This window comes from Streptomyces murinus, assembly GCF_002154555.1.
Lineage (GTDB): Bacteria > Actinomycetota > Actinomycetes > Streptomycetales > Streptomycetaceae > Streptomyces > Streptomyces murinus.
Genome location: NZ_MUNF01000004.1, coordinates 1 through 42,142, shown reverse-complemented (window position 1 = coordinate 42,142; position 42,142 = coordinate 1). Strand labels below are relative to the sequence as shown.

The following is a 42,142-nucleotide window of genomic DNA, read 5'->3' as shown; positions in this document are numbered from 1 at the left end:
TCCGCAGCTCCGGCAGCGCGGGCGAGATCAGCGTGAGGGTGCGCACCAGATCGGGGCGTACGGCGGCCACCCGTGTGGTGACCGCGCCGCCGAGCGAGTTGCCGAAGAGGTGGACGGTGCCGTGCCCGGAGGCGTCCAGGTAGCGGATGACGGCCCGCGCGTGCCCGGTGACGGAGTAGTCGCCGTCGTCCGGGGGCGGGGAGTCGCCGAATCCCGGCAGATCGATCGCCTCGCCGGCGACGACGCCGTCCAGCTCGGCCATCAGGTCCGACCAGTTCTGCGAGGAGCCGCCGAGCCCGTGCACATACAGGGCGCGCGGCAGGTCCTCGCGCACGGGCGGCCGGTAGCGCACCGACAGGGTGACCCCCGGCAGGCCCACCGTCCGCAGCCGCTCCCCGTCGCCGACCCGGACGGGCGCCACCCTGGGGAGGACGCTGGCGGCCGGCGCGGAGGGCGACTCGGTGGAAGACATGCGGGCAATGTTACGAGGTGATCACACCGGGGTTCGTGTGTTCGCCGTCACAGAATGAGCCGTTCCGCGCATGAGCCGTTCCGCGGGGGACAACCGGGGCGCGGACGGGCGCGCACGGCATGGCGTCCGGATCGGCCGTCTCCTAGGCTCGTAGCAGAGGGCACCCGCGTGTGGCCCCTGCCGTGCCCAGGGACGTCGTAGGAAGGGAGCCCATCATGGCCCAGGATCCGACCGAGCCCGACACCATCGAGGAACTGGACGAGGAGACGGCCCCCGAGCTGGGCGTCGAGGAGCCGGAAGTGGACGCCGTCGAGCAGCAGGCCGATGTCCGGCCCGAGCGCGACGACACTTTGACGGCGGAGAAGAAGGACCGGGCGAACGAGGCCGATCTGCTCGAACAGGCGCGCGTGGTCTCGCTCGACGAGGACGACTACCGCTGATCGACCGCGTGACTCGGCTTTCGCCGTCGTCCGGTACATGAAATTCTGCGCTCGCACCGCGCACACCACGGTTACCGAAAAGTACGATGGCCGCGCGGTCGACACCGCATGTGGACGACATTGGGAGGCGGCGTGACAGCCATCGAGCAAACAGAGGCAGCACGCCCGCGCGGCACCCGGCTGCCGCGCCGAGCCCGACGGAACCAGTTGCTGGGCGCGGCCCAGGAGGTCTTCGTCGCACAGGGCTACCACGCCGCGGCGATGGACGACATCGCCGAGCGGGCCGGCGTCAGCAAGCCGGTGCTCTACCAGCACTTCCCGGGCAAGCTCGACCTCTACCTCGCGCTGCTGGACCAGCACTGCGAGGCGCTGATCCAGTCGGTGCGCGGCGCGCTGGCGTCGACGACCGACAACAAGCAGCGGGTGCGGGCGACCATGGATGCCTACTTCGCCTATGTGGAGGACGACGGCGGCGCCTTCCGGCTGGTCTTCGAGTCGGACCTGACGAACGAGCCCGCCGTGCGCGAACGCGTCGACAAGGTGACCACCGAGTGCGCCGAGGCGATCTGCGAGGTGATCGCGGAGGACACCGGCCTCTCGCGCGCGGAGTCCATGCTGCTCGCCTCCGGTCTCGGCGGGCTCGCCCAGGTGGTGGCCCGTTCCTGGCTGCACAGCGATCGCAGTGTGCCGCGCGACAACGCGGTACAGCTCCTCGCCTCGCTCGCCTGGCGCGGCATCGCGGGCTTCCCGCTGCACGGCAACGAGCACCACTGAGTCGCGAACGAGCACCACTGAGTCGCGTCACGGTGTTCATTCCCGGACGGTGTTCGCTGTTGGCGTTCCCGGCCGACCGCGTGCACGTCCCCTCACCGGGCTAATGTGTGCTGGTACGGCGCGGAAGATCGCGCACATAACTGACCGTCGGAGGGACAAAGCCGTGGAGGTCAAGATCGGCGTGCAGCACGCGCCCCGCGAGATCGTTCTGGAGAGCGGTCAGAGCGTCGAGGAGGTCGAGCGCCTGGTGTCCGACGCACTCGCCGGGAAGACGCAGCTGCTGACCCTTGAGGACGAGAAGGGCCGCAAGGTCATGGTGCCGACGGACAAGTTGGCATACGTGGAGCTCGGCGCGCCGACCGTGCGCAAGGTGGGCTTCGGCGCGCTGTAGTCAAGGCCATGGCAAGGGCCCGGCGGCATTCGGCCGCCGGGCCCTTGTGCTGAGCGGATGACGCCGAGCGGATTCGCACACAGTAACGACACAACTCCTCCATAGCGGAGGATTGCAGTCCGCAGGTCACGGGTAAGACGGGCTACGACCGTTCAAGGCAGACCGGCCGTGGGAGGGACCCCCGTCATGATCCTGGAAGCACTCGGCACCGCCGTGCTCGGTCTCCTGCTCGCCTGGGCGGCGACCGTCCGCCTCGCCCACCGCCTCCCGAACCGCCCCCTGGTCTACTCGACCGGCACCGCGGGCGCCCTCCTGGGCGACTTCGTCACCCACAGCGCCCTGGGCTCGGGCTTCACCCTCGTGCCCTTCCTGGGCGCGGCGATCATCTCGGCCGCCTCCCTGTCCCTGCTCCTGCGCCCGTCACGCGCCCGCCGCTCCCTGACGGCGTAAGCAGCGCCCCTCAGGGGCGCGGGGAACTGCGCGACCAGCCACAACTCACCCGCAGCCGCGCAACTCTCCGCAACCACCCCCTATGAGGGCGCTACGCCGCCAAACCCAGCGCGGCCATCCGCTTGGTGTGCGCCTCCGTGATCCGCGTGAACATCCGCCCCACCTCGGCCAGATCGAACCCGTCGGCCACCCCGCCCACCAGCATGGTGGACAGCGCGTCCCGGTCCGCCACCACCCGCTGCGACTGCGACAGCGCCTCACCCATCAGCCGCCGCGCCCACAGCGCGAGCCGCCCGCCGACCCGCGGATCGGCGTCGATCGCGGCCCGCACCTTCTCCACCGCGAACTCCGCGTGCCCGGTGTCGTCGAGCACCGCGAGCACCAGTTCCCGGGTGTCGATGTCGAGCCGCGCCGCCACCTCCCGGTAGAAGTCGCTCGCGATCGAGTCGCCGACGTACGCCTTGACCAGGCCCTCCAGCCAGTCCGAGGGCGCCGTCTGCCGGTGGAAGCCGTCCAGCGCGGCGACGAACGGGTCCATCGCCCCCGTCGGGTCCTCGCCGATCTCCGTCAGCCGGTTCCGCAGCCGCTCGAAGTGGTGGAACTCGGCCGACGCCATCTTCGCCAGCTCGGCCTTGTCCCCGAGGGTCGGCGCCAGCTTCGCGTCCTCCGCGAGCCGCTCGAACGCCGCGAGCTCTCCATAGGCGAGCGCCCCGAGCAGATCCACGACGGCGGCGCGGTAGTGCGGCTCGGCGGCGGCCTGCGCCCAGTCCTGCGCGGCGACACCGGTCGGAACGGGGGCGGCGGACGCGTTCTCAGGCTTGTCAGAGCTAGTCATGAGGCGCACAATAGCCCGCTTGGCGCCCCCCTCAAGCCCCCGGTCGATCACTGTGACCACCACTACGTGACCAATTCGGCCATCGCATGTGCGTGGATCCGGGGTATGGTGGTAATGCGCCTGGGAGTGCGTCGACGGTGTTCGACGTGTTCCGACAGGGCGCACGCATGAGGATGCCCGGTCGGTGGCCCGATCGGCTCCGACCCGACAGACCTCCGTGGCCGTACGGCTCCATACGTACGACGACCGGAGGGACACCCTCAGCGGTACGAGCGCTAGAGCGTCGGCCGAGGTCCCCTGTCTACGGCTTGCCTTGACAGGTACGCCTGTACGGCAGCCGACGTCCCCGGCAGGTCAGTCCTGACCCCCCGCGCTCGCCTCGCACCGCGCCACACAGAAGAGGCAGCACCCTGACTACGACGTTTCGAGACCTTGGGATTCTCCCCGAGACCGCCGAGGCCCTGGAGGCCGTCGGCATCGTCAATCCCTTCCCCATCCAGGAGATGACGCTTCCCGTCGCCCTTTCCGGCACGGACGTCATCGGCCAGGCCAAGACCGGCACCGGCAAGACGCTGGGCTTCGGCCTCCCCCTCCTGGAGCGCGTGACCGTCCCCGCCGATGTCGAGGCCGGACGCGCCACCACCGACGCACTCACGGACGCCCCGCAGGCGCTGGTCGTCGTCCCCACCCGCGAGCTGTGCACCCAGGTCACCAACGACCTCCAGACGGCCGGCAAGGTCCGTAATGTGCGCGTGCTGGCCATCTACGGCGGCCGGGCCTACGAGCCCCAGGTCGAGGCCCTGAAGAAGGGCGTCGACGTCGTCGTCGGCACCCCGGGCCGACTGCTCGACCTCGCGGGCCAGAAGAAGCTCGACCTGAAGCACATCAAGTCCCTCGTCCTCGACGAGGCCGACGAGATGCTCGACCTGGGCTTCCTGCCCGACGTCGAGAAGATCATCGGCATGCTTCCGGCCAGGCGCCAGACCATGCTGTTCTCGGCGACCATGCCGGGCGCGGTCATCGGCCTCGCCCGCCGCTACATGTCCCGGCCCACGCACATCCGCGCCACCGCGCCGGACGACGAGGGCGCGACGGTCGCGAACATCAAGCAGTTCATCTACCGCGGCCACTCCATGGACAAGCCGGAGATGATCGCGCGCATCCTCCAGGCCGACGGCCGCGGCCTCGCGATGATCTTCTGCCGCACCAAGCGCACGGCCGCCGACATCGCCGAGCAGCTCCAGCGCCGCGGTTTCGCCTCCGGCGCGGTCCACGGCGACCTCGGCCAGGGCGCCCGCGAGCAGGCGCTGCGCGCGTTCCGCAACGGCAAGGTCGACGTCCTCGTCTGCACCGACGTCGCCGCGCGCGGTATCGACGTCGAGGGCGTCACCCACGTCATCAACTACCAGTCCCCCGAGGACGAGAAGACGTACCTGCACCGCGTCGGCCGCACCGGCCGCGCGGGCGCCAAGGGTACGGCGATCACGTTCGTGGACTGGGACGACATCCCGCGCTGGCAGCTGATCAACAAGGCGCTGGAGCTGGACTTCAACGACCCGGTGGAGACGTACTCCACGTCCCCGCACCTGTTCTCCGACCTCGGCATCCCCGCGGGCACCAAGGGCGTACTGCCCCGCTCGGAGCGGACCCGTGCCGGTCTGGACGCAGAGGTGCTGGAGGACCTGGGCGAGACCGGCGGACGCGGCTCCCGTGGCCGCGACCGTGATCGTGACCGCGACCGTGGTCGTGGTGGCCGCCAGGACCGCCAGGACCGTGCCGAGTCCCCCGCCGCCGAGCAGGAGCGTCCGGCGCGCACCCCGCGCCGTCGCCGTCGCACCCGGGGCGGCGCCCCGATGGACGCGGCCGTGCAGGCACCGGCCGCCGAGTCCACGTCCGTGGAGGAGTCGGCGACCCGCACCCCGCGCCGTCGTCGTCGCACCCGCAACGGCGCCCAGGCGCCGGCCGCGGTGACGCCGGTCGTCGAGGTGAGCACCGAGGCGCCGCAGGAGGCGCCCGTGGCCGCCCCGTCCCCCGCCGCGGCGGAGGTCGCGGAGGTCGTCGAGAAGCCGCGTCGCCGTCGTACCCGCAAGGCCGCGGAGCCCGTGGCGGCGGAGCCGGTGGAGAGCGCCGTCGTGGAGACCCCGGCGCCGGCCCCGGCCGTCGTCGTGGAGCCCGAGGCGGAGGCCAAGCCGCGCCGTCGTACCCGCAAGGCGGCCGAGCCGGTCGCCGAGGCCGAGGTGGAGACGGTGGAGGAGGCCAAGCCGCGTCGCCGTACGCGCAAGGCCACCGAGGCTCCCGCGGTCACCGCCGAGGCCGAGGCCGAGGCCGTCGAGGCGGAGCCCAAGGTGCGCCGCACCCGCAAGGCGGCCGTCGCCAAGACGGACGCGGTGGAGACGGACGCGGCCGAGGCCAAGCCGCGGCGCACCCGCAAGACCGCCGCCGCCGAGCCGGAGGCCGACGCCCCCGAGGCCGAGGCCAAGCCCCGCCGCACCCGCAAGACGGCTGCCGCCGCCGAGACCGCGACGGACACCGCCGAGGCCACCGAGGCCAAGCCCCGCCGCACGCGCAAGACCGCCGCCGCCGTCGAGGCAGCCGAGGGCACCGAGGCCGCGCCGCGTCGCCGTACGCGCAAGGCCGCGGAGCCGGTCGCCGAGGCCGAGGCCGTCGAGGCGGAGCCCAAGGCACGTCGTACCCGCAAGGCGGCCGTCGCCAAGACGGACGCGGTGGAGACGGACGCGGCCGAGGCCGAGCCCAAGCCGCGCCGCACCCGCAAGACCGCCGCCGCCAAGCCGGAGGCCGACGCCCCCGAGGCCGAGGCCAAGCCCCGCCGCACCCGCAAGACCGCGGCGACGGCCGAGACCGCGACGGACACCGCCGAGGCCACCGAGGCCAAGCCCCGCCGCACGCGCAAGACCGCCGCCGCCGTGGAAACGGCCGACGGGGTCGAGCCGGCCGCTCCGAAGGCGCGGCGGACCCGTAAGGCCGTCGCCGAGACGGCCACCGCGGAGATCCCGGCGCAGGCCACCGGCGAGCCGGAGGTCAAGCCGCGCCGCCGCACCCGCAAGGCGACGGCCGCCGTGGAGGCACCGGAAGCCTGATCCGGCGCCGCCGCAGTCTCTGACGGCCCGGTCCACCGAGGTGGACCGGGCCGTCGGCGTCCCCCCGGCACCCTCCGGCTAATCTCTCCCCCATGAGCAGGCCCGATACCTTCGTACCGCCCCCCGGCGCCCGTGCGTACGCGCTGGACACCGCGCGCGGGGAGTTCGCCGTCGTCGACGCTCCGGTGGCCGAGGGGGTCGAGGCGAAGGGGGTCGTCCTGCTGCTGCCCGGGTTCACCGGCAGCAAGGAGGACTTCAACCCGCTGCATGTGCCGCTGGCCGAGCGCGGGTACCGGACCGTGGCCGTGGACGGGCGCGGGCAGTTCGAGTCGGAAGGCCCCGAGGGCGACGAATCGGCTTACGCGCAGGGCGAGTTGGCGGCGGATGTGCTGGCGCAGGCCGCGGCGCTCGGCGAGCCGGTGCATCTGCTGGGCCACTCCTTCGGCGGCCAGGTCGCCCGCGCCGCCGTCCTGCTGGACCACACGCCCTTCCGGTCACTGACCCTGATGGCATCGGGACCGGCGCGGATCTCGGAGTCCCAGCGGGAGCGGGTACGGCTGCTGCGGGACGCGCTCGCCGTGCTGACCATGGCGCAAGTGTGGGACGCGATGCGGGAGATGGAGGCGCCCGAGCAGACCGGGACGCCCGAGCCGGGTGACGCCCCGGGCATCCAGGAGGACATGCGGCGCCGCTGGATGGGCACGAAGCCCGCCCAACTCCTCGCCGCCGGGCGTCAGTTGTGCGCGGAGCCGGACCGGGTCGCGGAACTGGCCGCCCTGGCACTGCCGTTCCATGTCGTGTCGGGCGCGTACGACGACACCTGGCCGGTGCCGCTGCTGGACGACATGGCGATACGGCTCGGCGCGCACCGCACGATCATCGACGGCACCGAGCACTCCCCCAACACCGAGCGCCCGCTGGAGACCGCCCGCGCTCTCGCCGACTTCTGGGACGGCACCGGGGGCGATCGCTAGTACTGCGCCTGCAAGTGGTCCCAGAACCCGTCCCTGAGGGCCCGGCGCAGATCGGCCTGGCCGCGCAGGGAGTACTGGAGCAGGCCCTCGGCCTCGACCAGCAGGTCCTGGTCGACGGAGCCGGGCAGATAGGGGTGGCCCGGCAGCAGCTCGACCAGGGCGTCGCGGCCCCGGGAGGCCAGCCACTTTGCGGCGATCTGGGCGCCGACGAAGCGGACGTCCTCGCGGGTGGGCCGGGCCCCGGCTCCGGCCTCGTAGGCGGCGGCCGTGCGCCGGGAGACGTACGGCTTGAAGAACTCCAGGTCCAGGGTGCGCTGGCTGTCGACCTCCCACAGCAGCGGCTCGGCCTGGTTGCGGCCCTCGGGTGCCTCGATGCCCCACAGATGGACGCGGGCGCCGTAACCCTGGGCGGCCTCGACCGCGGAGACCAGGTCCTCGTCGCCGCCGAGCAGGGCCGCGTCGCTGATGGCGCGGTGCCGGGCCAGTGACTCCAGATCCGTGCGGATGAGGGAGTCGACGCCCTTCTGCTGGTTGTTGGCGTTGAGGTTGCCGAGGCGGACCTTGACGTCGGGGAGTTCGGCGATGGACTGCTGCTCGGCGGTGTGGATGCGCCGCCGGGCGCCGTCGTACCAGTAGACGCGCAGCAGCCGGCTGTCCGCGAAGACGGTGCGGGCGCGGTCGATCAACGCGTCGATCAGGCCCTCGGCGTCGACGTCGAAGGCCCGGCGGTCCTCCGTCCCGGCGACCAGGCGGCCCGCGGCCGCGTACAGATACCCGGCGTCCACGAAGATCGCGTGGGTCGAGGGTGTCTTCGCCACCTCGGCGAGCATGCGTTCGAGCAGCTCATTCGTACGGTCGATGCGGGTGGCGAGATGCGCCAGGTCGTCGTTCATCGCCCCCCATTCTCCTCGCCGTCACACTGTGAACACAACTGCTCCCGGTCGGTCCCAGGCGATCTCATACGGTCACCGACGACCACCTACCGGTCAGTAGTTAGGCGTTCGAAAAATTTCTTTAGCGTAGGGAATGTTTGTAACACGCGGCACGTTGACTCAGTACGACGCCGGATACACATCCGGCGCGCCAAGTAGTTCTCCGCAGGAGGATGACCAGACGAAGGGAGAAGCCTGTGCGCTTCGAAATCATGCGACTCGACGAGGTCGACGGCACCACCGTGGACAGCACCGTCGTGGACGCCGCCTCCGTCAACCGGATCGTTCAACAGGCCGCCGCAGTGGGGCAGCGCCTGTGGATCCGCCCGGCCGAGACCCCGGCCTCGTAACGGGGTTCCCGCTCAAGCCTTCCGGGGGAACCGAGCCGTATACGACGGCGCGGTCCCCCCGGATCACCTGAGCGTCAGCTTCCGTGGATCACCTGGGTGATCCCGTTGATGATCTGCTGCACCGCGATCGCCGAGAGCATCATGCCCGCGAGCCGCGTCACCAGCACCACGCCGCCGTCCTTGATGACCCGGATGATCAGCAGCGAGTAGCGCATCACCAGCCACAGCACCACATGGATCGCGAGGATCGCGACCCACACGGATATCTGCGTGCTCACGCTGTCGGCCTTCTGCACGGCCAGGATGACGGACACGATCGCGCCGGGCCCCGCGAGCAGTGGCATGCCGAGCGGCACCAGCGCCACATTGACGTCCTTGGTCGCCTTCGGCTCGTCGTTCTTGCCGGTGAGCAGGTCGAGCGCGATCAGCAGGAGCAGCAGACCGCCCGCGATCATCAGGGCGGGCACGGACACATGCAGATAGTCGAGGATCTGGTGCCCGAGGACGCCGAAGACGGCGATGACCCCGAACGCGACGCAGACGGCCTGGAACGCCATCCGCTTCTGCACCTTCGCCGGCCGGCCCGCGGTCAGGGCGAGGAAGATCGGGGTGATCCCAGGGGGATCCATGATGACAAAAAGGGTCAGGAACAGAGAGCCGAAGACGGCGATGTCGAACATGCGGAAGTACTGGCCTTGCTGAAGAAGAAGAACTGAGGGTGTGAGCGCGCGTCGGCCGCGGAGGCGGCCTCAGGCTCCGCCGGCCCCCGGGACCGGGAACGCGCCGGTCGCCCGGCGGGTGATCTCCCCGTACACCTCGGGGTCGGTGGTGTAGTCGCCGAGCGCGACGGTCTTGCGGCTGCCGTGGTAGTCCGAGGAGCCCGTGACCAGCAGGTCCAGCTCCTTCGCCAGGCCGCGCAGCCGGTCCTTGGCGGCGGCGTCGTGGTCCATGTGGTCGACCTCGATGCCGTCCAGGCCGGCCGCGGCCATCTCGGCGATCGCGGACTCGGGGACGGTGCGGCCCCGCTTGGCGGCGGCCGGGTGCGCGAACACACAGACCCCGCCCGCGGCCTTGACCAGCCGGATCGCCTCGAAGGGGTCGGTCTCGTGCTTCGGCGCGTAGGCGCGGCCGCCGTCGGCGAGCCACTCCTCGGTGAACGCGTCGCTCACCGTCTTCACCACGCCCAGCTCGACCAGCGCGGACGCCACATGCGGGCGCCCGACCGAGCCGCCGGCGGCGATCCGCTCGACCTGCTCCCAGGTGACCGGCACGCCCAGCGCGTTCAGCTTGGCGACCATGCCCTTGGCCCGCGGCACCCGGTCGTCCCGGACCAGCTCGCGCTCGGCGAGCAGAGCGGGCTCCTCGGGGTCGAAGAGGTAGGCCAGCATGTGCATCGAGATGCCGTCGATACGGCAGGACAGCTCGGCGCCGGGGACCAGGGTGAGCCCGGCGGGCAGCGCGGCGATGGCCTCGGCATGGCCGCGGGTGGTGTCGTGGTCGGTCAGCGCGATGACGTCCAGACCGGCCGCGGCTGCATGGCGCACCAGCTCGGCGGGGGTGTCCGTGCCGTCGGACGCCGTGGAGTGACAGTGCAGATCGATGCGCACGGTGACTCCAGACGGGCCCGGGACGGAAGAGGACACCTCAGGATAACCGGCCGGGACACCCGCTTTGTCACGACCGATCCCGAGGTACGCCCCCTACAGCCCGACCCCCTACAGCCCCTAGGGGCGCAGCAGCCGGGGTGACAGCGCCCCGCAGGGTGCCAGGTCCAGTTCGGCGCCCGCGTCGCGCAGATCGGTCAGGACCAGCTCGTCGTACAGCAGCAGGCCCGCCTGCTCGGGCCACAGCACCGCCCACAGCCACATGCCGAGCGCTTCCCCGGCGAAGACGGCGCGGTCGTCCGGGGTGCGGTAGACGTGCCACAGGGGTGTGGGGCGGCCGGCGGCGAGCACCTTGGTCTGGGGTGGTTTCTCGACGTTCATGTACGGCCCCGGGTCCGGGCCGTCGATGCCCGCGTAGCGCGCGCCGAGGCCGACGCCCATCTCCTCCGCGACCAGGATCAGCTCCCCGGGGCCGCCGAGCGGGCCGGGCCCCGAGCAGGCGACGGCGGTCGCGCGGCCGCCGCTGCGGTCGTCGCCCGCGTAGGCCACGCCCGTGAAGAGCCAGCCGACCGGCAGCGGCCACGGCATCCACAGCGGGACATGCGTGCGCTTCGCCACCGCGCCGAGGGCCTCGACGCTGGGCGGGATCACGGGCTGTAGCGGAAACACCGCCCCGTGGGCATCGCACTGCCACGTGTCGGCGAAGAGACCGGGAGCCCTGACCCGGCCACCACAGCGCGGGCAACTGGGTTCGCCCCTCATAGGGCTCCACGGTCCTACCCCGGCCCGTCCACGTCAAGGACGATCACCCGTCCGGGCGCCCTGACCAGGTCAAGTAGATGCATCTTGCATTAATTAGCAGAGCTAACTTAGTATGTGCATAAGCCAACTATCTGGCCGGCAACCGGTCAGCCACCTACGCGCTATCCAGCAGAACGGGAGAAGCACATGGATCCCCTAGACGCGGGAGCCGGCAGCATCCTGCGACAGCCCAAGGCGGTCTGGGCCACGGCCGGCGCCTCCGTCGTCGCCTTCATGGGCATCGGCCTGGTCGACCCGATCCTGCCGTCGATCGCGCAGGGCCTGCATGCCACACCCAGTCAGGTGTCCCTGCTCTTCACCTCGTACTTCCTGATCACCGCGGTCGCGATGCTGCTGACCGGCTTCGTCTCCAGCCGGATCGGCGGCAAGAAGACGCTGCTGCTCGGCCTCGCCTTCGTGGTCGTCTTCGCCGGTCTCGCCGGCACCTCGGACACGGTCGGCCAGCTGGTCGGCTTCCGGGCGGGCTGGGGCCTCGGCAACGCGCTGTTCGTCTCCACCGCGCTCGCGGTCATCGTCGGCGCGGCGGCCGGCGGCAGCGCGGCGGCGATCCTGCTCTACGAGTCCGCGCTCGGCCTCGGCATGGCCTGCGGCCCGCTGCTCGGCGCGGTGCTGGGCAACATCAGCTGGCGCTACCCCTTCTTCGGCACGGCCACGCTGATGGCGATCGGCTTCCTGTGCATCACGGTGTTCCTGAAGGAGCAGCCGAAGCCGGCCCGCAAGACCTCGATCCTGGACCCGCTCAAGGCGCTCGGCCACGGCGGCCTTGCCTCGGCGGCGGTCTCGGCGTTCTTCTACAACTACACGTTCTTCACCGTGCTGGCCTTCACCCCGTTCGTGCTGAACATGACCCCGTACCGCTCCGGCGCGGTGTTCTTCGCCTGGGGTGTGCTGCTCGCGGTGTTCTCGGTGGTCGTCGCCCCGCGCATGCAGGAGCGGTTCGGCTCGCTGAAGGTGCTCGGCGGCTCGCTGGTGCTGCTCGCGGCCGACGTCCTGGTGCTCGGCTACGGCAGCCACACCGCCGCGATCGTCTGCACCATCCTGTCCGGCGCCTTCATCGGGGTGAACAACACCGTCTACACCGAGCTGGCGCTCGGCGTCTCGGACGCCCCGCGCCCGGTGGCGAGCGCGGGCTACAACTTCGTCCGCTGGTTCGCGGCGGCGGCCGCGCCCTACTTCGCGCCGAAGATCGAGGAGTGGACCGACATCCACATCCCGTTCGTGGTGGCGGCGGTCACCGCGCTGCTGGGCGCCGTGGTGGTGGCCGTACGGCGCCGCTCCCTCGTCCACGAGGCCGAGGAGCTGGCACCGCGGCACGCCACCGAGGACGGGGTCACGGTCTTCGCCAACTGACCCGTCGCCAGGTGAGCTTGCTCACTCCAGCGGTACGGACCTGCGGACGGGATCCCGCAGGTCCGTACCGTGCGTCAGCCAGCGTTCCTGGAGGGCCTGGGCGCCCTGCACCCGCTTCCAGGCGGCCTCGTTCGGGGTCATCGGCAGCAGCGGCAGGAACCGTACGGGATCCAGCGGATCGTCCAGCTCCAGATCCTCGACCAGTCCGCCGCCCTCGCCCACCAGGACCGAGGTGAAGGGGGCGCCGGGCCACAGCGGATCGCCCACGTCCAGGGAGGCGCCCGGGGTCACGATCAGCCCCTCGACCTGCGGGGAGGCGGCGAGCACGGCGAGCGGGCGGAGCACCTTGTCGGTGTCGGCGACGCCCGCGCGCACGGACAGGACCAGTTCGGCGCGGGGGCCCTCGACGGGGTCGGCGACCAGCGCGGTGGGGTCGCTCATGGGGTGCGCGGACATGCCGAGGGTCGCGTAGCGGACGACGTCCCCCTCGGTGAAACGGAGCACCTCGATGCGGTCCGTGCCGAGGAAGGTGACGGCCGCGCGCGCGTCCGGAGTGCCCAGGGCGGTGGTCAACCGTGCCTCGACCAGAGGAAGAACATCAACCATGCAGTGAGCATAGAACTCGTCAGCAGCGGGCAAAGCGGCACCTTGACAGCAAGGGCGGCTGGTACTCTGAGCCGGCGGTTCGGGGCGGCGTGCCAAGCACGCTGTCAAGCCCGGAACCCTGGGAACTCCCTTACGAGGGACCGGCCGGAGGAGGTGGGGCTGTCATGGATCGAAGTCGACCTGGTAGTACCACTCGCTCTTCCGCCCGCTGAATGTAGTCACTGGCTGTCGTAGCCACTGACCGGTTTTCGTTCTGGCCGGCTGCCGCCTTCCCGTGCGCGTCACTGTTCGGAAGAGCACTTCGTCTCGCTTTGCCTGATCTGCATCAGTTCTGCATCAGCAGCGAAATCGCCACCGCAACGGTGCGGTGCTCCCCGCTTTGTGGACGAGCCAAACACCTTCCCCCGCCCCCGGCCGGGGAAATTCCTGGAGGACGTCCCCATTCCGGGTAGTTCCACCCGTCGTCGGCGGTCTTTCGTTGCCTGTCGCGAAGGAGCCTGCCCATGTCGATGATCCGCGACCTGCGCGCCGTGGTCCGTCCCTCCCGCGTCTCGCCGCGCAAGGCCACGAGCGCGCCGTCCGCGTCGTACGACACCACGCGTGACCCCGCCACCCCGTCGGCCGTGGTCGACTGCGCCGTCTACCGCGACGGCCGGCGCCTCGTCAGCGCGAAGCCGCTCACCCCGCAGGAGGCCATGCGGCAGGTGCGGCGCGACGGCGGCTTCGTGTGGATCGGGCTGCATGAGCCGACGGAGGCCGAATTCGCCGGTATCGCGGGCGAGTTCGGGCTGCACCCACTCGCCGTCGAGGACGCGGTGCAGGCGCATCAGCGGCCGAAGCTGGAGCGCTACGACGACTCGCTGTTCACCGTCTTCAAGACCATCCACTACATCGAGCACGACCAGCTGACCGCGACCAGCGAGGTCGTGGAGACCGGCGAGGTGATGTGCTTCACCGGCCGGGACTTCTTCATCACCGTGCGGCACGGCGGCCAGGGCTCGCTGCGGGCGCTGCGGCACCGGCTCCAGGACGACCCCGAGCTGCTGGCCAAGGGGCCCTCGGCGGTGCTGCACGCGATCGCCGACCATGTGGTGGACGGGTACATCGCGGTGGCCGACGCGGTGCAGGACGACATCGACGAGGTGGAGACCGAGGTCTTCTCGCCCGGCCGGGGCGGTGTCTCGCGCGGTGTGGACTCCGCGCGGATCTACCAACTCAAGCGCGAGGTCATGGAGTTCAAGCGGGCGGTGGCCCCGCTGCTGCGGCCGATGCAGCTGCTCAGCGAGCGGCCGATGCGGCTGATCGACCCGGACATCCAGAAGTACTTCCGGGACGTCGCCGACCATGTCGCCCGCGTCCATGAGCAGGTCGTCGGCTTCGACGAACTGCTCAACTCCATCCTCCAGGCCAACCTCGCGCAGGCGTCGGTCGCGCAGAACGAGGACATGCGGAAGATCACCGCGTGGGCCGCGATCATCGCCGTGCCGACGATGGTGACCGGTGTGTACGGGATGAACTTCGAGCACATGCCGGAACTGCACTGGAAGTACGGCTACCCCATGGTGCTGACCTTCACGGTCGCCGTGTGTGTCGGCATCCACCGGGTACTGAAGCGCAACGGATGGCTGTGAGCGGCGTGGATAGGGTGGACGCATGACAAGCGAGCTGCTCACGCGGGCCCTCATCGAGGAGGCCGCGAAGAAGTCCGGCCTGCTGTGGGTGCGGGGCGCGCAGGCGTCCGCCGCGCATGCCGTGTGGCATGTGTGGCACGAGGGCGCGGTGTGCCTGGTGGGCGACGGGCCCGGGGAGCAGCCGCTGACGGGGCTGGCCGACGGGGGCACCGCCGAGGTGACCGTGCGCAGCAAGGACAAGGGGGGCCGGCTGGTCTCCTTCACGGCCGCGGTGAGCGAGCAGGCGCCCGGCACCCCGCAGTGGGAGGCGGCGGTCGCCGAGCTCAAGGGCAAGCGGCTGAACGCCCCCGACGCCGAGGTGATGACGGACCGCTGGGCGCGTGAGTGCCGGGTGCTGCGCCTGGTGCCGACGGGTGCGGTGGCCGCGCTGCCCGAGGGCGATCTGGCGCAAAGACCGGTGCCGACCCCGGTGACCACGCGCCGGCCGGTGCCGGCGGCCCTGCCGAAGCTGCTCGCGAAGCGCCGTAAGGGGCGGTAAGGACCCTAGGGGGCCGCAACCCTCGTACCCCTGGCGCGTCTGCCCCGCTACGACGTCGGCAGCTGCTGCCCGTAGTCCACCGTCTCCGAGTCCTTGGGTTCGGTGACGGTGAAGTTCGCGCCCCAGTCGGAGAAGCGGAGCGTGCCCGCGTGGCCCGCGCGGGTGAGGGCGAGGGGGTAGGGGGTGCCCTTGAGGGAGACGTCGAGGGTGCCGCCGGAGCCGTGGTCGCCCGTGATGCGGACCGTCGGGGTACTCGCCAGGGTGTGCCGTCCGTCGGTCGCCAGCGAGCCGTGCAGTGTCAGCAGACCCGAGAGGAGGACGTCCTTGTCCGTGAAGCCGCTGAACTTCTTGTACGCGGGGTCCCCCTGCGGCACCTTCACGTACTTCCCGTCGAGCTTGGCCGCCGCCCCGCTCCCGTCGCCGCCCTTGCTGTCCGGCTGCGCCCAGAAGGCCGCGTCGGCCTTCAGATACAGCTGGGTGCCGACCCGCAGCAGCCTGAACGTGTCGGCGCCCGAGGTCACCGAGCCGGTCCCGCCGTCGTCCTTGAGGCGCATGTCGAGCCGGTACGTACGGCCGCTGGTCACCACGGTCCCGGACAGCCGGACCGCCGAGGCACCCTGCGCCGCGGACCGCGTGCGCGCCTGGATCTTGTCGGCGGACAGCTTGCCGACCCCGTTCGTGCCCGCGTCCGGATCGCCGCCGCCGCATCCGGTCAGCACCGCCGCGCCCGTCACGGCCAGCACGCACAGCGCGGTCACCGGACGGGTACGGCCGAGGGGAATCGCAGTCACAGGTGAGGTCGCCTTTCCGACGGTTCCTTCAGCGGCGTACCGCAGCGTACCGGTGCCCGGGGCACCCGGCGGAGCCAGTCCGTCCGGACCCCCCACCAGGGCGTATCCGAGCGGTACGGGCTAGCCTGAAGCGCAACCGTGCGGGCAAATCCGAGCAATTCACCGACAAAAGCAATCCCGGTCGCAAACCACTTCGACCACTTCGCGCAGACCCTCGATGTAAACCTCGTACGCACGTTCCCTGACAAGGAAGCAGAACCATGGCAGCCGGCGCCCCCCGGATCTTCGTCTCGCACCTCGCCGGGGTCCCCGTCTTCGATCCGAACGGCGACCAGGTGGGGCGGGTACGCGATCTCGTCGTGATGCTGCGGGTGGGCAAGCGGCCCCCGCGGGTGCTCGGCCTCGTCGTCGAACTGTCCACCCGGCGCCGCATCTTCCTGCCCATGACCCGGATCAGCGGCATCGAGTCCGGCCAGGTCATCAGCACCGGTGTGATGAACGTGCGCCGCTTCGAGCAGCGGCCCACCGAGCGGCTGGTCTTCGGCGAGCTGCTGGACCGGCGGGTCACCCTGGTGGAGACCGGCGAGGAGGCCACCGTCCTCGACATGTCCGTGCAGCAGCTGCCCGCGCGCCGGGACTGGGAGATCGACCGCGTCTTCGTCCGCAAGGGCCGCAAAGGCAGCGCGTTCCGCCGGGTCAAGGGCGAGACGATGACCGTGGATTGGTCCGGCGTCGCCGGGTTCTCCCTGGAGGAGCACGGACAGGGCGCCGAGAACCTGCTCGCCACCTTCGAGCAGCTGCGCCCCGCCGACCTCGCCAATGTGCTGCACCACCTCTCCCCCAAGCGGCGCGCCGAGGTCGCCGCCGCCCTGGACGACGACCGGCTCGCCGACGTCCTTGAGGAGCTGCCGGAGGACGACCAGATCGAGATCCTCGGCAAGCTCCAGGAGGAGCGCGCGGCCGACGTCCTGGAGGCCATGGACCCGGACGACGCGGCCGACCTGCTCTCCGAACTGCCGGAGGAGGACAAGGAGCGGCTGCTGAGCCTGATGCAGCCCGGCGACGCGGCCGACATGCGGCGCCTGATGTCGTACGAGGAGCACACGGCCGGCGGTCTGATGACCACCGAGCCGATCGTGCTGCGCCCGGACGCCACCGTCGCCGACGCGCTCGCCCGCGTCCGCAACCCCGACCTCTCCCCCGCGCTCGCCGCCCAGGTCTACGTCTGCCGTCCGCCGGACGAGACCCCGACCGGCAAGTACCTGGGCACGGCCCACTTCCAGCGGCTGCTGCGCGACCCCCCGTACACCCTGGTCAGCTCGCTCCTTGACGACGATCTCCAGCCACTGTCCCCGGACGCCTCGCTGCCGGTGATCGCCGGGTTCTTCGCCACCTACGACATGGTGGCCGCGCCCGTGGTGGACGAGGCCGGGTCGCTGCTGGGCGCGGTGACCGTCGACGACGTACTGGACCATATGCTGCCCGACGACTGGCGTGAGACCGAGTTCCATCTGGAGGAGAGCCCCGAGGGCGAGAAGGGGGCCGGCCATGCCTCCTGAGCGCGAACGGGACCGCACGCCCGCCGGAGCCACGGCCGCCGGCCGCCCGCGCACGCCCCGGCTCGACCAGCCGCGCCCGCCCCGGCGCCGGTTCCTGCCCGAGTGGGACCCGGAGGCCTTCGGGCGGCTGTCGGAGCGGATCGCCCGGTTCCTCGGCACGGGACGCTTCATCGTCTGGATGACGATCGTCATCATCCTCTGGGTGCTGTGGAACGTGGTCGTGCCCCGGCATCTGCGGTTCGACGAGTACCCGTTCATCTTCCTGACCCTGGCGCTGTCCCTCCAGGCGTCCTACGCCGCGCCGCTGATCCTGCTCGCGCAGAACCGGCAGGACGACCGGGACCGGGTCAACCTGGAGCAGGACCGCAAGCAGAACGAACGGTCGATCGCCGACACCGAGTACCTGACCCGGGAGATCGCCGCGCTGCGCATCGGTCTGGGCGAGGTCGCCACCCGCGACTGGATCCGGGCCGAGCTCCAGGACATGCTCAAGGAGATGGAGGAGCGGCGCGGTCACGGCGGCCCGGTCGTATTCCCGGCGGAACGGACGGAACGCCCGCCGGGACGTGACGCAGACGACCGCTGAAGGGCTACCCGGAGGGCCCTCGGCGCGCCGTACCATCGTCCTTATGGCTACGGAAGACGCGGTGCGCGAGGCACTGGCGACGGTGAACGACCCCGAGATCAACCGCCCCATCACCGAACTGGGGATGGTCAAATCGGTGGAGATCGGGGAGGACGGCACGGTCGCGGTCACCGTGTACCTGACGGTCTCCGGCTGCCCCATGCGCGACACCATCACCCAGCGGGTCACCGAGGCGGTCTCCCGCGTCGAGGGCGTCACCGGTGTGGACGTCACGCTCGACGTGATGAGCGACGAGCAGCGCAAGGAGCTGGCGGCGGCCCTGCGCGGCGGCCAGGCCGAGCGCGAGGTCCCGTTCGCCAAGCCGGGCAACCTCACCCGGGTCTACGCGGTCGCCTCCGGCAAGGGCGGCGTCGGCAAGTCCTCGGTCACGGTGAACCTCGCGGCGGCGATGGCGGCCGACGGCCTCAAGGTGGGCGTCGTGGACGCCGACATCTACGGCCACTCGGTGCCGCGCATGCTGGGCGCGGAGGGGCGGCCCACCCAGGTCGAGAACATGATCATGCCGCCGTCGGCGAACGGCGTGAAGGTCATCTCGATCGGCATGTTCACGCCGGGCAACGCGCCGGTGGTCTGGCGCGGCCCGATGCTGCACCGCGCCCTTCAGCAGTTCCTGGCCGATGTGTACTGGGGTGACCTGGACGTCCTGCTCCTGGACCTGCCGCCGGGCACCGGCGACATCGCGATCTCCGTGGCCCAGCTGGTCCCGAACGCCGAGATCCTGGTCGTCACGACCCCGCAGCAGGCGGCCGCCGAGGTGGCCGAGCGCGCGGGCTCCATCGCGGTGCAGACCCACCAGAAGATCGTCGGCGTGGTCGAGAACATGTCCGGCCTGCCCTGCCCGCACTGCGGCGAGATGGTCGACGTCTTCGGCACCGGTGGCGGTCAGATGGTCGCCGACGGCCTCACCCGTACGACGGGCACGAGCGTCCCGGTCCTCGGTTCCATCCCCATCGACGTCCGGCTGCGCGAGGGCGGCGACGAGGGCAGGCCGGTCGTCCTGACCGACCCCGACTCCCCGGCCGGCAGCGCCCTGCGCTCCATCGCGGGCAAGCTGGGCGGCCGCCAGCGCGGCCTGTCGGGCATGTCGCTGGGGCTGACCCCGAGGAACAAGTTCTGAGCCGTACGGCACAGGAAGGGGGCGCCGACAGCACCCGGCGCCCCTGGGGTCACACGTACGCGGAGATGTCCTTCACCACGGCGAACCCGAGCCCGTAGGCGCTCATCCCCCGCCCGTACGCGCCGAGATGCACCCCCGCCTCCGTGGACCCGGCCAGCACCCAGCCGAACTCCGACTCCCGGTAGCGGAAGGACGAGGCCACCCCGTCCACCGGGAGCGAGAGCCTGGACCACTCCGGCCCGTCGAGATCGTCGGCCAGTTCCCAGGCCGCCTCGGTCTGCTGCTCCAGCCAGTCGTCGCGCAGCGCGTGATCCATCTGCCCGGGCCAGGTGAAGGACAGCAGCCCCACGCCCGCGAGCCATGCCGCCGACGACACGGACGTCGCCTCCAGCAGCCCCGAACCGTCGGCCACCCGCCGGGACGGATGCGCCGCGACGGTCACCACGGCCGCGAACTTCTCCCGGGGCTCCGCGGAGACACCCTCGTGCAGCACGGACGGCGTGTCACCGTGCCCGATCGCTCCGTGCTCCACGGCGCCGTCGGACGCCATGCCGACCTGCATCAGCCAACGCGGCCCCGTGAACGCCTCGTCGAGCCCGTACCAGGGGAAGGGCGCCCGCAGGTAACCGTCGACCGTGCCGCGGTCGGCGGCGAGGCCCTGTCCGCCCTCCGTGGCCGGCGCCGTCGCGCCCACCCGACTCGTCGTCTCCATCTGCCCGGACGCCTCCTCGCGCTCGTCGGACCGAAGCGACGGCCCGCCCCCCTTCGGGCGTACTCGTCCGGTCCGCACAACAACTCGGCAGCATATCCACACCGCTGAGAGCCGCCGGGCAGGCACCTGTCACCGGGGTCCCCCGAACGACCTGTTCAGGCCGTTCGGGACGGGCGCGCGCCATGACGTGCGTCACGTGCGCGTGTCGGTATGTCAGGCGGGGCGGGGGCGGCTCAGGTGGCGTCGAAGTCGAACGGCGGCCGGTCGTCCTTCTCGGACTCCTCGGGCTTCTTCGTCATGTCGATCTTCCCGCCGGTGGACGGCGTGGCCGCGGCGGAGTCGGAGGAGGACGACGAGGAGGCCGAGGACGAGGACCCGGTGTCACGGCCGTTCACCGCGTCGGTGAGTTCGGCCATCTCCTTCTTCAGGTCGAAGCCGTTGCGGATCTCCTGGAGCCCCAGCTCGTCATTGCCGAGCTGCTTGCGCAGGAGCGTCTTGGGGTTCAGGTCCTCGAAGTCGAAGTCCTTGAACTCGGGGCCCAGCTCGCTGCGGATGTCCTGCTTCGCGCTCTCCGAGAACTCGCGGATCTTCCGGATCGTCCGGGTGACGTCCTGGATGACCTTGGGGAGCTTGTCCGGACCGAACACGAGCACCGCGATGACGATGATCGTCAGTAGCTCCATTGGCCCTATGTCATTGAACACCTGACGCTCCTTGCGATGTCCTCGGTCGCTCAACGGTACCCGGCGTTCTGGTCCGACCGGTACCGTCCCGAGGTGAGACTTGTGTCAGTTCTGGTCCGCGGTGCCCAGGACGACTGAGACCTCCCGCTCGGTCCCGCCGCGTTCGACCGTCAGCCGCAGCCGGTCGCCGGGCTGGTGGGCGCGGATCCTGATGATCAGCTCCGCCCCGGTGTGCACCGGCTCGCCGTCCACCTCGGTGATCAGATCACCCGCTTTGAGCCCGGCCCGCTCGGCCGGTCCGCCCTTGAGGACGGCGGGGCCGCCGTCCGGGGCCCGGCTGTCGACGCGGGCGCCGTCGCCGGAGTACCCCATGTCGAGGTCGACGCCGATGACCGGGTGGGTGGCACGGCCGTCATTGATCAGTTCCTCGGCGACGCGCTTGGCCTGGTTGACCGGTATGGCGAAGCCGAGTCCGATGGAGCCGGCCTGGCCGCTCTCGGTCTCCGAGCCGCTGTCGGCGGAGCGGATGGCGGAGTTGATGCCGATGACATGGGCCCGGGAGTCCAGCAGCGGCCCGCCCGAGTTGCCCGGGTTGATCGGCGCGTCGGTCTGGAGGGCGTCCACGTACGACACATCGCTGCCGTCGCTCTTCTCGCCGCCCGCGGTGATGGGCCGCTCCTTGGCGCTGATGATGCCGGCGGTGACGGTGTTGGCCAGGTCGAAGGGGGCGCCGATGGCGACGACGGGGTCGCCGACCCGGACGTCGTCGGAGTCGCCGAGGGTCAGCGGGGTGAGTCCGTGCACGCCGCTGACCTGGACCACGGCGAGGTCGTAGCCGCTGTCCCGGCCGACGACGGTGGCCTTGACGGAGGTCCCGTCGCTGAACGTCGCGGATATCTTGCCGCCGGACGCGGCGGGCGCGACGACATGGTTGTTGGTGAGGATGTGGCCGCGGTCGTCCAGGACGAAGCCGGTGCCGGTGCCCTCCTCGTCGGTGCCGGCGACATGCAGGGTGACGACGCTGGGCAGGGCGCGGGCGGCGATCCCGGCCACGCTGTCCGGCGCGCGCCCGGCGGGCCCGCCCTTGGCCCCCGGCAGGGTCACCTCGCCCCCGATCCCTTCGCGTTCGACATAGCCGCCGACGAGCCCGCCGAGCCCGGCCGCGACCAGGGCGAGGGCGAGCGTCCAGCCGAGCGCGGCACGCCGCCGCCGGGGGCGTCCCCCGTGCACCGCCACGGCCCCGGGCTGCTGGAGCGGCCCCGCGGCCCAGGGGTCGTAGCGCCCCCAGGGGTCGGCCGGGAGCTGCCGGGCGGGCAGGGACGCGGACGCGGGCGCCGGGGGTGCGGTGGGCATGGTGGGCGGCGCGGGTGTGATGGATGTGGTGGGCGGCGCGGGTGCGATGGGTGCAGCGGGTGCGGTGAGCGGCGCGGGTGCGATGGGTGCCGGTGCGGGCTCCGGGGGTACGGCGGCGCCCACCGCCGGCGGGGTCATGACCGTGCCCTGCGCCGGGGTGGCCACCGGGTGCTGGACCGGTGGGGCGGGGGCCCAGGGGCCCGGTTCGCCGTAGGGCGGGGTGCTGTAGGGATCCGGTTCGTGCAGCGGGCTGGGCCGCTCCGGCTTGGCCAGTTCGAAGTCGCCGTCCGGTATCGGTCCGGCCCCCGCCGCTCCCGCCGGCTCCGCCCCCTGCGGAACGCCGTTCCCCTCGTCCATGCTCTCCCCAAGCTGACCCGTGGCCCCGCGCTTCGGCGGCGGCCCCGGAACCTCGACTACCTGCCCGGATTCAACCAGGTCGCGGGCCCCGGCGCAGGGCCCGTCGCGGCACCGGGGTCAGGGCGTCCTGCGGGGCGTCGCCGGAGCCACCAGGGGCGACGCCTGCGGGGTGGCGGACGCCGCGGGGCGGATGGGGTTGTGCGGGGCCGGATCGGGGCCGCTGTCGGACAGCATGCCCGGCACCATGGGCGCCGTGGACCACTTGCCCAGCTGAAGATCCAGGGCCTTGTCCAGCGGGCGTATCAGCGGGGTCACGGCGTTCACGCCCGTCATCAGCGGTCCGGTGGGCCGGCCGCCGGTGTCCTGGGGCTGCCCGGCCGCGATGTCCGACGCGCCCGGCACCAGGGGCGCGGTCACGGCGGCCGTCGGCGGTGCCGTACGCCCCAGCGGTGCCCCGCCGCCCAGGGCCGTGAGCGGGCCCTGCCGACGGCGCTGGGCGTCGGCGGAGGTGGTGGCGCCGGTGCCGCCGGTGCCCGTGGTGCGGGCCGGGATCACATTGCTGCCGGAGCCCCGGGCGTCCGCGGCCGGGTAGCCGGGGATGGCGGTGGTCACGCCGCCGAGGGCGACCGCGGCCAACGACACCGCGCCGGCGGCGGCGAAGGCGAAGCGCAGCCCGCGGGAGGCGGAGCGGCCGTCCTCCGGGCGGCCGACGGGATGGACGCGGAAGCCGCGCTCGCCGAACGGGCCGCCCGGGCCGCCGAAGCCGGTCTCCTCGTGGAAACCGGTCCGCTCGGGGCCGGAACCCCCCGGGCGGGCCGGGACATAGCCGAAGGAGAAGCCGCGGCGCAGGCCGAAGGTGCCCGGGTCGCCGGGGGCCCGGGTCTCGGGGTCATGGCCGAACAGTCCGCCGGGCGGGGTGTCGGCGTCGCCGTCACCGCCCCCGGGGAGGCCCTGGAGGCGGGCCAGCAGGCTCGCGGAGGGCGGGGGTGGGGCCGCAGTCGCGAACACGCTCTTCAGCGCGCGCTGGGCGTCCGCCTCCGCCTTGCAGCGGGCGCAGGTGGCCAGGTGGGCGAGGACGCGTTCCCGCGTGTCATGACCGAGCTCTCCGTCCACCAGGGCGGAGAGCCGGTCTCCCAGATGCTGCTCGGCGAGGTACGCCTCGACCGGTTTCTGCCGTGATCCGCTCACGCCGTCGCGCCCCCTCCTCCCAGTGCGGGGACCCGGGTCATGAAGGAGCGTCGCTCGGCCGCGCGGGCCTCCGGGGAGCGGTGCGCGAGCGCCTTGCGCAGCTGGGAGCGACCGCGGTGGATACGGGAGCGGACGGTGCCGAGCTTCACGCCGAGAGTCGCGGCGATCTCCTCGTACGACAGCCCCTCGATGTCGCACAGGACGACGGCGGCGCGGAACTCCGGCGCCAGGGTGTCCAGGGCCTGCTGGACGTCGGCGTCGAAGTGCGCGTCGTTGAAGAGCTGCTGCGGGGTGGGTTCACGGCTGGCCAGGCGCTCGGCCGCGTCCTCGCCGAGGGCGTCGAAGCGGATGCGCTGCTTGCGCCGGACCATGTCCAGGAACAGGTTCGTGGTGATGCGGTGCAGCCAGCCCTCGAAGGTGCCCGGCGAGTACGTCGACAGGGAGCGGAAGACGCGGACGAAGACTTCCTGGGTGAGATCCTCGGCGTCGTGCTGGTTGCCGGTGAGGCGGTAGGCCAGGCGGTAGACGCGGGCGCTGTGGGTGCTGACGATCTCGTCCCAGGTGGGCGGAGTCCATGCCTGCCCGTCCGCGTCACTGGTGAAGGTCGCGGTCTGGGTTTCGCGCCCGGCGGTTCCGGGTGCGTGGCTGTCAGCAGCGGTGTCGGTCACGGATTTCGGCCTGCCCGCCGATCCGAGGAAGCGCCGTAGCACTCCACCCCGGTCCTCGGGCGCGGCCGCACCTCCCCTGTCGGCTCTGGTGGTGTCCAGTGGAGCCCCTACCATAGCCACCTCGCCCGTTAGCTCCGGATAAGCGTTTTTACGAGAATTTGATACTTGCTGATGCGGCTCGTGCCGCTCCGTCAGCAGTTGTGCGGTGCCCTGCTCCACCTCTCGCCCCCCGAAGCGTCCCCACCACTGTCTCTTCCCTATAAACGCCCGGTCCCATCTGCGGGTTCCCGACGCCAACGGATACAGTCACGCCGAGGCATCCATGGGGACGACAGGAGAGGGTCATTACCGGCAACAGGCAGACGAGCTCGGCTTTCGCCGACGCCTTTGCCGCCGAGGACGAAGCACTGCTGTGGGCCCGCGACCGCGCCCTCGACGCAGGACTGCGCTCGGTGTCGCCCGGCACGGGTTCCGCGCTGCGCCTGCTCGCCGCCTCCGTGGACGCGAAGGCGGTCGCGGAGATCGGCACGGGCTGCGGGGTGTCCGGAATCCATCTGCTGCACGGCATGCGCCCGGACGGCGTGCTGACCACGGTCGATCCGGAGCCGGAGCACCAGCAGTTCGCCCGGCAGGCGTTCCGTGCCTGCGGCTTCGCCAGCAACCGGGCCCGCTTCATCCCCGGCCGCGCCCTGGAGGTGCTGCCCCGGCTCGCGGACGCGGGCTACGACCTGGTGTTCTGCGACGGGGACCGGCAGGAGTACCCGGACTATCTCGCCGAGTCGCTGCGGCTGCTGCGGGCCGGCGGCCTGGTGGTCTTCGAGGGCGTCTTCGCGAGCGGGCGCACCGTCGACTCGGGACCGCAGCCCTCGGAGGTGCTGCGGCTGCGGGAGCTGCTGCGCACGGTGCGCGAGAGCCAGGAGCTGGTCCCCTCGCTGCTGCCGGTCGGCGACGGGCTGCTGTGCGCCGTCAGGCGGTGACGGCGGTGCGGGGTGCCGCCCCGGCGGGCCCCGGCGGGCGTACGCTGCCCGGGAACGCGGCTGCCCCGGCACCGCGTACGATGCCGGGGCAGCCGCAAGGACTGACTCGCGCGCGCGTCAGACGACGACCTTCTTGAGCGCGTCGCCGAGCGCCTCGGCCTCGTCAGGGGTCAGCTCGACGACGAGTCGACCGCCGCCTTCGAGCGGAACGCGCATGACGATGCCCCGCCCCTCCTTGGTCACCTCGAGCGGACCATCGCCCGTCCGCGGCTTCATGGCCGCCATGCTCGTTCCCCTTCCTGAAACCAGCTCATCGTCTGCCGTTGGCACCCGGCGGGCACCCGCGGGACCGAACCGGACACGCGACACCGGCATCGAACAGATTGCTTCTAAGCCATTATCCCGCATCTCAGGACCCGATGACCAACATCGGTCGGCATCGCTTGGGCAACGCGCGCGAGCAAAACCACTCAATTCGGGGATGTGGCTGCGATACTGCGCCACCGCACGGACGGCCTTCGGCCACCCGGGGCCCGGTTTTCTTTGACGCAGCTCACACCCGCCGGCGGGCCCTTGGCCGGTGATCTCCGACATGCTGTGATCGGACAGGGACGTACCGAGCGGTACGTCACCACCGCGAACCGGAGGGGATGCGCCATGGCCGACACCGTGCTCTACGAGGTGAGCGACGGGCTCGCGACGATCACGCTGAACCGCCCCGAGGCGATGAACGCGCTGAACGTGACGACCAAGGTCGCGCTGCGCGAGGCGGCCGAGGAAGCGGCCCGTGACACGGCCGTACGGGCGATCCTGCTGACCGCCGCCGGGGACCGGGCGTTCTGTGTGGGCCAGGACCTCAAGGAGCACATCGGGCTGCTGGCGCAGGACCGGGAAACCGGGTCCGAGCAGACGATGAGCACGGTCGGCGAGCACTACAACCCGATCGTGCGGGCGCTGGCGGGGGCGGCCAAGCCGGTGGTCGCCGCGGTGAACGGCGTCGCGGCGGGGGCGGGCTTCGGGTTCGCGCTCGCGGCGGACTACCGGATCGTCGCCGACACCGCGTCCTTCAACAGCTCGTTCGTGGGTGTCGCGCTGACCGGGGACTCCGGGATCTCCTGGACCCTGCCGCGGGTGGTCGGGCCGAGCCGCGCGCAGGACCTGCTGCTGTTCCCGCGCAGCATCGGCGCGCAGGACGCGCTGGAGCTGGGGATCGCCAACCGGGTGGTGCCCGCGGCCGAGCTGCGGGCCGAGGCCGAGAAGGTGGCGCGCAAGCTGGCCTCGGGGCCGACGGTCGCCTACGCGGCGATCAAGGAGGCGGTGGCCTTCGGGCTGACGCACTCCCTGGAGGAGACGCTCCACAAGGAGGACGAACTCCAGACGCGGGCCGGGCAGTCCGAGGACCACCTGATCGCGGTGCAGGCGTTCGTGAACAAGGAGAAGCCCAAGTACCTGGGGCGGTGACGCGCCCCTGATCGCTGGTCCTTGGCCGCTGCTCCTCAGCCGTTGTTCCTCAGCCCTTGTTCCTCGCCACGCACGTCTCCAGGTGGTCGTTCACCAGACCGCACGCCTGCATCAGGGCGTACGCCGTGGTCGGGCCGACGAACTTCAGGCCCCGCTTCTTCAACCCCTTGGACAGGGCGGTGGATTGCGGGGTCACCGCCGGTACGTCCGCCAGAGTCCTGGGGGCCGGGCGGCCGGCCGGGTCGGGGGCGTGGGACCAGATCAGCTCGTCCAGGTCGCCGGCCGCCCAGTCGGCGAGGACACGGGCGTTGGCGAGGGTGGCGTCGATCTTGGCGCGGTTGCGGATGATGCCCGGGTCGGCCAGCAGGCGCTCGCGGTCCTCGTCGGTGAAGGCGGCCACCTTCTCGATGCGGAAGCCCGCGAAGGCGGTACGGAAGCCCGGCCGGCGGCGCAGGATGGTGATCCAGGACAGGCCGGACTGGAACGCCTCCAGGCAGAGCCGCTCGAAGAGGGCGTCGTCGCCGTGGACCGGGCGGCCCCACTCCTCGTCGTGGTACGCCACGTAGTCGTCGGTGGACAGGGCCCAGGGGCAGCGCGGCGCGCCGTCCGGGCCCACGATGGCGGCGGTCACTGCTGGTCCTCCGGGTGCCGGGACTTGTCGAGGGTGGGGCGGGTGGCGGCGGCGCGGGCGCCGGCCAGCGCGGACTCCAGGCCCGCGATCCGGGCGTCGCGCTCGGCGAGTTCGGCGCCGAGGCGGCCGAGGGCGTCGTCGACGTCGGACATGCGGTAGCCGCGCACGGCGAGCGGGAAACGCAGGCTCTCCACGTCCTCGCGGCCCACCGGCCGGTCGGCGGGCAGTGGGTCCTGGAGCCGCTCGGGCGCGGCCTCGGGCAGCGGGCCGCTCTCATTGCCGCCGCCCACCACGGCGAGGGTCACCGCGGCGACCACGACGGCCAGTGCGATGACCAGGAACAGGAACATCACCATCGTCTGGAGGCCCCCAGCTCGGGTGCCGGCACGGTGCCGGACGCGGAATCTGTCAGCTCCGATCGTGCCATGCGCATCCGACAGTTAGGGTCACTGGCGGTCGCAGTGCCGGACGTACGAGGAAGAGGTCACAGCGGATGCTCAGGCTGGGCAGGCGGGAATTCGGACCGCACGAACGAGTGATCATGGCGATCGTGAACCGGACTCCCGACTCCTTCTACGACCGCGGGGCGACGTTCCGCGACGAGCCGGCCCTGGCGCGGGTCGAGCAGGCGGTGGCCGAGGGCGCCGCGATCATCGACATCGGCGGGGTGAAGGCGGGCCCCGGCGAGGAGGTCTCCGCCGAGGAGGAGGCGCGGCGCACGGTCGGCTTCGTGGCCGAGGTGCGGCGCCGGTTCCCGGACGTGGTGATCAGCGTGGACACCTGGCGGGCCGAGGTCGGCGAGGCGGTGTGCGCGGCGGGCGCCGATCTGCTGAACGACGCGTGGGGCGGCGCGGACCCGGGCCTCGCGGAGGTCGCGGCGCGCCACCGGGTGGGGCTGGTGTGCACCCACGCGGGCGGCGCCGAGCCGCGCACCCGTCCGCACCGGGTGACGTACGACGACGTCATGGCGGACGTCCTGGAGGTGACCGTGGGCCTCGCGGAGCGCGCGGTGGCGCTCGGGGTGCCCCGGGAGTCGGTGCTGATCGATCCCGGGCACGACTTCGGCAAGAACACCCGGCACAGCCTGGAGGCGACGCGGCGGCTGGACGAGATGGTCGCGGCGGGCTGGCCGGTGCTGGTGTCGCTGTCCAACAAGGACTTCGTCGGGGAGACGCTGGACCGGCCGGTCAAGGAGCGGCTGATCGGCACGCTGGCGACGACGGCGGTGTCCTCCTGGCTCGGGGCGATGGTCTACCGGGTCCATGAGGTCGCCGAGACCCGCCAGGTCCTCGACATGGTCTCCGCCATCGCGGGCCACCGCCCCCCTGCGGTGGCCCGGCGCGGCCTGGCCTGATCCGAACGGGAGGCCCTAGCGGGCGGCCTCCTTGGAGACCAGGGCCACCGCCTCGTCCACCTCGTCCGTGACGTGGAAGAGCAGGAGATCCTTCTCCATGGCCTTGCCGGTGGCCACCAGGGTGTTCTTGAGCCAGTCGACCAGGCCGCCCCAGTACTCGCTGCCGAAGAGGACGATCGGGAAGCGGGTGACCTTCTGGGTCTGCACCAGGGTCAGTGCCTCGAAGAGCTCGTCCAGGGTGCCGAGGCCGCCGGGCAGCACCACGAACCCCTGGGCATACTTCACAAACATCATTTTCCGGACAAAGAAGTACCGGAAGTTCAGCCCGATGTCGACGTAGGGGTTCAGCCCCTGCTCGAAGGGCAGCTCGATGCCGAGCCCGACCGAGACGCCGCCCGCCTCGCACGCGCCCTTGTTGGCGGCCTCCATCGCGCCGGGACCGCCGCCGGTGATCACCGCCCAGCCGGCCCCCGCGAGACTGCGCCCGAGCCGCACCCCGGCGTCGTACTCCGGCGAGTCCACAGGGGTGCGGGCCGAGCCGAACACGCTGATCGCGGGCGGGAGTTCGGCCAGTGTGCCGAAGCCCTCGATGAACTCCGACTGGATGCGCAGCACCCGCCAGGGATCGGTGTGCACCCAGTCGGAGGGGCCGCCCGCGTCCAGCAGCCGCTGATCGGTGGTGCTCGGCGTCACCTGCCCCCGCCGCCGCAGGACCGGACCGAGCCGCTGCTCGTCCGGCGGCTGCTTCTTGCCCTCGGGGTTCCCGGTAGGCATATGCGCTCCCTCCGCTTGCCGGTGGTTCGCCATCAGCCTAGATCTACGCGGGTTAAGCAGGGGGGACATATTCATGTCCGCCAGGCGGGCGCCACCCGCGAGCGGGTCACGCGGTGAGCCAGTTCACCAGCCGTTCCTCGGCCTTGAGGATCTTGGCGGTCTCCACCCGTTCGTCCCGCTTGTGCGCCAGGTGCGGGTTGCCGGGGCCGTAGTTGACCGCGGGGATGCCGAGCGCGGCGAAGCGGGAGACGTCCGTCCAGCCGTACTTGGGGCGCGGGATGCCGCCGACCGCCTCGATGAAAGCGGCCGCGGCCGGGTGGGAGAGGCCGGGCAGCGCGCCGCCGCTGTGGTCGTCGACCACGAACTCGGCCACCCCGCAGTCCGCGAACACCTCGCGGACGTGCGCGATCGCCTCCTCCTCGGTGCGGTCGGGGGCGTAGCGGAAGTTGACGGTGACCACGCACTCGTCGGGGATGACATTGCCCGCGACCCCACCGCCGATGCGCACGGCGTTCAGGCCCTCGCGGTACTCCAGGCCGTCGATCACCGGGTAGCGGGGCTCGTAGGCGGCCAGGCGGGCCAGGATCGGCGCGGCCGCGTGGATGGCGTTGGCGCCCATCCAGGAGCGCGCGGAGTGCGCCCGCTCGCCCTCCGTGCGCAGCAGCATCCGCAGGGTGCCCTGGCAGCCGCCCTCGACCTCGCCGTCGGAGGGCTCCAGGAGCACCGCGAAATCGCCCGCCAGCCACTCCGGACGGGCCTCGGCGACATGGCGCAGGCCGTTGAGGTGGGCCGCGACCTCCTCGTTGTCGTAGAACACGAAGGTCAGATCGCGGTTGGGGGCCAAGACGGTGGCCGCGATGCGCAGCTGGACCGCCACGCCCGACTTCATGTCGCAGGTGCCGCAGCCCCACAGCACGCCGTCCTCGTCCAGGCGCGAGGGCACGTTGTCCGCGATCGGCACGGTGTCGATGTGCCCGGCCAGGACGACCCGCTCGGCGCGGCCCAGGTTCGTACGGGCGATCACGTTGTTGCCGTAGCGGTCCACCGTCAGATGCGGCAGGGCGCGCAGCGCGGTCTCGATGGCGTCCGCGAGCGGCTTCTCGGTGCCGCTCTCGGAGGCGAGGTCCACGAGCCGCGCGGTCAGCGTGGCGGCGTCCAGCGTGAGGTCAAGCGAGGTGTCGGCCATGGCTTTGACCCTAGCGCGCCACCCCGGGACACCCCGTTCGCGCGCGCGGTGACGGACCGCTGCCGAGCGGTGGCGGTCGCTCCGCTACCTTGTACGCGTGTCACAGCCGTCCCCCACCCGTCCCAAGCGCCGCGGCCGCCTTCTCCGGTTCTCCGCGGCCCTGTTGGTCCTGTGCGGTGTCGCCGCCTACCTCGTGGTGCAGTACGTCACCGGAGGCGGCGGTTCACACGGCTGCAAGGTGGTCTCGGCCACCGGCGCCGGGACGTCGTACGAGTTCACGCCCGAGCAGGCGGCGAACGCGGCGACGATCGCCGCGGTCGGCACCGGCCGGAACATGCCCGAGCGGGCCGTGACGATCGCGCTCGCCACCGCGCTCCAGGAGTCGGGGCTGCGCAACATCGAGCACGGCGACCGGGATTCGCTCGGCCTGTTCCAGCAGCGGCCCTCGCAGGGCTGGGGCAGCGCGCAGCAGATCATGGACCCCACGTACGCGGCCGGGATCTTCTACGCCCATCTGGCGAAGGTGCCCGACTACGCGGATCTGCCGCTCACCGTGGCCGCGCAGAAGGTGCAGCGCAGCGGCTACCCGGAGGCGTACGCCAAGCACGAGCCGGACGCCGAGCTGCTGTCGGCCGCGCTGACCGGGCAGTCGGCGGCCACGCTGACCTGTGACGGGCGCTTCGACCCGGCGGCCGAGGCGATCGGCCCGGACGCGGTACGGGCCGCGCTGGTACGGGACTTCGGGCGGGACGCGCTCCAGGAGACCGGTGCGGAGGTGGGCGGGACCCCGGTGCCCTCGCCGTCCCCCTCGCCGAGCGTGACGGCGACGGCGAGCGGGCGGACGGTGACCGTGCCGGTGCCGCTCGGCACGCGGACGGACGCGAGCGGGCGCGACGAGCGGGAGCGGGGGTGGCAGCTCGCGCACTGGGCGGTCGCCAACTCCTCGGCGCTGCACATCCAGCGGGTGACGTACGCCGGGCGAGTGTGGACCGCCGGGAGCGACGGCGGGGCGTGGCAGCAGATGCGTTCGCAGGGCGCCGCGGGGGCGGAGAAGTCCGTGGGCGTTGTCCGGATCGTGACCGGACAGTAGTACGGGTCATCGCGCCGACGGGTGGCGTCGGCGTTTCACACGCGGCCAAACGGGCGAGTCGAGAAACTCGGCCGGGAGCCCTTGCGGCTCAAGGGGCGGAAGGATTCTGCTGGGCGTTCTCGCGGACGCCCTTTGCCCGTTTTTATCCCCACCTGATAATGCGATGCGTTATCGGTTCTTTACCTGGGGCGTCCGCAACCTTCGGGGGCTTCGAGCGGTAGTCATGGCGTCCGAGCCCGGTGCCGGGTCCGGACGACAGAGATCGTTCTTCTCCCGTCGAATGGAGCATCATGTCCCTCCCCCTGACCCGCCGGATCGCCCGTGCCGCGCTGCTTGTCGCAGCGGGAGCGGCCGCCGGGGTCGGTGCGGCCGGCTCCGCCGGTGCGGCCACGAACCTGCCGGCCACCGCGAACCTGGGCGGTCTGACCGCGCTGGACGCGGCGCACGTCGGCGACACCGCCGACGGTGCCGCGGAGCACGTCACCTCGCTGGCGGGCGACGCGGGCGGCAACGCCGTGAAGACGGCCGTGCCGGCCGCGGGCAAGACGGCCGGCGGTGCCGTGAAGAAGACCGCTCCGGCGGCCCAGCAGGCCGCGGGCGGCGTCGCCGGCGCCGCGGGCAACGCCCTGGGCGACGCGGCCGCCGGCGCCACGAAGGGCGGCCTGCCGACCGCCAACCTGCCGATGCAGGGCCTGCCTCTCACCTGAGCCACGGCTGACCGGTGAACGGGGTCCAGGGGAATGCTCCCCTGGACCCCGTTCGGCGTTCCGCGTCGGCCGGGGCCAGGGTCTCGGATCGGCGCCCGGTGCTGTCGGCCGTGCCCACCCGTTCCGCCCTGCGGAACGTCTGCCCACGGCAATGGCGTACGGCGGTAGCGGTCCCCTATCGCAGTCGCGCGACCGCCGCCGCGATCCGTTCGTCCGTCGCCGTCAGGGCCACGCGCACGAAGGTGTCGCCCGCCGGGCCGTAGAAGTCGCCGGGGGCGACCAGGACGCCCAGGTCGGCCAGGTGGGCGACGGTGGTCCAGCAGGGCTCGTCGCGGGTGGCCCACAGGTAGAGGCTGGCCTCGCTGTGCTCGATGCGGAAGCCGTGGGACAGCAGGGCCGAGCGCAGCGCCTCGCGACGGGCGGCGTAGCGGGCCCGCTGCTCGTGGACATGGGCGTCGTCGCCCAGCGCGGCCACCACGGCGGCCTGGGTCGGCGCGGAGGTCATCATGCCGCCGTGCTTGCGGATCTCCAGAAGCGGGCCCAGGACGGCCGGGTCGCCCGCGATGAAGGCGGCGCGGTAGCCGGCCAGGTTGGAGCGCTTGGAGAGCGAGTGGACGGCCACGATGCCGTCGTAGGAGCCGCCGTTGACGTCCGGGTGCAGCACCGAGACCGGGTCGGCCTCCCAGCCCAGCTCCAGGTAGCACTCGTCGGAGACGACCAGGACGCCGTGGGCGCGGGCCCAGGCGACGATCTCCGTCAGCTCTTCCTTGCCCAGCACCTGGCCCGTCGGGTTGGACGGGGAGTTCAGCCAGAGCAGCTTCAGACCGGCCGGGTCGAGGTCGCGCGGGTCGTCGTACGTCTCGTACTCCGCGCGGGCGAGGCGCGCGCCGACCTCGTACGTCGGGTACGCGAGGCGCGGGTAGGCCACCCGGTCGCCGGGGCCGAGGCCCAGTTGGGTCGGCAGCCAGGCCACCAGCTCCTTGGAGCCGACGACCGGCAGCACATGCCGGTGGGTGACCTCGCGGGCGCCCAGCCGGCGCTCCAGCCAGCCGCAGATCGCGTCCCGCAGCGCGGGCGTGCCCCAGACGGTCGGATAGCCCGGTGAGTCGGCCGCGTCGATCAGGGCCTTCTGGACCAGCTCGGGGACCGGGTCGACCGGGGTGCCGACGGAGAGGTCGACGATGCCGTCCGGATGGGCCGCGGCCGTCTTCTTGTACGGCTCCAGCTTGTCCCAGGGAAAAGTGGGAAGCCGGTCGGAGACTGCGGACACGATCAGTGGCTCACTTTCGTCTGGTGCGGCAAACGCCTCGGTCCCGTGCGGCGGTGATCAGGGCGATCGGGGCCGTACGGGACCGAGGCGGCGCGTTCGCGGGCCGCTTGGGCGCTAAACGGTCACTCGCCCTGCGGCGGCAGCGCGGCGACGAAGGGGTGGTCGCGCTCGATCAGCCCCAGCTTGCTGGCGCCGCCGGGCGAGCCCAGCTCGTCGAAGAACTCGACGTTCGCCTTGTAGTAGTCCTTCCACTCCTCGGGAGTGTCGTCCTCGTAGAAGATCGCCTCGACCGGGCAGACCGGCTCACAGGCACCACAGTCGACGCATTCGTCCGGGTGGATGTACAAGGACCGCTGGCCCTCGTAGATGCAGTCGACCGGGCACTCCTCGATGCACGCCTTGTCCTTGACGTCGACACAAGGCTGCGCGATGACGTAGGTCACGCTGTCGTTCCTCCTCGATAGGGCGCTGGCGGGCCTCCTCAGGCTCCGCCGCCTGGCGCGCGGGAGCGCGGCGTCGTCGATGCCCGCCCCTAGTATCTCCGTTCCGGAGCATGATCCGAACAGGAGGGGTGAACTGACCGGTGGAAATCTCGGCACAAGGGCGCCTGGAAGTCCGAATCACCCCCGCCGACGTGGGAAAACGCGTCTCCGTACGGCGGTTGAGCGAACCCGGTGCGGCGCGGGAGAAGTTCACCGACACGGTGGGCGTTCTCACATCTTGGGATCATGGCGTGCTCATGATCACACAGCGCGGCGGGACGAGTGTCCGGTTTCCGGAAAGCTCGCTCGTGGCGGGAAAGATCGTACCGGCCGCCCCGGCGCGCCGCAGGGGTCCGGCGGCGGGCTACGAGGAGCTGGCGCGGGTCACCTCGCGCGGCTGGCGCCCGGTGGAGAGCGAGCGGCTCGGAGAGTGGGAGCTGAGGGCCGCCGGAGGGTACACACGGCGCGCCAACAGCGTGCTGCCGCTGGGTGATCCCGGCCGTCCGCTCGACGCGGCGCTCGCGGCCGTACGACGCTGGTACGGCGAGCGCGGGCTGCCCGCCTACGTGCAGACCGCGACGGGCGCCGAGGGCACGCAGGAGCTGCTCGGCGCGGAGCTGGAGCGGCGCGGCTGGGTGCGGGAGGTGAGCGCCGAGGTGTGGATCGGTGCGCTGGCCCCGCTCGGTGACCGGCCCGAGGGCGCGGACGTGGTCCTCGCCCGGGAGGCGGACGAGGCGTGGCTCGCGCGGTACCAGCGCAAGGGGGTGAGCGAGGTGGCCCTGCGGGTGCTCTCGGCAGGTCCCTCGGTGTGGTTCGCCACCGTGCCGGGCGGGCCGGGCGGGGCCCCGGCGGCGATCGGCCGGTGTGTCGTGGACGGGCGCTGGGCCGGTTTCGCCGCCGTCGAGGTGGACCCCGACAGACGGCGGCAGGGCCTGGCCACCGAGGTGATGGCCGCGCTCGCCCGCCGGGCACTGGCCGAGGGCGCCTCGGCCGGCTGGCTCCAGGTGGAGAGCGACAACGCGCCCGCGCGGGCCCTGTACACGGGCCTGGGCTTCTCCCGGCACCACGCCTACCACCACTTCCGGGAGCCGCAGGATCAGCCCGCACACGGCCCGTCGTAGACATTCCCCCGGCTCCCGGAAGGGCGAGAACCCGCCATGTCCCACCCGTATCTGCCGCCCCCGTACCCGCCGCCGCCCGAGCGGTCCGCCGAGGTGCGGGCCCGGTTCGCCGAGGAGGCCAAGTCGCCGCGGCCGGACCTGGCGGCGCTGTGCCTGCTGATCGGCGCGGAGGCGGACGGCTCGCTGGACGAGGCCGGGATCGACACCGCGCAGGCGGAGCTGGACCGGCTCGCGGGCGAGCTGCCGTACCGGCCCGGCGGTCCGCGCGCCTGGGCCGAGGCGGTACGGCGGCTGCTCGGCGGACGCTACGAGTTCCACGGCACCCCCGGCGACTACCAGCGCCTGGAGTCCTCGCTGCTGCACGAGGTGCTGCGGCGCCGCCGCGGGCTGCCGATCCTGCTGTCGGTGGTGTGGCTGGAGGTGGCCCGGCGGGCCGGGGCCCCGGTGTACGGGGTCGCGCTGCCGGGGCACTTCGTGGTCGGGTTCGGGGCGCCCGGGGAGCAGGTGCTGGCCGACCCGTTCGAGGGCGGCCGGGTGCTCAGCGGGCCGGACGCCGAGCTGCTGGTGGTGGGCGCGACCGGGGCCCCGCTGGACCCCGGGATGCTGGAGCCCGCGCCGCCGCTGGAGGTCGTCCAGCGCATCCTGAACAACATCCGCGCGTGGGCCGCGGCCCGCCCCGAGCGCTCGGACGTGGCGCTGCGCGCGGTGGAGCTGTCGCTGCTGATCCCGGCCCACCCGGCGCGGCTGCGCTACGAGCGCGGGCAACTGCTGGTGCAGCGCGGTCAGTTCACGGCCGGTGCGGACGAACTGGACGCGTACGCCGAGCTGATCGAGGTCGTCGACGAACCGGCCGCCGAACGGGTACGGCACCAGGCCCGCACCGCCCGGTCCAAGCTCAACTGAACTGCCGTACCGGCGGCTTCCGGCCCCTCGTACCGGCTGCTTCTACAGCCAGCCCTTCTCCCGCGCGGTGCGCACCGCCTCCGCCCGGTTGCGGACGGCGAGCTTCTGGATGGCGGTGGAGAGGTAGTTGCGGACCGTGCCCTGGGACAGGTGCAGGGCCTTGGCCAGTTCGGCGTTGGTGGAGCCGTCGGCCGCGGCGCGCAGCACCTCCCGCTCGCGTTCGGTGAGCGGGTTCGCGCCCTCGGCGAGCGCGGCGGCGGCCAGCGTGGGGTCGATGACCCGCTCCCCGGCGAGCACCTTGCGTACGGCGGCGGCGAGTTGGGCGGCGGGCGCGTCCTTGACGAGGAAGGCGTCGGCGCCCGCCTCCATGGCGCTGCGCAGATAGCCGGGCCGCCCGAAGGTGGTCAGCACCACCAACTTGACCCGGGGGAAGTCCCGGTGGACCCGGGCCGCGGCCTCGATGCCGGTGCAGCCCGGCATCTCGATGTCCAGCAGCGCCACGTCCACGTCGTGCGCCGCGACCGCGCCGAGCACCTCGTCCCCGCGCGCGACCTGCGCGACGACCTCGATGTCGTCCTCCAGGCCGAGCAGCGCGGCCAGCGCCTCGCGGACCATGGACTGGTCCTCGGCCAGCAGGACCCTGATGGTGCTCGTCATGCCCCGGATCCTACGTCCCCGGTGTGCGCCACGGGCACGCGGGCGACCAGCCGGAAGCCGTGCTTGACCCGGCCCGCCTCCAGCGTTCCGCCGGCCTTCTCCAGGCGTTCGGTCAGCCCGGTCAGACCGTTGCCGAAGCCGCCGTTGCCGGTGCCCGATCCGTCGTCCTCGACGGCGAGTTCGAGCATCAGGCCGTCCAGCGTCTGGCGGTGGGTGAGCCGTACGGCGCACCGGTCGGCGCCGCTGTGCCGCACCACGTTGGTGACCGCCTCGCGCAGCGCCCAGGCGAGCGCCGACTCGGCCTCCTCGGGCACCCCGGCGAGGTCGGGTTCGGGCGGCAGTTCGGCGGTGACACCCGCGGCCGTGAGGGCCACCTGGGTGCCGGCCAGCTCGACGGCGAGCCGGGGGCGCCGGTAGCCGGTGACGGCCTCCCGGACGTCCACCAGGGCCTGGCGGCTGACCTGTTCGATGTCGTTGACCTGCTGGGCCGCCTTGTCGGGGTGCTCGGGCAGCATCCGCCCGGCCAGCTCGCTCTTGAGCGTGATCAGGGAGAGCGAGTGGCCCAGCAGATCGTGCAGGTCGCGGGCGAGGCGCAGCCGCTCCTCGTTGGCGGCGAGCTGGGCGACGGTGGCCCGGGCCTTGCGCAACTCGATCGTGGTGCGCACCAGTTGGCCCACGCCGACCATCGCGAACCCGATGAGCACGACCATCAGCATGTTGTCGTCGACCGAGTAGACGCCCCAGCGCAGTCCGACCAGGTACATCACGACGGCGGAGCCGGGGATCGCCCAGTACGCCAGGCGCAGCGGCAGGGTCGCCCCGCAGGCCACCGAGAGGTAGACGAACAGCCCGCTCCACTGGGTGCCCAGGCCGTAGGTCAGGGCGGGCGCGAGCACCAGCAGGGTGCCGAGCAGCAGGGCCACCGTCCGGGGCGCGAAGGGCGCGCCCATCTGCCGGAAGACCAGGGTGAGATAGGCGCACACGAAGACGGTGAGGCCGATCGTGCCCGCCACGGTGCCGGCCGTGGTGTGCCGGCCGCCGGTCAGGTCCTGGATCGGGGAGCTGAGGAAGACCAGCCAGACGGCGATCCACAGCGCCTTCACCAGCAGCTCGCGCCGCCCCTGTACGCCCTGTCCGATCCGGACCTGTGTCTCCGGCCGGCCCCCGGCCGCCTTCGGGTCTTCCGTCATGGTGCTCACGCCTTCAGCGTGTCCTTCCGGTACAGCCAGGCCGCGCCGCCCGCGAAGAGGACGAAGTACACGGCGAGGACGGCGATGTCCGTGGTGTGCGGGGCCTGGCTCTGCTCGATGGCCCGGCCCAGCGCGGCGTACGCGTGGGTGGGCAGCCACTTGGCGATGTCCTGGAGGAACTGCGGGAACGTGGTCGTGGGCATCCACAGGCCGCCGAGGATCGACAGACCGAAGTACACGATCATGGTGATGGGGCGGACCGCGTCACCGGAGGCGAGGTAGCCGATGGCCACGCCGAGCGCGGCGAAGACCAGGCTGCCGGCCCAGATGATCCCGGTGAGCGCGAGCCACTGCCAGGCGTCCAGCCGTACGTCCTTGACCGCCGCGGCGACCAGGAAGACCACCACGATCGACGGCAGGCTCACCACGGCGGCGCTGGCGGTCTTGGCGAGGACGTAGCCGCGCCCGGGCAGCGGGGTCAGCCGCAGCTGCCGTACCCAGCCGCTCTCGCGCTCCTTGGCGATGCGCTCGCTGTTGCCCATCAGCACGGCGGTCAGGGCGCCGAAGGAGGCCATGGACACCATCATGTACGTGGCCACGGTCAGCCCGGTGCCGTCGATCTTGGCGTTGTCGGCGTTGCCCGCGATGATCAGGAAGAGGACCGCCGGGTAGAGCACCGAGAAGAACAGGAACTTCTTGTTGCGCAGGGCGCGGGTCAGTTCGAGCTTGATCAGAGAGTTCACGACTGCTTGGCCTCCTCGGCCTCCGTGATGGCGACGAACGCCTGCTCCAGGCCGAGGCCGGCGACCTCGAGATTGCGGGGGTAGAGGCCGAGGCCGTACAGGGCGTGCACGGTGGCGTCGGCGTCGGAGGACTGGATGCGCACGGTCTGCCCGGACACGTCGATGCCCGTCAGGAAGGGCAGGGCGCGCAGGGCGGCCGCGTCGACGGTGCCCTCCAGGTCGAAGGCGATCCGGCGGGCGCCCGCGCGGGCCTTGATCTCGGCGGCGGTGCCGTCGGCGAGGAGGCGGCCGCGGTGCAGCACCAGGACCCGGTCGGCGATGGCGTCGGCCTCTTCGAGGTAGTGCGTGGCGAACAGGACCGCCCGGCCCTGGTCGGCCTGCTCGCGCATGGTGGCCCAGAAGGCCTGGCGGGCGGAGACGTCCATGCCGGTGGTCGGCTCGTCCAGGATGATCAGATCGCTGTCGCCCGCGGTGGCGAGCGCGAAGCGGACGCGCTGGGCCTGGCCGCCGGAGAGCTTGTTGACCTTGCGGTCGGCGATCTGCGCGATGCCGGCGCGGGCCATCACATCGGCGGCCTTGTAGGGCCGCGGGTGCAGGGAGCAGGACAGCTTGACCAGCTCGGCCACCGTGACGTCGTCCATCAGGCCGCCGCTCTGCAGCATGGCCCCGACCCGCCCGGCCACGATCGCCTCGCGCGGGCTGGTGCCGAACACGGACACCGTGCCGGCGTCGGGCTGCTTGAGGCCGAGGAGCAGATCCAGGGTGGTGGACTTGCCCGCGCCGTTCGGGCCGAGCAGGGCCACGGTCTCCCCCGGGTGCAGCCGGAGCGAGAGCCCGTCGACGGCCCGTACCGTCCCGTACGTCTTGGTCACCTGGTCGAACCCGACCACCTCGGTGGTGGAGGTGGCCGGTACCGCTGTCGTTGTCATGTCGTCCATGGTGCCGTTACGGGGCGGGTGCCCGGCAGTGTCGGGGGTCCTGGGTGGCGGATGACAGATGTCATAGGGGTAGGGGTGACCGACCCCTAGGGGTCGCGTCCGCCCGGTCGCGTCCGCCGGGGCCGTGCCCGTACGGGTCGTACTCCGCAAGACTCTCAAGGGGCGCCCGGCAGGCCTGCCGGGCGCCCCTTGAGAGTCGTGTCGGCGCCCCTCAGTTGGGGTGCGTGCTGATCACCGCGACCCGGTTGGTCGTGCTGGTCAGCGCCTGGCGCATGGCCAGATAGACGTCCTGGGGGGTGACCGGCGTCTTCTTGCCGTTGCCCCGGGTGATCAGGACACCGTCGAAGGTCTGCCCGTAGAGCTCCTTGAGGGCCGGGTAGTTCGGCTTGTCGGTCAGCTTGCCGTTGACCGCGGCCACGCCGAGGAACTTCCACAGCGACTTCTGCGGGCTGAACATGACCGTCTGCCCCGTGTCGGTGCGCACGGTGACCGGAGCCGACATGGCCGGCTCCGCGAACTCCTTCATCTCGCGGCTGACCTCGGCGTCGGAGACCGCGGGCTGCCGGTTGGCGGTGGGCACGGTGATCACCGCGGAGTCACCCGTCTCCACCTCCGCGCGGTACGCCTGCTCGATCGCCCGGGTCGAGCGGGCCGCGTCGATGGCCGTACCCGCCTTGCCGTGCACGGCGACGGCCTTGCCGGCCTGGAAGGTGATGCCGCCGTCGACCACCGCGCCCGAGCCGGAGCCGCCGCCCGCCTGCTGGAGCGCGGCCTGGAGCTTCTCCTCGTCCACCGGCATGACCGGGTCGACCACGCGGTGCTGCCCGAAGAGCGTGCCGACCACGGAGACCGGGTTGTAGTCGCTCTTGGCGGCCGCGCTCGCGGTGGCCTGGAAGTCGAACTGGAGACCGGCGTTGGCCGGGGTGAGCATGACCGTACGGCCGCCCACGGAGAGCTTCAGCGGCTTGGCGACCCGGGAGCCGAACACGTCGTCCAGCTTCTTGACCGCGTCGTCACGGGTGCCGCCGCCGATGTCGACGCCGAGCACCGTGGTGCCCTTGGGCACATCGGTGTGGTTCATCAGCAGCCCGGCGCCGTAGACACCGCCCGCGATCACGACCAGGCCGACGCAGAGCAGGACCAGCTTGCTGCGGCCCTTCTTCTTCGGCTTGGCCGCCGCCTTGGGCGCGGCCGCGGCCGGCTCGGGCTTCGGCGCCACCGGAGCGGCCGGGCCACCGGGACCACCGGGGCCACCGGCCGGAGCCCCGAGGCCGCCGGGACCGCCGACGCCGAACGGGCCGCCGCTGCCGCCAGGGACCACCGGGATACCGCTGGTGACGGTGTGTCCGGAGACGTTGTCCGGGGCCCGGTAGCCGGGCGTGCCCGGTTCGGGGGCCGGCTTCTGCGGGGTGAGGATCGCGGTGTCGTCGCTGAGCCCGCCCCCGGGGCCGAGCCCGGCGCCCGGCACCCCGGCCGGTCCTTCGAGGTCGGCGATGTCCGTGAGGGCGCTGCGCCCGGCACCCTGATGCCCGTAGGGGCCCTCGGCGCCCGGCCGCAGCGGGCTGTCGCCGGTGACCGGACCGCCGGTCGGCCCTGCGGGCCCCTGCGGGCCGCCCCGGCCGCCCTGGCCGCCGGCGCCGTTCGCGCCGCCCGCGCCCGCGGTGCCGAAGGGGTCCTGGCCGCCCGCCGGGCCGTTCTCCGAGAAGTACGGCAGATCGTCACGGCGCGGCTCGCCGCCGCCCGCGTCGGAGGACCGGGAGCCGCCGCCCAGCGGGCCCGCGGCCAGCGCCTCGGTGACGTCGAAGGAGCCGGTGCCGCCGCCGTGCCCGGGGGCCACGGGGCCGCCGGTGGCGCCGGGCAGGCCCGCGCCGTTCGTCTTGCCCGAGGTGCGCCCTGGCACGCTCATGGAGCCGACCACGCCACCGGGGCGGGCGCCGCTGCCACCGGGCGCGCCCCCGGTGCCCTGGGCACCGGGGCGGGCGCCCGGCGCGCCCGCGGGGGCGCCGGAACCGCCGGGGTTCTTGGCCCCGCCCGCACCCGTGCCGACGCGGTCAAGAAGCTGGACGACGTGTTCGGCTCCCGGGTCGCCAAGCCGCTGAAGCTCTCCGTGGGCGGCCGTACGGTCATGCTCACCCCGGCCAACGCCGGTCTCCAGTTCGACTTCCAGGCCACCGCGAGCGCGGCCGCCAAGAGCGACTACAACCCGGTCTCCGTGGTCGGCACGCTCTTCGGGCAGCACCGCGTGGTCGACCCGGTCATGCCGGTGGACGAGGAGAAGCTCCAGGCCGCGCTCCAGCAGGCGGGCGGCGGCTCCGGC

At 72.2% G+C, this 42,142-nt stretch carries 44 protein-coding genes and 2 pseudogenes; 21 read left to right on the top strand and 25 right to left on the bottom strand.

Translation table 11 applies throughout. From position 1 onward, the window contains the following. Positions 1–472: alpha/beta fold hydrolase (locus CCN72_RS00500; RefSeq protein WP_143664015.1), on the bottom strand; the 472-nt coding region annotated here is incomplete at its 3' end. Positions 473–687: 215 nt separating this feature from the next. Between CCN72_RS00500 and CCN72_RS00495 the strand changes: the two genes are divergently transcribed. From CCN72_RS00495 to CCN72_RS00480, 4 genes are all read left to right on the top strand, one after another. Continuing rightward, positions 688–912 carry a hypothetical protein gene (locus tag CCN72_RS00495; protein ID WP_085566427.1) on the top strand — a complete coding sequence of 75 codons (225 nt, stop codon included), beginning with the start codon at positions 688–690 and terminating at the stop codon, positions 910–912. Positions 913–1,044: 132 nt separating this feature from the next. Then, a complete protein-coding gene (locus tag CCN72_RS00490) occupies positions 1,045–1,686 on the top strand; it encodes a TetR/AcrR family transcriptional regulator (protein ID WP_046421389.1) in 642 nt (213 codons plus the stop codon). Positions 1,687–1,849: 163 nt separating this feature from the next. Continuing rightward, complete coding sequence (locus CCN72_RS00485) at positions 1,850–2,077, top strand: DUF3107 domain-containing protein (protein ID WP_085566426.1); 228 nt, start codon at positions 1,850–1,852, stop codon at positions 2,075–2,077. A gap of 186 nt (positions 2,078–2,263) precedes the next feature. Then, positions 2,264–2,527, top strand: coding sequence for a hypothetical protein (locus tag CCN72_RS00480; RefSeq protein WP_085566425.1), 264 nt, complete (start codon positions 2,264–2,266; stop codon positions 2,525–2,527). 91 nt (positions 2,528–2,618) lie between these two features. On the opposite strand, the gene CCN72_RS00475 is transcribed toward CCN72_RS00480, so the two are convergent. After that, on the bottom strand, positions 2,619–3,362 hold the full coding sequence (locus CCN72_RS00475; RefSeq protein ID WP_172624620.1) for a ferritin-like fold-containing protein: 744 nt from the start codon (positions 3,360–3,362) through the stop codon (positions 2,619–2,621). 503 nt (positions 3,363–3,865) lie between these two features. Here CCN72_RS00475 and CCN72_RS00470 point away from each other — a divergent pair. Together CCN72_RS00470 and CCN72_RS00465 are read left to right on the top strand one after the other, a co-directional pair. Further along, positions 3,866–6,460 carry a DEAD/DEAH box helicase gene (locus CCN72_RS00470; RefSeq protein ID WP_107430042.1) on the top strand — a complete coding sequence of 865 codons (2,595 nt, stop codon included), beginning with the start codon at positions 3,866–3,868 and terminating at the stop codon, positions 6,458–6,460. Between the two features lie 92 nt (positions 6,461–6,552). Beyond that, positions 6,553–7,434, top strand: a complete 882-nt coding sequence (locus CCN72_RS00465) for an alpha/beta fold hydrolase (protein WP_086805834.1) — start codon at positions 6,553–6,555, stop codon at positions 7,432–7,434. Here the strand turns inward: CCN72_RS00465 and CCN72_RS00460 are convergent. Next, positions 7,431–8,327 (bottom strand): NYN domain-containing protein, encoded by an 897-nt coding sequence (locus CCN72_RS00460; RefSeq protein WP_037660039.1) that lies wholly within the window; start codon positions 8,325–8,327, stop codon positions 7,431–7,433. The two genes, CCN72_RS00465 and CCN72_RS00460, sit on opposite strands and share 4 nt — an antisense overlap. Positions 8,328–8,563: 236 nt before the next feature. Between CCN72_RS00460 and CCN72_RS39485 the strand changes: the two genes are divergently transcribed. Then, positions 8,564–8,716 carry a hypothetical protein gene (locus CCN72_RS39485; protein WP_086805833.1) on the top strand — a complete coding sequence of 51 codons (153 nt, stop codon included), beginning with the start codon at positions 8,564–8,566 and terminating at the stop codon, positions 8,714–8,716. Between the two features lie 74 nt (positions 8,717–8,790). On the opposite strand, the gene CCN72_RS00450 is transcribed toward CCN72_RS39485, so the two are convergent. The 3 genes from CCN72_RS00450 to CCN72_RS00440 form a co-directional block, all read right to left on the bottom strand. Next, on the bottom strand, positions 8,791–9,396 hold the full coding sequence (locus CCN72_RS00450) for a MarC family protein (protein ID WP_085566420.1): 606 nt from the start codon (positions 9,394–9,396) through the stop codon (positions 8,791–8,793). A 69-nt stretch (positions 9,397–9,465) separates the two neighbouring features. Further along, on the bottom strand, positions 9,466–10,323 hold the full coding sequence (locus CCN72_RS00445) for a PHP domain-containing protein (protein WP_086805832.1): 858 nt from the start codon (positions 10,321–10,323) through the stop codon (positions 9,466–9,468). 117 nt (positions 10,324–10,440) lie between these two features. Next, a complete protein-coding gene (locus tag CCN72_RS00440; RefSeq protein ID WP_085566418.1) occupies positions 10,441–11,082 on the bottom strand; it encodes a DUF6758 family protein in 642 nt (213 codons plus the stop codon). Between the two features lie 186 nt (positions 11,083–11,268). Here CCN72_RS00440 and CCN72_RS00435 point away from each other — a divergent pair, with 186 nt between their 5' ends. Further along, the gene (locus tag CCN72_RS00435) at positions 11,269–12,492 is read left to right on the top strand and encodes an MFS transporter (protein ID WP_085566417.1); all 1,224 of its coding nucleotides are present in this window, start codon (positions 11,269–11,271) and stop codon (positions 12,490–12,492) included. A gap of 21 nt (positions 12,493–12,513) precedes the next feature. Here CCN72_RS00435 and CCN72_RS00430 read toward each other — a convergent pair whose 3' ends face one another. After that, entirely contained in the window at positions 12,514–13,098 is a 585-nt protein-coding gene (locus CCN72_RS00430) for a suppressor of fused domain protein (RefSeq protein ID WP_086805831.1), read from the bottom strand. Positions 13,099–13,601: 503 nt separating this feature from the next. Here CCN72_RS00430 and CCN72_RS00425 point away from each other — a divergent pair. Continuing rightward, on the top strand, positions 13,602–14,729 hold the full coding sequence (locus tag CCN72_RS00425; RefSeq protein ID WP_086805830.1) for a magnesium and cobalt transport protein CorA: 1,128 nt from the start codon (positions 13,602–13,604) through the stop codon (positions 14,727–14,729). 22 nt (positions 14,730–14,751) lie between these two features. Then, complete coding sequence (locus CCN72_RS00420; protein WP_086805829.1) at positions 14,752–15,267, top strand: hypothetical protein; 516 nt, start codon at positions 14,752–14,754, stop codon at positions 15,265–15,267. A gap of 47 nt (positions 15,268–15,314) precedes the next feature. Here the strand turns inward: CCN72_RS00420 and CCN72_RS00415 are convergent, their stop codons facing one another. Next, positions 15,315–16,058: a hypothetical protein gene (locus CCN72_RS00415; protein ID WP_208637881.1), complete on the bottom strand. Its 744-nt coding sequence runs from the start codon at positions 16,056–16,058 to the stop codon at positions 15,315–15,317. Between the two features lie 260 nt (positions 16,059–16,318). Between CCN72_RS00415 and CCN72_RS00410 the strand changes: the two genes are divergently transcribed. Genes CCN72_RS00410 through CCN72_RS00400 form a run of 3 tightly spaced genes read left to right on the top strand, consistent with a single transcriptional unit; the run spans position 16,319 to position 19,380 of the window. After that, positions 16,319–17,617 (top strand): magnesium transporter MgtE N-terminal domain-containing protein, encoded by a 1,299-nt coding sequence (locus CCN72_RS00410; RefSeq protein ID WP_086805828.1) that lies wholly within the window; start codon positions 16,319–16,321, stop codon positions 17,615–17,617. Next, positions 17,607–18,203, top strand: coding sequence for a DUF1003 domain-containing protein (locus CCN72_RS00405; protein ID WP_085566412.1), 597 nt, complete (start codon positions 17,607–17,609; stop codon positions 18,201–18,203). The genes CCN72_RS00410 and CCN72_RS00405 overlap by 11 nt, the downstream gene beginning before the upstream one ends. A 43-nt stretch (positions 18,204–18,246) precedes the next feature. Beyond that, complete coding sequence (locus tag CCN72_RS00400) at positions 18,247–19,380, top strand: Mrp/NBP35 family ATP-binding protein (protein ID WP_086805827.1); 1,134 nt, start codon at positions 18,247–18,249, stop codon at positions 19,378–19,380. A gap of 49 nt (positions 19,381–19,429) precedes the next feature. Here the strand turns inward: CCN72_RS00400 and CCN72_RS00395 are convergent, their stop codons facing one another. The 5 genes from CCN72_RS00395 to sigE all read right to left on the bottom strand — a co-directional run bounded on the left by CCN72_RS00395 (position 19,430) and on the right by sigE (position 24,383). Then, positions 19,430–20,092, bottom strand: coding sequence for a hypothetical protein (locus CCN72_RS00395; protein ID WP_167408625.1), 663 nt, complete (start codon positions 20,090–20,092; stop codon positions 19,430–19,432). 233 nt (positions 20,093–20,325) lie between these two features. Continuing rightward, on the bottom strand, positions 20,326–20,796 hold the full coding sequence (locus CCN72_RS00390; RefSeq protein ID WP_085566409.1) for a sec-independent translocase: 471 nt from the start codon (positions 20,794–20,796) through the stop codon (positions 20,326–20,328). 84 nt (positions 20,797–20,880) lie between these two features. Then, positions 20,881–22,485, bottom strand: coding sequence for a S1C family serine protease (locus tag CCN72_RS00385; RefSeq protein WP_086805825.1), 1,605 nt, complete (start codon positions 22,483–22,485; stop codon positions 20,881–20,883). Between the two features lie 117 nt (positions 22,486–22,602). Continuing rightward, on the bottom strand, positions 22,603–23,673 hold the full coding sequence (locus tag CCN72_RS00380) for a zf-HC2 domain-containing protein (RefSeq protein WP_086805824.1): 1,071 nt from the start codon (positions 23,671–23,673) through the stop codon (positions 22,603–22,605). Beyond that, positions 23,670–24,383, bottom strand: a complete 714-nt coding sequence (gene sigE, locus CCN72_RS00375) for an RNA polymerase sigma factor SigE (RefSeq protein WP_078967560.1) — start codon at positions 24,381–24,383, stop codon at positions 23,670–23,672. The genes CCN72_RS00380 and sigE overlap by 4 nt, the downstream gene beginning before the upstream one ends. A 233-nt stretch (positions 24,384–24,616) precedes the next feature. Here sigE and CCN72_RS00370 point away from each other — a divergent pair, with 233 nt between their 5' ends. Next, a complete protein-coding gene (locus CCN72_RS00370) occupies positions 24,617–25,318 on the top strand; it encodes an O-methyltransferase (RefSeq protein ID WP_232988525.1) in 702 nt (233 codons plus the stop codon). A 117-nt stretch (positions 25,319–25,435) separates the two neighbouring features. On the opposite strand, the gene CCN72_RS00365 is transcribed toward CCN72_RS00370, so the two are convergent. Next, on the bottom strand, positions 25,436–25,603 hold the full coding sequence (locus CCN72_RS00365; RefSeq protein ID WP_018544333.1) for a DUF3117 domain-containing protein: 168 nt from the start codon (positions 25,601–25,603) through the stop codon (positions 25,436–25,438). A gap of 372 nt (positions 25,604–25,975) precedes the next feature. Here CCN72_RS00365 and chcB point away from each other — a divergent pair, with 372 nt between their 5' ends. Beyond that, on the top strand, positions 25,976–26,779 hold the full coding sequence (gene chcB, locus CCN72_RS00360; RefSeq protein WP_086805823.1) for a 2-cyclohexenylcarbonyl CoA isomerase: 804 nt from the start codon (positions 25,976–25,978) through the stop codon (positions 26,777–26,779). Between the two features lie 49 nt (positions 26,780–26,828). On the opposite strand, the gene CCN72_RS00355 is transcribed toward chcB, so the two are convergent. Beyond that, positions 26,829–27,410 (bottom strand): DNA-3-methyladenine glycosylase I, encoded by a 582-nt coding sequence (locus CCN72_RS00355; RefSeq protein ID WP_086805822.1) that lies wholly within the window; start codon positions 27,408–27,410, stop codon positions 26,829–26,831. Continuing rightward, positions 27,407–27,766: a DivIVA domain-containing protein gene (locus CCN72_RS00350; RefSeq protein ID WP_037659991.1), complete on the bottom strand. Its 360-nt coding sequence runs from the start codon at positions 27,764–27,766 to the stop codon at positions 27,407–27,409. Before CCN72_RS00350 ends, CCN72_RS00355 begins: the two co-directional genes overlap by 4 nt. 137 nt (positions 27,767–27,903) lie before the next feature. Between CCN72_RS00350 and folP the strand changes: the two genes are divergently transcribed. Continuing rightward, complete coding sequence (folP, locus tag CCN72_RS00345) at positions 27,904–28,764, top strand: dihydropteroate synthase (protein WP_086805821.1); 861 nt, start codon at positions 27,904–27,906, stop codon at positions 28,762–28,764. A gap of 15 nt (positions 28,765–28,779) precedes the next feature. On the opposite strand, the gene CCN72_RS00340 is transcribed toward folP, so the two are convergent. Next, positions 28,780–29,538 carry an LOG family protein gene (locus CCN72_RS00340; protein WP_085566400.1) on the bottom strand — a complete coding sequence of 253 codons (759 nt, stop codon included), beginning with the start codon at positions 29,536–29,538 and terminating at the stop codon, positions 28,780–28,782. Between the two features lie 106 nt (positions 29,539–29,644). Continuing rightward, a complete protein-coding gene (gene dapE, locus CCN72_RS00335; protein ID WP_086805820.1) occupies positions 29,645–30,724 on the bottom strand; it encodes a succinyl-diaminopimelate desuccinylase in 1,080 nt (359 codons plus the stop codon). Between the two features lie 97 nt (positions 30,725–30,821). Between dapE and CCN72_RS00330 the strand changes: the two genes are divergently transcribed. Further along, complete coding sequence (locus CCN72_RS00330) at positions 30,822–31,814, top strand: VldE C-terminal domain-containing protein (RefSeq protein WP_208637880.1); 993 nt, start codon at positions 30,822–30,824, stop codon at positions 31,812–31,814. Between the two features lie 290 nt (positions 31,815–32,104). Beyond that, positions 32,105–32,521, top strand: coding sequence for an ATP-binding protein (locus CCN72_RS00325; RefSeq protein WP_085566398.1), 417 nt, complete (start codon positions 32,105–32,107; stop codon positions 32,519–32,521). Positions 32,522–32,696: 175 nt separating this feature from the next. On the opposite strand, the gene CCN72_RS00320 is transcribed toward CCN72_RS00325, so the two are convergent. Together CCN72_RS00320 and fdxA are read right to left on the bottom strand one after the other, a co-directional pair. Then, entirely contained in the window at positions 32,697–33,791 is a 1,095-nt protein-coding gene (locus CCN72_RS00320; protein WP_086805819.1) for a bifunctional succinyldiaminopimelate transaminase/glutamate-prephenate aminotransferase, read from the bottom strand. Between the two features lie 122 nt (positions 33,792–33,913). Further along, complete coding sequence (fdxA, locus tag CCN72_RS00315; protein ID WP_030746389.1) at positions 33,914–34,234, bottom strand: ferredoxin; 321 nt, start codon at positions 34,232–34,234, stop codon at positions 33,914–33,916. A 140-nt stretch (positions 34,235–34,374) separates the two neighbouring features. On the opposite strand from fdxA, the gene CCN72_RS00310 reads away from it, so the two are divergent. Both CCN72_RS00310 and CCN72_RS00305 read left to right on the top strand, forming a co-directional pair. Continuing rightward, entirely contained in the window at positions 34,375–35,394 is a 1,020-nt protein-coding gene (locus CCN72_RS00310; protein ID WP_086805818.1) for a GNAT family N-acetyltransferase, read from the top strand. 36 nt (positions 35,395–35,430) lie between these two features. Beyond that, entirely contained in the window at positions 35,431–36,297 is an 867-nt protein-coding gene (locus CCN72_RS00305; RefSeq protein ID WP_086805817.1) for a SirB1 family protein, read from the top strand. 42 nt (positions 36,298–36,339) lie between these two features. Here CCN72_RS00305 and CCN72_RS00300 read toward each other — a convergent pair whose 3' ends face one another. The 5 genes and pseudogenes from CCN72_RS00300 to CCN72_RS00280 all read right to left on the bottom strand — a co-directional run. Further along, positions 36,340–36,954, bottom strand: coding sequence for a response regulator transcription factor (locus tag CCN72_RS00300; RefSeq protein ID WP_085566394.1), 615 nt, complete (start codon positions 36,952–36,954; stop codon positions 36,340–36,342). Then, entirely contained in the window at positions 36,951–38,144 is a 1,194-nt protein-coding gene (locus tag CCN72_RS00295; RefSeq protein ID WP_086805836.1) for a sensor histidine kinase, read from the bottom strand. Before CCN72_RS00295 ends, CCN72_RS00300 begins: the two co-directional genes overlap by 4 nt. A gap of 5 nt (positions 38,145–38,149) precedes the next feature. Beyond that, positions 38,150–38,887 (bottom strand): ABC transporter permease, encoded by a 738-nt coding sequence (locus CCN72_RS00290; RefSeq protein WP_086805816.1) that lies wholly within the window; start codon positions 38,885–38,887, stop codon positions 38,150–38,152. Further along, positions 38,884–39,816: an ABC transporter ATP-binding protein gene (locus CCN72_RS00285; protein WP_172427623.1), complete on the bottom strand. Its 933-nt coding sequence runs from the start codon at positions 39,814–39,816 to the stop codon at positions 38,884–38,886. Before CCN72_RS00285 ends, CCN72_RS00290 begins: the two co-directional genes overlap by 4 nt. Before the next feature lie 220 nt (positions 39,817–40,036). Further along, a pseudogene (locus CCN72_RS00280) lies at positions 40,037–41,869 on the bottom strand (hypothetical protein); the annotation flags it as partial. Here CCN72_RS00280 and CCN72_RS00275 point away from each other — a divergent pair. Beyond that, positions 41,861–42,142 (top strand): annotated as a pseudogene (locus tag CCN72_RS00275) (hypothetical protein); the annotation flags it as partial. The pseudogenes CCN72_RS00280 and CCN72_RS00275 overlap by 9 nt on opposite strands.

Excerpts from the sequence above, each read along its gene's own strand:
- CCN72_RS00495 (WP_085566427.1), top strand. The coding sequence starts at position 688 with ATGGCCCAGGATCCGACCGAGCCCGACACCATCGAGGAACTGGACGAG.
- CCN72_RS00480 (WP_085566425.1), top strand. The coding sequence starts at position 2,264 with ATGATCCTGGAAGCACTCGGCACCGCCGTGCTCGGTCTCCTGCTCGCC.
- CCN72_RS00475 (WP_172624620.1), bottom strand. The coding sequence starts at position 3,362 with ATGACTAGCTCTGACAAGCCTGAGAACGCGTCCGCCGCCCCCGTTCCG.
- CCN72_RS00470 (WP_107430042.1), top strand. The coding sequence starts at position 3,866 with ATGACGCTTCCCGTCGCCCTTTCCGGCACGGACGTCATCGGCCAGGCC.
- CCN72_RS00465 (WP_086805834.1), top strand. The coding sequence starts at position 6,553 with ATGAGCAGGCCCGATACCTTCGTACCGCCCCCCGGCGCCCGTGCGTAC.
- CCN72_RS00460 (WP_037660039.1), bottom strand. The coding sequence starts at position 8,327 with ATGAACGACGACCTGGCGCATCTCGCCACCCGCATCGACCGTACGAAT.
- CCN72_RS00450 (WP_085566420.1), bottom strand. The coding sequence starts at position 9,396 with ATGTTCGACATCGCCGTCTTCGGCTCTCTGTTCCTGACCCTTTTTGTC.
- CCN72_RS00440 (WP_085566418.1), bottom strand. The coding sequence starts at position 11,082 with ATGAGGGGCGAACCCAGTTGCCCGCGCTGTGGTGGCCGGGTCAGGGCT.
- CCN72_RS00435 (WP_085566417.1), top strand. The coding sequence starts at position 11,269 with ATGGATCCCCTAGACGCGGGAGCCGGCAGCATCCTGCGACAGCCCAAG.
- CCN72_RS00430 (WP_086805831.1), bottom strand. The coding sequence starts at position 13,098 with ATGGTTGATGTTCTTCCTCTGGTCGAGGCACGGTTGACCACCGCCCTG.
- CCN72_RS00425 (WP_086805830.1), top strand. The coding sequence starts at position 13,602 with ATGTCGATGATCCGCGACCTGCGCGCCGTGGTCCGTCCCTCCCGCGTC.
- CCN72_RS00420 (WP_086805829.1), top strand. The coding sequence starts at position 14,752 with ATGACAAGCGAGCTGCTCACGCGGGCCCTCATCGAGGAGGCCGCGAAG.
- CCN72_RS00410 (WP_086805828.1), top strand. The coding sequence starts at position 16,319 with ATGGCAGCCGGCGCCCCCCGGATCTTCGTCTCGCACCTCGCCGGGGTC.
- CCN72_RS00405 (WP_085566412.1), top strand. The coding sequence starts at position 17,607 with ATGCCTCCTGAGCGCGAACGGGACCGCACGCCCGCCGGAGCCACGGCC.
- CCN72_RS00400 (WP_086805827.1), top strand. The coding sequence starts at position 18,247 with ATGGCTACGGAAGACGCGGTGCGCGAGGCACTGGCGACGGTGAACGAC.
- CCN72_RS00395 (WP_167408625.1), bottom strand. The coding sequence starts at position 20,092 with ATGGAGACGACGAGTCGGGTGGGCGCGACGGCGCCGGCCACGGAGGGC.
- CCN72_RS00385 (WP_086805825.1), bottom strand. The coding sequence starts at position 22,485 with ATGGACGAGGGGAACGGCGTTCCGCAGGGGGCGGAGCCGGCGGGAGCG.
- CCN72_RS00365 (WP_018544333.1), bottom strand. The coding sequence starts at position 25,603 with ATGGCGGCCATGAAGCCGCGGACGGGCGATGGTCCGCTCGAGGTGACC.
- chcB (WP_086805823.1), top strand. The coding sequence starts at position 25,976 with ATGGCCGACACCGTGCTCTACGAGGTGAGCGACGGGCTCGCGACGATC.
- CCN72_RS00350 (WP_037659991.1), bottom strand. The coding sequence starts at position 27,766 with ATGGTGATGTTCCTGTTCCTGGTCATCGCACTGGCCGTCGTGGTCGCC.
- folP (WP_086805821.1), top strand. The coding sequence starts at position 27,904 with ATGCTCAGGCTGGGCAGGCGGGAATTCGGACCGCACGAACGAGTGATC.
- CCN72_RS00340 (WP_085566400.1), bottom strand. The coding sequence starts at position 29,538 with ATGCCTACCGGGAACCCCGAGGGCAAGAAGCAGCCGCCGGACGAGCAG.
- dapE (WP_086805820.1), bottom strand. The coding sequence starts at position 30,724 with ATGGCCGACACCTCGCTTGACCTCACGCTGGACGCCGCCACGCTGACC.
- CCN72_RS00325 (WP_085566398.1), top strand. The coding sequence starts at position 32,105 with ATGTCCCTCCCCCTGACCCGCCGGATCGCCCGTGCCGCGCTGCTTGTC.
- CCN72_RS00305 (WP_086805817.1), top strand. The coding sequence starts at position 35,431 with ATGTCCCACCCGTATCTGCCGCCCCCGTACCCGCCGCCGCCCGAGCGG.
- CCN72_RS00300 (WP_085566394.1), bottom strand. The coding sequence starts at position 36,954 with ATGACGAGCACCATCAGGGTCCTGCTGGCCGAGGACCAGTCCATGGTC.
- CCN72_RS00295 (WP_086805836.1), bottom strand. The coding sequence starts at position 38,144 with ATGACGGAAGACCCGAAGGCGGCCGGGGGCCGGCCGGAGACACAGGTC.
- CCN72_RS00285 (WP_172427623.1), bottom strand. The coding sequence starts at position 39,816 with ATGACAACGACAGCGGTACCGGCCACCTCCACCACCGAGGTGGTCGGG.